Genomic DNA, 48,841 nt, shown 5'->3' on the forward strand with positions numbered 1-48,841 from the left:
GGGGGGGGGGGGGGGGGGGGGGGGGGGGGGGGGGGGGGGGGGGCGATCGGGAGCGTTGGCGGGTGGTCAACGCCTGCTCCTCCCGCTTCGTGTCGTTGCGGTTGTCCGGCGAGGGCAGCTCCGCGCGAGTGGTCGGCCGTGACGTCGGCCGCCTCCCCACGCCGGTGGCCCTGGAGGAAATCGTCCTGGCCCCGGGCAACCGGATGGACGTGCTCGTCGACCTGGCCGAGGGCAGGACCGAGCTGGTCGCCGTGCCCGTGGACCGCGGCCAGATGATGGGCGGGATGATGGGCGGCGCCGTGGGCCCGGAGGACTCCGAACGGGTCCTGGCCAGCCTCGACGTACGCGGGGGCGGGGGGCCCTCGGTCGGTGAGGCCTGGGACGGCGACGGCGGCGCGGGGGCGGCCCCCGGTGCCGACGGGCTGCTGGCGGACCTGCGGGACGCGCAGGTCGACCGGCGCCGGCAGCTGGCCATGGAGATGTCCATGGGCGGCGAGATGATGGGCGGGGGCGGCCGTGGACCGGGCGGGATGATGGATCTCACCATCGACGGACGGTCCTTCGACCCTGACCGCGTCGACCAGCGGGTGCGGCTGGGCACGGTCGAGGAGTGGACCATCGGCAACGTGGGCCCCATGGACCATCCCTTCCACCTGCACGTGTGGCCGATGCAGGTGCTCGACGTCGACGGGCAGGCTCCCGAGGAGGTGCTGTGGCTGGACGTGGTCAACGTCCCGGCCGGCGGCAGTGTCACCGTCCGGGTCCGGTTCGCCGACTTCGGCGGACGGACGGTCTACCACTGCCACATCCTCGACCACGAGGACCTGGGCATGATGGGCACGATCGTGGCCGAGTGAGCCGACGACGTTCGTACCGACCACGAAGGAGAGGAGAGAACGATGATGGGCAACGGCTGGGGAGCAGGTATGGGCTGGATGTGGATCTTCTGGCCCCTGGTCATCCTCGCCACCGTCGCCGTGGTGGCGCTGCTGGTCCGCTTCGGAGGGAGCGAGCGCACCCGCCCACCCGGGCCGGCGGACCACCCGCCGACCCGCGAGACCGACGAGCCGACCGCGGCCGCAGGGCAGTCCGCGGCGCGCCGGATCCTGGACGAGCGCTACGCCCGCGGGGAGATCGACGAGGAGGACTACCGGACCCGACGTCGACGCCTCGGCGAGCCGGACGCCTGAGGAGCACCTAGCATCACCGCATACCCCCATCGGTATTTCTGCCACGAGGAAGGAACGCGCATGTCCCAGCACGACCAGAGCCAGCAGACCGAGCAGGACCACCAGCAGCACCAGAAGCACGAGCGGAAGATGTACCTGGTCTTCGCCGCGATGATCACCACCTCGACGGTCACCATGTTCCTGCTGACCTACACCAACGCCTTCACCTGGTCGCACATGACGTTCAGCGAGGAGCGGGTCTACATGGCCCTGCTCATGGGCTCCGCGATGGCCATCATCATGCTCGGCTTCATGTGGGGGATGATGTACAAGAACGTCAAGGTCAACCTCGCGATCATCGCCGGTGCCCTCGTCCTGGGCCTGACCGCCCTGTGGCTCTCCCGCTCCCAGACGCTGGTCGACGACCAGGCCTACATGAACGGGATGATCCCCCACCACTCCATCGCCATCCTCACCAGCGAGCGCGCCGACATCGACGACGTCCGGGTCCGCGAGCTCGCCGACGAGATCATCAAGGCCCAGCGCAGGGAGATCGCCGAGATGAAGTGGCTCGTCGACGACATCGAGAGCAACGGCGAGGTCACCACCGAGCAGGAGGCCCAGCAGCGGCCCGTCCCCGAGTTCGAGGGCACGCCGTGAGAGGCACCTCGTGACGGTGGTCGTGACGACCCTCGCCGGGATCGTGGTGATCGGCGTCGGTCTGCACGACATGTTCCACACCCTCCTGCACCCCACGGGTCAGGGACGTCTGAGCCGGGCGGTGCTGGCGGGGATGTGGAGGGTCTCGAAGGCGACCGGGCACCGCCTCGGTTCCACCGTCGGACCCCTGGCGATGGTCACGGTGATCCTGGTGTGGGTGCTGCTGCAGCTGCTCGGCTGGGCGCTGATCTACCTGCCGCACGTCCCCGAGGGGTTCATGTACTCCTCCGGGGTGGACCCGGCGGACTATCCCGACCTCGTCGAGGCGGTGTACCTGTCGGCCGTCACGCTGAGCACCCTGGGCTACGGGGACATGGTGGCGACGGACCCGTGGATCCGGACCGCCTCCCCTCTGCAGGCCCTGACCGGGTTCGCCCTGCTCACCGCGGCGCTGACGTGGTTCACCCAGATCTACCCGCCGCTGTCCCGCCGGCGCGCACTCGCCCTCGAGCTCAAGGGCCCTGGCCGACAGCGACCGGGCAGAGGGCATGGACGAGGACCCCGCAGTGCTGACGCGCGTGCTCGACACCCTCGCGGCCGAGGTGGTCACGGTGCGCATCGACTTCGCCCAGCACACCGAGGGTTTCTACTTCCAGGAGAGCGACCCGGACCTCGCGCTGGCACGCCAGCTGTCCTACGCGCTCACGTTGCGCGACAAGGCCCTGGCCTCCTCCGAGCCTGTGGTGCGTCGCAGCGGGCGATAGCTGTCCCTGGCGATCGACCAGCTCAGCTCGGAGCTCGACGACAGCTTCCTGCACACCGGCGGTGATCCCGAGCGGGTGCTGGCCGCGTATGCCGCCGATCACGGTCAGGAACCGCGCGCCCGGGACTGAGCAGCCCGGTGGGTCACAGGGAGACGGTGGCCCAGAGGGCTCCCGCTCCGACGCCGAGGAGGAGGCTCAGGGCTGCGGTCCCGATCGCCGACGTGCGCGACCAGCGCGCTGGTGTGCCGGCGTCCTCCTCGGGCTGGCCCGCTCCCTCCGCGCGGTTGTAGAGCGGTGCGATCCAGCGCAGGTAGTAGAAGAGGCTGGCGACAGTGTTGACGAACACGAGCACGGCCAGCCAGGCGTACCCGGCGTCCCAGGCGGCGGCGGTGGTGGTGAGCTTGCCGACGAAGACCACGGTGGGTGGGGTGCCGACGAGGCCGAGGAGGGCCACGACCAGGGCTGCGCCCAGCCACGGATGGGTTCTGCCCATGCCCCGGTAGGAGCGCAGCTCGCGCCGCTGGGGGAAGGCGCTGGTGACGGCGAACGCCGAAAGGTTGGTGACGGTGTAGCCGGCCAGGTAGAGCAGCAGCGAGGGCAGGGCGAGGTCGCTGCGCCCGGCGACCGCGACCGGCACGAGCAGGTAGCCCACCTGACTGACGGTGGACCAGCCCAGCAGGCGCCGCGGGTCGCTCTGCCAGTAGGCGGCGAGGTTGCCCAGCGTCATGCTGGCCGCGGCCAGCAGCGCGACCAGCAACGGCCAGGCCAGGGTGTCGGGAAGGAGCGCGACGAGCCGGTATGCCGCGACGACGGCCCCGATCTTGGGCACGGTGGTGAGGAACGCCGCCACGGCTCCGCCCGCGCCCTGCGCCGCGTCGGGGACCCAGAAGTGCCCTGGCGCCCCTCCGGCCTTGAACAGCAGCCCGCCCAGCACCGCCACCACGCCGGCGGCGACCACCCCTGCGGGTGCGTCGGCAAGGCGGTCGGTCAGCTCGGCGTAGGACGTGGTGGCCGACACGCCGTAGAGCAGGGTGACCCCGGTGAGCAGCAGGATGCCGAAGAGGGCGCCCAGCAGGTAGGTCTTCATCGCGGCCTCGGCGCCCAGGGGCGTGCGGACGATGCCGATCAGGCCGTAGAGGGGGATGCTGGCCAGCAGGAACCCGACGGTCACGACGAGCAGGTCGCCTGCACCCGCCAGGATCAGGGTGCCGGTGGTGGAGAACAGCAGCAGCGCGTAGGTCTCGCTCTCCCGCGGGGTGCCGGCGATCTCGTCGGAGGCCAGCGCCAGCACGATAAGGGTGCCGAGCGCGGCGACGATCCGGGCGATGCCGGTGGTGGTGTCGACGGTGAAGGTGCCTTCCATCGCCGATCGGGCCGGGCCGGGCAGGTCGAGGGCGGCGAGGGCGGCCGCCACGAGCAGGGCGGCGGCGGCGACGGCACGGGTGACCCACTGGCGGGTCCTCGCCAGGAAGGACCCGCCCAGCAGGGCCACGAGCCCACCGAGGAACAGGACGATCTCCGGTGCGAGCAGGGCCGGCCGCATGGCCATGGACTCCACCGCGGTCTACCTCCCGACGAGCTGGACGAGGACCTGCGCCGCGGGCTCGATCACCTCGAGCAGCGGGCGGGGGAGGACACCGATGAGCAGCGAGAGTGCCAGCAACGGCCCGACGGCCCACACCTCGGCGGGACGCAGGTCGCCGAAACCGACGGAGGCGCCCTGGGTGGCGCCGGTGAAGATGCGCTGCAGCGCCCGGAGGAACAGTGCGGCGGTGATGAGGATGCCCAGCAGCGCGACCGCGGTGACCGGTGCCGCGGCGATGCTGCCGGTGAAGATCTGGAACTCGGCGATGAAGCCGGACAGCCCCGGCAGGCCGAGCGAGGCGAACGCCCCGACGGCGAACAGCGCCGCGAGCCTGGGGGCAGGGTCGGCCAGACCACCGTAGGCGCCCATGTCGTAGGTGCCGGCCCGCTCCCACAGCACCCCCGCGATGAGGAACAGGGCGGCGGTGACCAGGCCGTGGCTGACCATCTGGGTGGCGGCACCGGTGACCGCCACGGACCGCGCCTGCGCGGTGTCGCCGGCGACGATCCCGGCGGCGCCGACGGCGAGGACGATGTAGCCCATGTGGTTGACCGAGGTGTAGGCGACCATGCGCTTGAAGTCGGTCTGGGCCAGCGCGACCAGGGCGCCGTAGACGACGGAGACGATGCCGACGACCACGATGACCCAGGCCCAGGCCCGCCAGGCCTCGGGCAGCATCGGCATCGCGATCCGGACGAACCCGTAGGTGCCCATCTTCAGCAGGACGCCGGCCAGGACGGCCGAGCCGATGGCGGGTGCGTCGGTGTGGGCCGGGGGCAGCCAGGTGTGGAACGGCACCGTGGGGGTCTTGACCGCCAGCCCGAGCAGGATCGCCGCCAGCACCAGCGCACCAGCGGTCGACGACCCCTCCAGCGGGGTCTGCTCGGCCAGCTCCACCATGTCGAAGGTGTGCGGGTCGGCGGCGACGTAGAGACCGATGAAGCCGGCCAGCAGGGCCAGGGAGCCCAGAAAGGTGTAGAGGAAGAACTTCATCGCCGACCGGCCGGCGTCCCCGTGGCCCCACCCGGCGATCACGAAGTACATGCCCACGATGGACAGGTCGAAGAAGAGGAAGAACAGGATCAGGTCGGCGGCGACGAACAGGCCCAGGCTCACGCTCTGCAGGAACAGGAACAGCGCCGCCTGGGTCCGAGGCCGGTCCTCGCTGCGCAGCGCGAAGACCGCGCAGGCGAGGAAGACCACCGCCGTCATCGCCACCAGCGGCAAGGACAGCCCGTCCACCCCGACGTGGTAGCTGCTGTCCACCCCGGGGATCCACTGCGCGCGTTCCTCGAAGGCAAGCTGACCCTGGCCCGGCGGTTCGTAGGTGAGCCACACCGTGGCGACCAGCGCGAGGTCGGCGGCGGCGACGGCCACCCAGGTCCACCGTGCCGCCCCGTCGCCCAGCCGTGGCAGGGCCAGAAGGGCCAGCGCGGCGGCCAGGGGCAGGAAGACGATCAGACTGAGCACGTTCACCTCACCGTGAGCAGGAGCAGGACGCCGACCGCGAGGACCGCGGCGGCCTGGACGTAGTAGTGGTGCAGCTGCCCGCTCTGCGGGCGTCGCGCCAGCCGGCCGAGCTGGCGCACCCGTGCCGCGAGCTGCTCGACGGCGCCGTCGAGCCACCGGTCGTCCGCACGCCCGGCACGCTGGGCCGCCTCCACGCTCGCCCGGGAGCCGGACTCCACGGCGCCGTCGAGCACCCGGTCGTCGAACCTCGCCGCCCGGCGCGCCAGACCGAGGGCGCCCGCCGCGGACCCGGTCACGGCCCGGTCCAGAGCGTGGTCGTCGAAGTGCGCCGCCGCCTGTGCCAGCGCCAGGGTCGGCCGGACGACGAGAGTCCGGGTCGCCGGCTCCAGACCCAGCCAGTCCTGCGCCCACCCGGGGCGGGGCGCTGGACGCCACCAGACGAGCGCCAGCACGGCCAGCGCGATCCCGGCCGAGGCGAGCATCTCCACGAGGGTGGGGTGCAGCGGTTCCTCCCCGAGCGCGCGGGCGAGCGTGTCGCCCACCGGCGGCAGCGCGAGCAGACCGAGGACCAGCGCACCCGCGGCGAGCACGACCATCGGTGCGCGTTCGAGCACTCCGACGCGGCCCGTGCCGCGCTCCTCCTCGTCGAGGTGCCCCTCGACCACGGCGCGCTCCGCGGCAGGGACGGGCCGCCACAGGACGACCAGGATCTTGCCGGCGTAGGCGGCCGACAGGGCGGCGGCGGCCAGTCCCACGGCATACAACCAGGGTGAGCGCGCCAGGGCCGCGGCCAGGACGGCGTCCTTGGTGGCCCACAGGGCCAGGGGTGCGACCCCGGCCAGCGAGAGCACCCCGAGCGTGCTGGCCCACCCGACCAGCGGCCAGCGCCGGCCGACCCCGCGCAGGCCGGTCAGGTGCTTGGTGCCCAGCGCGGTGAGCCAGGCGCCGGCGGCCAGGAACAGCAGCGCCTTGGTGGAGGCGTGCGCCACCAGGTGTGCCGCACCGCCGCCGACCGAGCCCAGCCCGGCGCCCATCACCACGAACCCCAGCTGGGCCGAGGTGGAGGCCGCGAGCAGCTGCTTGAGGTCCTGCTGGGCCAGCGCGACCGCCCCGAGCAGCAACGCGGTCACCGCGCCGGTCCAGGCCGCGGCCGGGGCGGCCCAGCCCGTGGAGGCGAGCAACGGCTCGGTCCGCAGCAGCAGGTAGCCGCCCATGGCGACCATCGCGGCCGAGTGCAGCAGCGCACTGACCGGGCTCGGGCCCTCCATCGCCCGGGACAGCCAGAACGAGAACGGCAGCTGCGCCGACTTGCCCAGCGCCGCGACCAGGACACCGGCCGCCACCACCTGCCGCCACCCCTCGCTGCTCTCGGGCAGGTCGGCCAGGGCCAGCCCGGCTCCACCGGCCAGGGCAGCGCCGGCCGCGAGGTAGAGGCCCAGGTCGGCGGCGCGGGTGGTCACGAACGCGGTGATCCCGGCGGAGACCCGGTGCTGCTCGCGCCACCAGAACCCGATCAGGGCGAACGACGTCGCGCCCATGACCTCCCAGGCGAGCAGCAGCGCCGGCAGCGTCTGCGCGGTGCCGGTCAGGAGCGCGCTGGAGGCGAAGATGAGCATGAGGCCGTGGAACCGTGCCCGCGACCGCTGGATCTCACCCGCCGCGAAGAGCAGCACCAGGAGGGTGACGATGGCGACGGTCGGTACGACCAGCGCCGACAGCGCGTCCACGCCGAGGGCCAGGTCGCTGCCGGCCATGAAGGGCACCGACACCTGCGGTCGGGCACGAGCCACGAGCAGCGACAGGGCAGCGGTCAGGCCGGCCGTGGCCAGGGATGTCGGCACCGCGGCACGCTCGAGACGCGAGATGGCCAGTGCACCGCCGACGACCGCGGGCAGCAGCACGAGCAGCCAGAGGGCGGCCTGAGCCATCGACGGGCTCATCGGGTCAGGTCCGTGGCCATGTCGGTCATGTCGGCCTGCCGTTCCCGGTGCAGGAGAGTGGCGACCGCGAAGCCCATGGCCATCTCCAGGGTCATCGCGGCGATGATCACCAGGAGTAGGACCTGGCCGGTCGGGGTGGGCGCCACGAACCACCAGAACCCGGCGGCGGCCAGGATGATCCCGTTGATCATCAGCTCCAGGCCCATCATCACCATGACGACGACCTGCTGGGAGATCGCACCGTACAGGCCGACGCTGAAGATCGCGGCGGCGAGGAGCAGGGTGGCCTCCAGGGTCATCGGCCCACACCTCCGGGCTGAGGGTCCTCGGGGGTGGGCTGCCTCAGGTCGTCGCCGAACCGGTCGTAGCGCGTGCGGTGCGCCGCGAGCACGACGCCAGCCACGATGGTGGCGACCATGACCGGGCTGATCACGGCCATCACCAGCATCTTCGGGCCCATGAGAGCCTCGCCGAGGGCCTCGGTGACCTCTGGTGGTGGGCTGCCGCGGCGGGTGGGCCAGTCCACCAGGAGGATCCCGGCCGCCAGCACTGCGAAGGTGAGGACCGCGGTCGCGACGGCGGTCCTGTTGCTGTGGACCATGCTCATCGGCATCAGGGCGGGGTTCATGCCCATGAACATGACCATGTAGACGGCCATGACGGCCATCTCCATGACCATCATCAGGACGGTCACCACGCCGACGTAGTTCTGCTGCAGGAACAGCACCTGCAGGCCCACGGCGATAAAGGACAGTGCGAGCGCGTACGTGGCGCGGGCCATCGAGTCGACGTAGAAGACCGCGGCGCCGCTGATCACGGCGACCAGACCGAGGCCCCAGAAGGCGATGTCTGCGACCACGCTCAGGCCCTCCAGACGGCGATGACGGCGACGAGCAGGTCCTGGACCAGCACGGCCGGGAGCAGCACCATCCAGCCCACCTCCATGAACATGTCGGGCCGGAAGGCCGGCAACCGCCGCTGCAGCCAGACCAGCAAGGAGAGCACGGCCAGGGTCTTGACCAGTACCCACGCCCAGTCAGGCAGCAGCGGACCAGCACCTCCGCCGAGGAACATCGGGACCGAGAACGCCGCACCGGCCCCCAGCAGGGCGTAGCGACCCGTCTCGAACACCAGCCGGTCCACCCCGGACAGCTCGGCCCGCACGCCGCCGGCGATGTCGCTGCCCAGCGCCGGGGCGAACGGGCCCCATACCGAGAAGGCCGCGACCCCGAGCAGGTAGACGAGGAAGGCCACCGGCATCCACACCGCGAACCACAGGCCGTCCTGGGCTGCGGCGACCGTGCCCACGTTGAGGCTCTGCGCCGCGATCGCCGGAGCGACTAGCGCAAACATCAGGGGCAGCTCGTAGCCCAGCCCGTGCGCCAGGAAGCGGTAGCCACCGACCAGCGAGTGCGCCGAGTTGGCGCCCCACCCGGTCAGCCACACCAGGGCCCAGACCAGGACGTCCATGGCGTTGAACCACATGACCCCCACGTCCAGGTCGAAGATCGTCCACCGCCCCAGCGGGACCACCGCCACCATCAGCGCAGCCGTGACGATCAGCCCTGCCCCGCCGACGCGCCACAGAAGGGTGTCGGCCTGCACGGTGGTGCGACGTCGTTGCCGCATCAGTCGCGCGGCCTCGCCAAAGGGGCGCGCCGCGCCGCTCGCGCCACCGCCCGGGCCGCCGCTGGAGCGTGCTGACAGGACGCCGTCGAGCATCCCTGCGACGAGGACCAGGGCACCGAGGATGGCCACCGCGGCCAGCGCCCAGCCGGGCGCCACGGTCACGACTGGGGAGTCCGGCACGCCTGGGCTCTGCACCAACGCCAGCTCACCCATGGGCCGCCTCGTGCTGGGCGTGGTGGGCCCGCAGCTCGTGGAGGTCGAGGCTGGCCAGGACCAGACGTGCAGCCGCGAGGTCGAGTCCGACGACCAGCTTCCCCAGGTGCTCGACACGGACAGCCGGGCGGTCGCCGAGTCGGGAGGCCGCTGCCGCACGGTCCACCATGCGGACCAGCCTGTCGTAGGTATCGCCCGCGGAGTCCGCGGGCAGCCCCTGGTGGCGGACCTCCTCCTCGGTCAGCGGACGTAACCCCCTCAACGACCAGCGCAGCAGCCGTGAACGACGCACCCGGCGCTGGAGCCGCTCAAGGCCCCTCAGGTCCACCGGGTCTTCCCCGGCCCCCAGTGCCGCGTCGCGGAGCGTCCGTGCCTGGGCCGCGGCATCCTCCCACCCCGCCAGCGCCAGGAAGGAGACGATGTTGTCGAGCGCGCGGGCCCGGGCGTCGGTCTCGTCGCCGGCCTCGTCCGCGGCGCCGAGGACCTCAGCGCGTGCCTCGGTCACGACGTCGCCCTGCAGCGAGCAGTGCAGCACCAGTCCTGCCGGCCAGTAAGGCAGCACCGGGCCGAGCCGGACCTTCAGGACGTCCATCTCCAGACCGTCCCTGTCCTCCCCGCCCCCCGCCAGAGGGATTCCGCCAGGGGACATGTCCATGCCGTCGTGGCCGCCGTGACCTCCGTGGTCGCCGTGGCCTTCGTGTCCACCGCCTCCGCCGTGGCCTTCGTGCCCACCGCCTCCACCGTGGCCTCCGTGCCCCTCTGCGTCCTCATGGGCGTCGGGCTCCTCGGGACCTGCAGGGTGCCTGTGGTCTCCCTCGTGGCCGGCATGCTCCTCGTGGCCGGCATGCTCCTCGTGGCCGGCATGCTCCTCGTGGCCGGCATGCTCCTCGTGGCCGGCATGACCCTGGTGCTCGCTGTCACCATGACCTGAGTCATCCGCGTCACCCGGCTCAACGTGGTGGTCGTGGCCACCGTGCGCGTGCTGGGCCTGGCTGTCGTGGGGCTGGCGTGCGAGCAGATCGTCTGTCCTGGGTCGGTCCGCCGCGTCGTGCCGGTGGCGGTCGGGGGAGAGAAGGAGTGCGTGTGCCTCGTCAAGGACGGCCGCGACGTCCTCGACGCGAAGGGCCTGGACGGTCACCCGCGGCCCTGGCATCTGGTGCCACAACTGGTCGACGGCCTCGCTGAGCCGTGGCCCGGGAGTGCCGCACACGACGAGAACGTCAGCGTCTGCCGGGGAACGGGCCACTTGCCATCCACGCGCGAGCACGGCGTGCTCGGCCACCATGCGCGTGCGTCCCCATCCGGGCACCTCGACCAGCAGGGCGTGCGCGTACCGCGCGGCGACGCGCGAGCTCGCCTCGCTCAGACCCATCGCAGGGCACCTTCCCGCCACGCCCAGAGGACGGCGACGAACAACGCAGCGAGGAAGAGGAACATCTCGACGACCGCCGTGGTGCCGATCTCGGCGACGACGACGGCCCAGGGGTACATGAACAACATCTCGACGTCGAAGGCGAGAAAGAGGAGGGTCGCCAGGTACCACCGCACGTGGTACCGGGACAGCGCGTGCTGCTCGGGAATCCAGCCCGACTCGAACGGGAGCACTTCGAGGGGATCCGGCGTGACCGCCGTCCGACGGTGCAGCCCGTACAGCACAAGCACGGGTACGACGGCGGCGACGGCCATCACGACGACACCCAGGTACATGGACCTCCCTTCGGCGCCCTAGATCCTGCCTGACGGTCGAGCATCTGTCGACCTGGGCGTTTAGCCAACGTCGCGTGCTGGCCCTGGCCGCGCCCGCACGATCGCAGGGGTCTACAGGGTTGGGCCGAGACCACTGTCAGGACCAGCGCCAGGCACCAACCACCGAGAGTGCAACATCGGCGAGGGCGCCGGGGCTGAAGACCGTGCTGACCGGCCCCGCCGGAGTGGCCACACGGACCGGCGGGACCGCGCTGGCCGTTCCAGGGTGAGGCATCGCCTGGAAACGCCTGACCCGTGGGGTGTCGAGGCCCTTCCTGGAGTTCTACAGAAAGGGCATCCGGCCAGGAAAACCATCGCGCAGCTCACCGAAATGGTGCACAAGGATGAGCCCTTGGGCCACCTGGCCGCTGCTGCCGTCTACGCGGAGATCCTCATCGGCAGTGCCGTTCCCTTCGCTGAGCTGCGGCGGCGTAGGCCAGCCCGCTGTGCGAAGGTCTTCATCAAAACTCCACCGTTCGGGAAGGCCTCACGCATGTCCGCCTGGTTCTCTGGGGCGGGACAGATGCCTTGGGTGTTGTGGAGGTGTGGAGCATGACCACGCAGACGTACCGGGTGCTCGGTCTGACCTGCGGTGAGTGCCTGGCCCGGATTCTGGACAGCGTGCGCAGCCTGAGCGGTGTGCAGGCGGTCGCCGTGAACCTTGTCGGAGGTGGTGGCCGCGCGCGCCTGAGGGTCGCAGCACGGCATGCTCTTGACACCGAGACCGTCACACGGGCCGTCGAGGGGGCCGGCTTCGTCATGGATGTCGCATCGTCGCGCCGGGCAGCTCCGATGGTCCGAGGCGCGGGAGCAGGCTCATCACCACCGCCGGGGGGTCCGGGGGACCGCCGTCACCCTCCGGGCGTTGATGCGCTGCCCGTCGCTGCGGGACGGCCCTTGTGAGACTGCTGACCGAGGTCCCCTACCCGGACCTGCCATCGTCGTTCGACGTCGGTCCCCTCACGGTGTACTGGTACGGCGTCATGTACGCCGTCGGGTTCCTGCTTGCCTGGGTCCTGGGAACTGTCCTGGCCAGACGAACCGGCTCAGGGTGGAGCGCTGACCAGGTCAGTGACCTGATCCTCTACAGCATCGTCGGTGTCGTCGTGGGCGGCCGCCTCGGGTACACCCTGTTCTACGGGCTCGAGAACGCGGTGGCCGACCCGGTCAGTGTCCTGCGCATCTATGAGGGAGGTATGTCCTTCCACGGGGGTCTGCTGGGCGTGCTGGTGGCGCTGGGGCTTTACGCACGTCGCGCCGGGCGCAGCTTCTTCGCTGTCAGCGACTTCGTGGCACCACTGGTTCCCCCGGGGCTGTTCTTCGGCCGGATCGGGAACTTCATCAACGCAGAGCTGTGGGGAAAGGAGACCGCCGTCCCGTGGGGCATGGTCTTTCCCGGCGCCGGGGACGAGCCCCGCCACCCCACCATGCTGTACGAGGCCCTTCTCGAAGGTTTGCTCCTGTTCGGCGTCCTGTGGTGGTACACACGTCGCAGCCCCCCGGTTGGTGCTGTCTCGGGTCTGTTCCTCCTGCTCTACGGTGTGGTCCGCGTCCTCGTGGAGTTCCTCCGGGTGCCCGACGCCCACCTGGGTTACCTCGCCCTGGAGTGGGTCACCATGGGCCAGGTGCTCTCGGCGCCCATGGTCGTGGTGGGCGGCTACCTTCTGTGGAGCGCCCACCGGAAGCCGTCAACCATCGACCCACCAGGGGCGGCACGGGACCGTGGGCAGGCGCACCCTGACAAGTCAGTCAAGCGGGTGAGGCACGTTCGCGGGGGGCGCGATGCTGCTCACCGTACGGTCCACAGGAGCAGGGGATGACGGCCGCAGGGCCACCGGTTCCCGGCGACGTCCTGCGAGCGAGAAGGGGCACCGCACCGGGCGGCCGGGCGCTCACCGACGAGGCAAGCAGCGGCGCAGCACGGGCACGGCGCCGGGCACGGCGGGTCGAGGCGCATGGCGTCTCCGCTGCGCCAGGCTGGGTCGCTCGGCTGCTGCTGGGCCTGCTGGGAGGTGTCGCGCTGTGGCTGGCGTTCCCCGGGTATGACGTCTGGTGGCTGGCACCTGTCGGCTGTGCTGCCCTGGCCCTGGCGACCGCCGGCGCGCGACCGTGGGTAGGTGCAGCCGCGGGACTGCTGCTGGGGCTGACCTGGTTCGCCCCGATGTTCACCTGGGCCGCCACCTACGCCGGGGCCCCGGCCTGGCTGGCGATGAGCCTGCTGTCCGCGCTCTACCCGGCAGCGCTGGGGGCGCTGCTGGCCGGGTTGCAACGTGGGGGTGCGGTCCGACCGGTCGTGGGCGCCGCCGCATGGGTGCTGATGGAGTGGGCCCGCTCGGTGACCCCCTTCGGCGGCTTCCCGTGGGCCAGGCTGGGGTTCAGCCAGGCTGACTCACCGATGCTGGGCGCCGCCAGCGTCGTGGCCGTCACGGGGCTCGGGTTTCTCATCGCCCTGGTCGGCGGCTTGCTGGCCCTGAGCGTGCAGGGGGCCCGAGCCCGCGAGGGCCGCGGCTGGCCGAGGATGGTGACCCCGCTGGGAGCGGCGGTCGTGTTGGTGGTGGCGCCGGCGCTGGTGCCACGCCCGGTCTCGGGGGAGACGCTGACCGTGGCGGCGGTGCAGGGCGACATCCCGGAGGGGTACGACCGGACCCTGTCTGCGGACCCGGGGACCATGCTGGCCCGCTACACCGGGCGCACGGAGGACCTGGCCGCTGGGGTCCGGTCAGGGGCGCTGCCCGCTCCCGACCTGGTGCTGTGGCCCGAGGGCGCCACCGACCTGGATCCCCTCGACCCCGGGGTCGGCCCGGTGGCGGAAGCGCGCATCAGGGTGGCCACGGACGCGGTGGACGCACCGGTGGTGCTCGGCGGCCTCTCCCGCAGGGCAGGGGCGGGCGCCGCGGCGAACATGGTCTTCAGCTACCTGCCCGACCAGGGACTGGACCAGACCTACCGCAAGGTCTACCTGGCGCCGTTCGGCGAGGTGATGCCCCTGCGCCCGCTGGTGCGCCATCTGAGCCCCTGGGTCGACCGCATCGAGGACCTCGTCCCGGGCGAGCGCCCCGGTGTCATGCCGGTTCCGGCGCGTGATGGCCGGCCGGTGGTTCTCGGCCTGGCGGTCTGCTTCGAGGTCGCGGTCGACCGGGCGCTGCGGGACGTGGTGATCGGCGGTGCCGAGCTGCTCGTCGTGCCCACGAGCAACGCCTGGTTCGGTCGGGGCGACCAGTCCGTGCAGCACCTGGCCATCTCGCGGGTGCGAGCCGTGGAGTACGGGCGGTCGGTCGCGCACGTCAGCAACGTCGGTGTCTCCGCCCTGATCGCCCCCGACGGCACCGTCACCGAACGCACGGCCGCCTTCACCGAGGCGACGCTGCTCGCCCGTCTCTCCTTGCGCACCGAAGCCACTCTGGCGGTGAGCACAGGACCGTGGGTCGTCCCCGGCGCCGCCGCCATCGTGGCGCTGGCCGCGGCCCAGCCCCGGAGGTCGCGCCGACAGGACCGAACGGGCACGCACTCGTCATGAGCCCGCCGTGGCGAGGCGTTCGCGGCCCGCGCCTTGCGGTTGGGCTTCCCTTGCTCGCGGGCCACGCACCCCTATCGCGGAAGGGCCGCGGGGTGCCCTGTGCCAATCGTTAGGCGCCTCTCCTGTCCGGCGCCGTACCCAAGCACGAAGGAACCCCAGGCGAGGCGGTCCCCCCGGATGGCGCGCCTACGCCACGCCGGAGTAGGAGTGGAGGCCGGTGATGAGCAGGTTGACCACGGTGTAGTTGATGATGACGCAGAGCATGCCGGTGAGCGCGACGTAGGTGGCTTGCCGCTTGGTCCAGCTGCTGGTGGCGCGCGAGTGCAGGTAGGCGGCGTACACGACCCAGATGACGAAGGTCCAGACCTCCTTGGGGTCCCAGCCCCAGTAGCGGCCCCAGGCGACCTCGGCCCAGATGGCGCCGGTGATGAGGGTGAAGGTCCACAGCGGGAAGGCGAAGATGTGCATCCCGTAGGTCATCGCCTCCAGCTTTTCGGCCTGGGGCAGCGCGGCCAGCCAGCCGCGGACCCGGCTCTTGCGCTCGGCCGCGTCCCGGAGCAGGTAGGTGACCGCGAGCGCGGCGCCGATGACGAACAGCGCGACCGACAGGGTGGCCAGGGTGACGTGGATGGTCAGCCACATGGTGTTGTCGAGGGCGGGCATCAGCTGGGAGGCCTCGGTGTACCAGATCTTGCCTGCGACGAGCACCACCATGACGGGCAGCACCACGAAGGGGCCGAGCCAGAGCCGGTCCTGCTTCAGGCTCCAGGTGCAGAAGACGACGAGGGCGAAGGACGCGGCGACGATCGCGAACTCGTACATGTTGCCCAGGGGCCAGCGCTGCACCGACAGCCCGCGCATCAGGGTGCCCGCGAGCACTGCGAAGGTGGCCAGCCAGGTCAGCTGCATCCCCAGGACGCCCCAGCGGCGGGTGACGCCGGCCGGGTGGTCGACAGCCGGTGGCTCGAGCGCGGCGGAGGTCGGCGCGGCGTCGGGGAAGGTCGTCGACCCCTCCGTGCCGGTGCCCGTGCGCACGAGCAGGGCGGTCGGCTGGGGGACCGTGTCGTCGGACCGGCCCTGGCGGGCGGCTCCGGTGACCGCCAGGTGCGCGGAGAAGGAGATGAGAGCCAGGGCCAGCACGGCCAGGCCGGCCCAGATGGCGATGTCGCTGGCCAGCGCCAGCTGCGGGTCGGTCATGGGGTGTCCTCGTCGTTTCCTCGGGTGGGCGGCTGGGGTGGCGGAGCGGTGATCCGCTCGAGGACGTCGTCGACGACGCCCTGCAGGGCAGGGTCGGTGCCTTTGGGCAGCCCGCCGACCGTCACCACGACCTGATCGCGGGCGGCCGGTCCGGGAGTGGCGGGGTCGATGCGGACGTAGATCCGGCGGTGGCGAACACCGAGCATCAGGGCCAGCCCGGCGGCGGCGGTCAGTGCGAGAGCGAGTGCCGGCATCCGACCCGGGTCGTGCCGGACCAGCAGCCCGGCCCATCGGATGACGCCCTCGAGCTCCACGGTGGTTCCGTCGGGCAGCTCGAAGTACTCCCCGGGGCGTAGGAGCATCGCGACCGGGGCACCGTCGGCGTCGGTGATCTGGCTCATCTGCTCGGTGTCGATGGTGAAGACCGACTGGGGCCGGCCGTCGGCGAACAGGTCGCCCTCGAACGCGGTCAGCGCCAGGCCCGGGTCGGCCAGCCCCGGGAAGGAGGAGGTCATGCCGAGCTCGGGGTCGAGCCGGAGGGTGGGCAGGAAGCCACCGACCAGCCCGAGCCCGGGGTCGCGACCGGTGACCTTGATGGCTCCTTCGCTGGCGTAGTTGTTGTCCTGGGGCAGGAACGTCACGGCCTCGGAGTACAGGACCTGCCCGTCCGGGTCGCGGACGGTCACCACGGGCGCGTAGCCGTTGCCGAGCAGGAAGATGGAGTCTCCTCCGACGGAGACGGGATGGTTGACCGCGAACTGCTGCTGCTCGGGGGTCCGTCCGGGGATGTCGACGGTAGCGAGGCCGTCGAAGCGGCGGGGCTGGCCGAACTGGGCACCCTCGGCCTGGGTCTCGAATGCCACGTCGAGCCGGTCGAGCTGCACGGTGAAGGTCGGGATGTCGTCGGTGCTGGCCAGGGGTCCGAGGTTGAGGGTGTCGAAGCTGGCCGGTCCGGCGGTCCACGACTGGCCTTCCTTGATGATGATCTCGCCCCGCCAGCCGAGCAGGTGCCCGGCGGCGAACGCGACGATCACCCCCAGCATGGCGAGGTGGAAGAGCAGGTTGCCGGTCTCCTTCAGGTATCCCTTCTCGCCGGTGACGGACCGGTCACCGGCCCCGGCCGGGCTCAGCCGGTACCCCTTGGCGGTCAGGACGTCCCGGGCCGCTGCCAGAACGGTCTCCGGGGCGCCGGGAACGGTGGCCTCGGCCACGGCGGGCAGCCGGCTCAGGCGCCGTGGTGCCCGTGGTGGCCGGGACCGCAGGGCCCGGGCGTGCTGCGCGGTCCGCGGGACGATGCAGCCGACGAGGCTGATCATCAGGAGCAGGTAGATCGAGGCGAACCACGGGGAGGAGAAGACGTCGAAGAGGAACAGCCGGTCCAGCCAGGGGGCCAGGCCCGGGTGGTCCTCGACGAAGGCCCGTACCCGGACCGGGTCGACCGAACGCTGCGGGAACAGCGAGCCGGGGATGGCGGCGAGGGCGAGCAGCAGCAGCAGCAGGATCGCGGTGCGCATGCTGGTCAGCTGGCGCCAGCCCCAGCGGACCCACCCCAGCGGGCCCAGGCGTGGTCCGCCCATGGTGGTGCGGTCCTTGGGGTAGGCCGGCTCGATCCGCTGCGGCGCCTGGGTGTCGGGCACCTCAGATCACCGTGGTGAAGTTGCCGGTGAGCCGGGTCTGCACCCAGGCCATCGCCTCGGCCCAGACACCGAGGACCATGAGCACGCCCAGCAGGATCAGCAGGACCCCGCCGGCCCGCTGCACGAGCAGGTAGTGCCCGCGCAGCCAGCGCGAGCCACGACTGACCGACCCCATGCCGGCCGCGACCAGGACGAACGGCAGCCCCAGCCCGACGCAGTACGCCACGGCGAGCAGGACCGCCCGGCCGAGCGCGCCGTCACCGGGCAGGATCGAGGTGCTCAGGGTCTGGATCGCGGCGAGCGCGGGCCCGGTGCAGGCGGAGAAGCCCAGCCCGAAGACGACGCCCAGCAGAGGAGCGCCGGCCAGCCCGGACGCCGGGCGCCAGCGCACGGAGAAGCGGGGGGAGACCTGCAGCAGCATGACCAGACCCAGCCCGGCGACGATGAGGCCGCCCACGCGCAGCAGCAGGCCCTGGTTGGCGGCCAGGACCATCCCGAGGGAGGAGATCACCACGCTCATCGCGATGAACACGACGGAGAACCCGGCCACGAACAGTCCTGAGCCGACGACGGGGCGCCACCGGGGCGGGGCCGGGGTCCGGGGGGCGCCGCCGCTCATGCCGGAGAGGTAGCCGATGTAGCCGGGGACCAGCGGCAGCACGCACGGGCTGGCGAAGGACACGAGGCCGGCCAGGGCCGCGATCGCGGCGGCCAGCAGCAGGGGGCCGGTGAGCACGACCTCACTCATCGCCGGCCTTCGCTGTCGAGCACGTCGTCGACCAGGCCGCGCAGGGTGGTGGCGTCGACCGCGCCGCTGACCCGCGCGGCGACCCGTCCCTGCCCGTCCAGGATGATCGTGGAGGGCGTGGCGACCGCCAGCCCGCCCAGCTGGGCGCGGGTGCGCCCGCCGTCGTCCTGCAGGGAGGGGTAGGGGATGCCGTGCCTCTCCTGGAAGGCCAGGGCGCTGGGCACGGAGTCGCGGGAGTTGACGCCGACGAACTGCACCGGCTCACCGGCCTGCTCCAGGTCGGAGGCGACCCGGACCAGGTCCGGTGTCTCCTCGATGCACGGGGCGCACCAGGACCCCCACACGTTGATGACGACCACCTCGCCGTTGTGGTCCGCGGCGGACCACGGGTCCCCCTCGAGCGTGGTGCCCTCCAGCGCCAGCACGCTCCGGCGCTGCTCTGGTGCCAGGGACTCGATGGTGCCGTCGCCGGCCACGTAGCCCTTCTGGTCGCCCTGGCGCATCTGCTCGGAGATGCTTGAGCCGGACTGGCCGCAGGCGGCGAGCAGCAGGGCAGCGGCCGCCACCAGGGCGGCCATCCGCGAGGTCCGTCCCACCGGTGCTCCTCCTTCCCGCGTGGGCAGCCCGGGCACTGCCGAAGGCGTCGCCTCGCCGGTCCCGGCACGCGTGGAGGTCGTTGTCCGGCGCGGGGTTGTGCTGCTCCCCGGGAGGAGCCTGAGGGAACCCGGGTGGCGGTGCTGCCTGCTCATGGTGCCGCCTACCGCAGCTTCAGGGTGGTCAGGCAGGTGGGGGCGTCCGCTCCGGTGGTGATCGGCGTGCTGGCCGTGCGGCCCTCGTGCTCGACCGTGAGGGTGGCCGCCAGGTCGGCCGGGAGCCAGAGCCCGGCGAACCCGTTGTCCTGGGTCCGCACGGTCTGGTCGACCAGGACGGTGCCGTCCGGCTCGCTGACCACCCGGAGGGTGACGTCCTGGTTCGCGAGCTCACCACGGCAGGTGGTGAGGCTGTGGAAGTGGCATTCGTGGGTCTGGTCCAGGTAGGGGGCCACCGAGAGATAGAACGTGTCCTCGGGCAGCGGCAGCCGGGCCTCGCGTCCTTCGCCGTCGGAGAGCAGCACCGCCTCGGGCTGCACCGAGGCGATCAGCCCTGACTGACGCCCGGACACCGGGGTCGCCTCCAGCCGGTCGATGACCTCCCGCGCGTCCAGGCCCGGCAAGCCGTGCGCGGTCAACAGATCCTGCTGGCCCTCGACCGTCGGCGTGGTGGTCGCGGGGGTGCACCCGCTGAGGACCAGCAGGGTCAGGAGTACACCGGCGAGCGGCGGGAGAAGGGATGCTCGAGAACGCATGCGGGCCACCGTAACAACCCCTACCGGGTAGGGGTATGAGGGGTCTGGCCCGGCCGGGGCGGGGCGAGAGGTGTGGTCGCGGTTCCGGTGGCTGTCGTTGCCTGAAACGGAGGTCACAGGTTCTGCAGCAGCTGCTCCATCGCGGCGATCTCGGCCTCCTGGTCGGCGATGATCTTCTCGGCGAGCTCCAGCGCCTGCGGGTTGCGCCCGTCCTCCAGTTCAGCCTGTGCCATCTCGACGGCACCTCGGTGGTGGGCGATCATGAGCTCCAGGAAGCGTCGGTCGAAGTCGGTCCCGGAGAGGGTCTGAAGCTCGGCCATGGCCTCCTGCTGGTTCATCCCGTCCATCTCCATGCTGCCCATGTCCATGTCGCCGTGGTCCATGCCACCGGTCCCGCCCGCGGGGGTGCTCTCCTCGCCCCAGGCGCTGAGCCACGACTTCATCTTCTCGATCTCCGGGCCCTGGGCCGCGGAGATGTCCTCGCCGAGGGCACGCACCTCCTCCGAGCCGGCCTGCTGCACCGCGAGGTCGGCCATCTCGATGGCGCCCTCGTGGTGCACGATCATCATCTGCGCGAAGGTGGTGTCGGCGTCGTTGTGCGCCTCGTCGGTGGCCGTCTGCGTGGTGGCGGGGGCGCCGCCCCCGCCGGCCGTGCCGGATGGCGTGCCGGAGTCCTCGGCGCTCTCACCGCACCCGGCGAGGACGAGGGCCAGGGTGGCGATGGCAGCAGGGAGCAGGGTCTTGGGGCGGTTCATCAGGAGCCTCCGTGTGTGGGCGGGTGACCGTCGCTCCCGACGCCGCCGTGGACGAGGGTTGGGCGGACGGTCCTTTCCCTCCGACGCTAACCGCCGGTGGAAGTGCGGCGAGACCGCAACGGGCCGGGCTCGGGACATCTCCATCAAGTCTCCACAGTTCCTCGGTCTCGCGCACGGACAGGCCCGGGGACCTGCGTGCCGGGCAGCCTCGACGAGCCTGAGCAACGGTCGCCGTGTGCGCGTGAGGGGTCGAGGTGTGTGACACGGAACGCCCGGTATGGTGCCCGGATCGTCACACAACCCCCGCCGTCCCTGAGGGTCACGCGGTCTGGGGAACCACGTGGTCCTGCGGCTGTCCGCCGGGGGGCTGCAGCCGCCCGGTGCCCAGGACCAGCGCCCCGCCGACGGCGACGCTGACCAGCGCCCAGAGCTGGGGCTGGGTCAGACCTGCGAGGACCGGGTCGTTGATGCGGACGAACTCCACCGACAGGCGCGCCAGGCCGGACAGGACCAGGTAGGCGCCGAACACCTGGACGGGGGCCCACCGGCGCCCGAGGTAGGCGAGGACCGCGACGATGAGGACAGCGGCGGCGGCCTCGTAGAGGGGGGTCGGGTGCACCGGGACGTCGGTGGGGACGACGCCGTTCGGGAACGCCATGCCCCAGGGCAGGTCCGTGGGGCGGCCGTAGGTCCCGTCCCCCGAAAGGAGGCATCCCAGGCGCCCGATCGCGTAGGCGACGGTGAGAGGGACCGCGACGGCCCCGGCGACGATGCCGCCGGGCAGCTGGTGGCGTCGGATGACGACGAGGGCGGCCGCGGTGCCGCCGAGGAGCCCGCCGTACCACGTGAAGCCCATGCCGCCCAGGTCGTGGAGGCTGATCGAGGGGAGCTGCTCGAGGAGGTAGTAGATCTTCGCGCCGACGAAGCCCCAGACGGTGGACCACAGCACCAGGGCATGTGCGGAGTCCTTGCTCAGGCCCCGTCGCTCGAAGGCCCGGCCGAGCAACCACGCCGCGACCAGCGCAGCTGCCGCCTTGCTGAGGCCGTAGGTCTGCACGTCGAAGCCGAGGATGGTGAACAGCACCGGACGCATCGTGTCTTCTCCCGTCGTGGTCAAACGAAGCTGTGAGCCGCGCGTCTTCACCGGTGGCCACCGCGCTTTCGACGCCATCATCACCGGGTTACACGGAGGTGGGCGGGGCTTTCGGTCGAGATTTGATGAAGACGCACCGCAGGCAGGTGGCGCGAGAAGAAGGTCTGGTCCACCGCGACCGGCGGGCGGTACCGGGATGCCGTGATCGAGGCTCCATCGAATCTCCACCGTCGCGGTGCCGGACCCCGACCATCCTGTGGTTGGTGGCAGTCAACTGGTACCCCCCCACGGGGGTAGGCGGAGGTGGACGATGGCGGTGACACGGACCTACCGGGTCTGGGGACTGACCTGCGGTGCCTGCCTGGCCGTGGTCCTGGACGCCGTGCGTTCCCTGCCGGGCGTGCGGTCGGCGGCGGTGGACCTTGTCCGCGAGGGCGGGTCCCGGCTCGTCATCACCGCGACGAGGGAACCGCAGGTCGAGACCATCCGTGCCGCGGTGGAGCTAGGAGGGTTCGTCCTGGGCCGGTCCAGAGCCGGACGGGCCGGCTCCGGCTCGTCACCGGGAACCGGCACGGTGAACGGCCAGCCGGCCCTGACCGCCAACGGTCCTGTCGCGACCATGGTCCCCGACGCGGCGTATGCCTGATGGTTCGCGAGCCTGAGGTGGCAGCCACCAGGGCGGTCGTGCCGACGCCTGGGCCGCAGGAGCCCTGCCGTTCGCGACGGGGCGGGGGCGTCACAGGTGCCGACCGAGTTCGAAGACCGAGAAGACAAGAACGGAGACACAGATGAACGTCCAGGTTGCCGTCAACGGTTACGGCGTGATCGGGAAGCGGGTCGCAGACGCGGTGCGGGACATGCCGGACATGGACCTGGTCGGCGTCGCCGACATCGCCACCGACTGGCACGTGCGCACCGCCGCCGGCCTGGGAATCCCGGTGTTCGCCGCGACCCAGGAGACACGCGCCGCGATGCGCAGTGCCGGGGTGGAGGTGGCCGGCACCCTGGATGAGCTGCTGGCCCAGGCCGATGTCGTGGTGGACACCACCCCCAAGAAGGTCGCCGCCACCAACCTGGAGGTCTACCGCTCTGCCGGGGTCAGGGCCGTGTTCCACGCAGGAGGGGAACGAGCAGGGCGATCAGGTGCTCGCGAAGGGCGTCGTCGAGCTCGCCCACCATGCCGAAGTCGATCACCGCCAGACTGCCGTCGGGTGCGACGAAGAAGTTGCCCGGGTGCGGGTCGGCATGGAAGAAGCCGTCCTCGAAGACCATCTGGCACAGCACCCCGGTGGCCCGCGCCGCAAGCTCCCGGCGGTCGATGCCGGCCACGTCGAGGGCCGCCACGTCGTCGATCTTCAGGCCGTGGACGCGTTGCAGGGTCAGGACCCGGGAGGTCGTCGTCTCCCAGAACACCGCCGGGAACTGCACGCGGGGGTCGTCGGCGAAGCTGGCGGCGAACCGCTCGGCGTTGTGGGCCTCCGTGAGGTAGTCCAGCTCGGCGAGCAGCGTCGTGGAGAAGTCGTGCGCGATGCCGACCACGTCGTAGCCGCGGGCCACCTCTGAGTGGCGGGCCGCGGTGACCGCGAGGTTCTGCAGGATCTCCAGGTCGGCTCGAACCGTCTCCACCGCCCCCGGCCGGCGGACCTTGACCACCACCTCCGTGCCGGCGAGGCTCGCGGCGTGCGCCTGCCCGATCGACGCGCTGGCCAGCGGCTCATGGTCGAAGCGGTCGAACACCCCCGGGTCGCCCACCTCCTCGGTGAGCGCCTCCAGGATCACGTTGGCCGGCACGGCCGCCGTGTCGTCCTGCAGCTTGGCCAGCTCCACGGTGTACTCGGAGGGAGCAGGTCGGAGCGGGTCGACAGGAGCTGGCAGAGCTTGACGAACGTGGGACCGAGCTGCTCCAGAGCCAGCCGCAGGTGTTCCGGCTGGGTGTACGTGCGCCCCTGCTGGTGCCCGGGAAGGCCTCGGCGGAAAGGAAAACGCCCCTGCAGCCCCATGGCCCCGATGGTGAACCCGAACCCGTGGACCGACAGGGTCTCCACGATCTCTCGGGACCGGTCCCGTCGCGAACCCACCGGTCACCTCCACGGACGTCCTTCTGGTCGCACCTCTGATCGAGGAGAGGCCCAGCCTACAGACGGGCGAGGAGCGGGGCCTGATCTTCATCAGATCACCACAGAAGAGCCGCCTCGTCCCCGGGTTCGAGAGGGACCCTGAAGGTGTCAAGAGAATGCGCTGTAGCAGCGAGCACACCTGAGCGCGAACGCGCAGGGTTGCGGAAAGAAGGAACCATGATGAACCACAGCGGTGCCGGTCACCTCAAGGGAATGGCCCTGCTCGTCGCAGGAGTGTTCGTCGTCCTGCTGCTGCTCGGCAGGGCACCGGGGGAGGCCCTGCTCCTCGCCGCCGTGCTGTCCTGCCCACTGATGATGGTGCTGATGATGGTCGGCGGCCACGGCGGCCACGGCGGCCACGGCGGTCACGCGGAGCACGGTCCGCAGGACCACGCCGACGACGCGTACCCGCTGGACCAGACGACGCCAGCCGGCGCGCGTCCGGGCACCGAAACCGGACGGCGCACGCACTGACACGCCTACCGCTGACAGGGGTGCGTGCACGGCGACCGGTGGGCGCGCAGCCTTGTCGACGAGCTGCCACCGCTCGCCCGCAGACTGGCGTCCTGCGTCACGGCCTGTGTCCTGTGCGGAAGCTCGCGGTTGTGTCCCGGAATGAACCCCCGGGGGGTATAGTTGTCCCGTAGCGGAAGGAGGTGCCCACCATGGCGTTCGAGGAGACGACCGCGGGCCCGGCAGGTCCCGGGTACGTGAACAACAAGGACGCCCAGCTCAACCGGCTGCGCCGGATCGAGGGTCAGGTCCGCGGGCTGCAGCGGATGGTGGACGCCGACTCGTACTGCATCGACATCCTCACCCAGGTCTCCGCGGCCACGAAAGCGCTCGAGGCGGTGGCCCTCGGCTTGCTCGAGGACCACCTGCGCCACTGCCTCGCGCACGCGAGCAACGACCCGGCACAGCTGGACCAGAAGGTGACCGAGGCCTCCGCGGCCGTCGCCCGGCTCATCCGCTCCTGATCAGACCCAACCCGCAACGACCGAGAGAAGAACCACATGGACACCGCAAGCACCCCCAGTACCCAGCTGCCGATGGCTCAGGCCGGCGGGTGCGCCTGCTGCGCAGCACCCGAGACCAGCCAGGCCACCACCACCGTCCAGGAGGACACGATGAACACCCAGACCTTCGCCGTCACCGGTATGACCTGTGGTCACTGCGCCAGCGCCGTGACCAGCGAGCTGCAGGGCCTGCCCGGCGTCACCGACGTCACCGTCGACCTGGTCGCCGGCGGCACGTCCACGGTCACGGTCGCCAGCGACGCTCCGCTGGCTGAGTCCGACGTCGCAGCCGCCCTCGACGAGGCCGGCGACTACCAGCTCGCCAGCAGTTGAGCACCCCTGCGGCCAACGGGCAGGAAGGAACAGGAGTGGCCACCCAGGTAGGGACGTCGGCCGAGCAGACGCGCGATGTCGAGCTGCTGGTCGGGGGGATGACGTGCGCATCCTGCGCCAGCCGCATCGAGAAGAAGCTGAACAAGCTGCCCGGCGTCACGGCCACCGTGAACTACGCCACCGAGAAGGCCAAGGTCAGCTTCGGTGGAGATGTCGAACCGGCCGACCTGCTCGCCACGGTGGAGGCGGCCGGGTACACCGCCTCCCTTCCGGCCCCGGCCCCTGCGAGGTCCGACGAGGATCAGGCGCCAGGGGCCGGGGACGGTGAGGCCGACGCCTGGCGCCAGCGGCTGCTGGTCTCGGGCGCGTTGACCGTGCCGGTGGTGCTGATGTCGATGGTCCCGGCGCTGCAGTTCGACAACTGGCAGTGGGTGTCCCTGACCCTGGCCTCCCCGGTCGTGGTGTGGGGCGCGCTGCCGTTCCACCGCGCGGCCTGGACCAACGCCCGCCACGGCGCCGCGACGATGGACACCCTGATCTCGGTGGGGGTGACCGCGGCCTACCTGTGGTCGCTGTGGGCGCTGCTGTTCACCCACGCCGGCACGACCGGGATGCGGATGCCGTTCGAGCTGCTGCCCAGCCGCTCTGGCGGCGAGGCGCACATCTACCTGGAGGTCGCGGCCGCGGTCACCACCTTCATCGTCGCCGGCCGCTACCTCGAGGCCCGCGCGAAGCGGGCCTCCGGTGCGGCGCTGCGGGCCTTGCTGGACCTGGGCGCCAAGGAGGTGGCCGTGCTGCGGGACGGCCCGGGCGGGCCCGTGGAGTCGCGGGTGCCGGTCGCCTCCCTCGCGGTCGGCGACCGGTTCGTCGTCCGGCCGGGTGAGAAGATCGCGACGGACGGTGCCGTGGTCAGCGGCACCTCGGCGGTCGACGCCTCCATGCTCACGGGTGAGTCGGTCCCGGTCGAGGTCGGCCCGGACGACAGCGTCGCCGGAGCCACCGTCAACGTTGGCGGGCGGCTGGTCGTCCGGGCCACCCGCGTCGGCTCCGACACGCTGCTGGCGCAGATGGCGCGCCTGGTCGAGGATGCCCAGAACGGCAAGGCCGAGGTGCAGCGCCTGGCCGACCGCATCTCCGCGGTGTTCGTGCCGATCGTGATCGGGCTGTCCCTGGCCACCCTGGTCGCCTGGCTGGTGGCCGGTGCCTCCGCGGCCGCGGCGTTCACCGCCGCCGTGGCCGTGCTGATCATCGCCTGCCCGTGCGCCCTGGGGTTGGCGACGCCCACGGCGCTGCTCGTCGGCACCGGCCGCGGCGCCCAGCTGGCAATCCTCATCAAGGGCCCCCAGATCCTGGAGTCCACCCGCCGGGTCGACACCGTGGTGCTGGACAAGACCGGCACGGTCACCACCGGCCGGATGGGCGTCCTCGGCGTCCACCCCGCTGACGGCGAGTCCGTCGAGGAGGTTCTGGCGCTGGCAGGCGCCTTGGAGGACGCCTCGGAGCACCCCATCGGCCGGGCGGTCGCTGACCACGCCCGGGCCGCCGGGCAGCACCTGGCCCCGGTGCACGACTTCGCCGCGCACGGCGGCAACGGCGTCTCCGGCGTCGTCGAGGGCCGGGGGGTCCTGGCAGGCCGCCGCTCCTGGTTGGCCACCGAGTGGGCGCTGAGCATGCCGGCGGACCTCCTCGAGGCCGCCGAACGGGCCGAGGCCGAGGGGCGCACCCCCGTCTGGGTCGCCTGGGACGGCCAGGTCCGCGCGGTGGTCGTCGTGGCCGACACGATCAAGGATACCTCGACGCAGGCGATCACCGAGCTGCGCCAGCTCGGGCTGCGACCGGTGCTGCTGACCGGCGACAACACCCGGGCGGCCCAGGCCGTGGCGCACGCGGTCGGCATCGCGCCCGGTGACGTGGTCGCCGAGGTGCTGCCGGCCGACAAGGTCGCCGCGGTCAGACGCCTGCAGGACCAGGGCGCGACCGTGGCCATGGTCGGCGACGGGGTCAACGACGCCGCCGCCTTGGCCCAGGCCGACCTGGGACTGGCGATGGGCACGGGCACCGACGCCGCCATCGAGGCCTCCGACCTGACCCTGGTCACCGGTGACCTGCGCGCCGCCGCTGACGCCATCCGCCTGGCCCGGGCCACCCTGCGCACCATCAAGGGCAACCTCTTCTGGGCGTTCGCGTACAACGTCGCAGCCCTGCCGCTCGCGGCGGCCGGCCTGCTCAACCCCCTCATCGCCGGCGCCGCGATGGCGTTCAGCTCGGTGTTTGTGGTCACCAACAGCCTGCGACTACGCCGTTTCGACCCCAGCCGCTGAACCGGGTCGCGACGCGGACACCGGAAGCCGCCCGGCGGACGTGAACTGTGGCGAAGTGATCGCGTCTGCCTCCTCACCGCCATGTGGTTGTGGGTAGGTCATGTCCGTCAGGACGTCTGCCTTGAACCGCCCCGTACCGCCCGGTCTGTCACCCAGCCCTCGCCATCGCGAATGAGCGTGACGCCGGGCGCACACGGCTCTCGTCCTGCTCTCGGCGAGAAGTTCACGCATGTGTCCGTTCGCCGGCGCGTGGCGCCGCGCTCAGGGTCCTGACGTCGCGAGTGGACCGGCGGTGCGGTCCGGGTCGCCGCCGGACGCGAGGAGCGGGCGGGTCGTCACGCCGAGCGCGGGACCGCAGGTGCGCCCTTCCGGCGGATCGGGCTGTATCCGCCGGCCGTCGATCACGGTGATCTGATCGTATTGCGGTCGACCGGAGGCGAGGTTGCGGTAGCTGTACCGGGTGATGCTCATGATCGAGCAGTCCTCGGCGAATCTCAGGACGTCGAAGCTGTAGGGGTGACCCTGCAGCTCACCGGCCGTCTCGGGTTCTTCGTCGTCCGCCGTCCGTGCCTGCTCGGTGAGCGGGGGCAGCCGGAACTGGTTCACGAGACCACCTCCGGTGAACGAGCTGACCTGGATGTGGCCGCGCTCCAGGAGGGGGCTATGCATGTGGCCGCTGAGCCTCGCCGCCCCGGCCTCGACGCGGCGCGCGGAGTAGGGCTGGTGGGCGATGACCAGGTCCGTCGGCTGCAGGCCCTCGGTCACCCCGCGAAAGCGCGCCGCGAGCTGTTCCTGCGCCGCACCGAAGTCCGCGCTTCGCTCGTTGTAGTAACGAGCGTCGTTGAAGCCGCTGACGGAGACGCCGTTGGCCTCGACACGCACGAACTGTCCGGCTGTCGGCTCGACCGGCAGCACGTTCGGTACACGCGACACACGCCGCAGCACCGACTCATCCCCCGGGGAGGCGGCATCGTGGTTGCCGCGCACGTAGATGTAAGGCACACCAAGGCTCTCGATCCCTTCGTAGATGCCGGTGAGTACACCCTCCCGCGGCTGCCCGAAATTGAGGAGGTCCCCCAGGTCGATGACCGCGTCGACGCGCTCCCTGGCCACCACCTGACGCATGAGCGGGTACTGGTTCATCCCGTGCACGTCGCTGACGAGCAGGAACGTGGCCGCGACCGTACCTTGGCCGCTGGTCGGCGTGAACTCCTGCCGCAGGGCGTCCGAGAGGGCCAGCAGGTTGCTCACGTAGATCGCGCGCCCTGGTCGGCCCGCCCCGCCAGGTCGGCCAGCACACCGGCGTTGGTCTGTACCAGCGACAGCAGCGACGTTGTCCGGAACGCCGTGACGTTGTCTGAGCGGTACGCCAGGTATGCCGCCGCGCCCGGCCCGACGAGGGCCACCATGGTGGCGGTCGCCGCGGCGGCGGCGACCGTGGCCATGTGGTGGGGCCGCGCTACGGCGTAGGTGAGCAGGACGAGCAGGGAGCTCAGGAGCGCCCCCAGCGCGTAGGTCCACGCCACCTGGCGTACACCACCGTCGATCGCTTCGCGCAGTTCCTCTCGCCCGGGCTGCAGGCGGGCGGTGTCGACTCGCCGCCCGGGCAGCAGCTCGGTGACCTCCTGGCGCACCGAGGGACGCGCCCTGAGGCCGGGTGCTGGCAGCGGGCCGTCAAAGGTCAGGACGACGTCGCCGACGACCATCGGCAGCCTCGCGGTGGAGTCCAGCGCGGGCGTCAGCGAGAGGTCAGCCGCGAAGTAGTCCGTCTGCGTGTGAACCGGCCATAGTTGCGTCGCCGTCACGCCGCCCAGGAACGCGACAGCCGCGAGCAATGACAAGGCCAGTGCGCGCCCCACGCTGGCGAGCACGCTGGTCGGCATGCGCGGCCGTCGCTCAGGGGTCGTCATGGACGAGACACCCACCACCGGCGGTGGCGGGCCGGGAACTGGCGCCAGGGCGCGAACTGCCTGACGTCGGCTCGCGGAAGTCGTCCGGGGGCACGTGCAGCGAGCAGGTGCCCCCGGACCCCGTGAGGGTCAGCCGATGCGGCCATACCAGACGTTGTCGGACAGCAGAGGGCCGTAGCGGACGTCGGTGCTGGGGTTGAGGGCTTCGTAGGTCATGCCGTTGCCGGCGTAGATACCGACGTGGTACCAGTCGTTGTAGAAGATGAGGTCGCCGGGCTGAGGGTCGGACACGGGGGTGACGGCGGCCTTCTGCCCGGCGACCGTGCGGGGGATGTCGATGCCGGCCTGCTTGAACACCCACCAGGTGTAGGCGGAGCAGTCGAATGCCTGGGGCGGGGTGCCGTAGAGCACATAGGGGTAGCCGACGTAGCTCGCCGCGATATCGAACAGCGAGCCACCCGCGGGGGTCGGCGCGGCCTGCTGGGTCGGTGCCGGCGCGGCGGGAGTTTCCAGCTGGGCACCGGCGGCCGGCTCCGGCTGCGGAGCGGGCGCGGCCTGCTGCGGCTGGGGGTCCTCCATGGGCTGCTCGGTAGGTGGCGCCGGCGCCACCGGAGCGGCCGGCGCAACGGGCGGGTGCTCGTGCTCGTCCACGATGGTAGTGCCGGTGAAGGAGGAGTGCCCGAGCATCGTCTCGACCGGTTCTGCGTGGTCGGGGGCGCTGCGGGCGATACTGCGGTCGGCGGCCGGCTGGGCCCGCAACTCTGCCAGGGACTGTCCGCCCAGCCGTTGCAGTGCCGGGTCGCGATCGCCGACCATCAGGGCGGCGGCGCCGGTACGGGGGAGCGTGCTGGGCGCACGGTGCTTGCCGGTGGACTTCATGGAACCTCCGGGGTCGTGCAGGACGACCTGGTCAGGGACAGGGATCAGGGACAGGGGTGTCCCGCTGCTCGCCGTGGGACACGGGTGCGGCGCGAGCAGCGGGTTCTACGCTGAGCGCTCGACCTTGAGGTCCGGGACTGCTTGTGTTGAGATCTGATGGAGATGCGGGGCTCAGGCGGTGGGGGAGAGGTCCTCGCCCCGGTGGGTCCGCGCGGCGGCCGGAAGGGTCACGCTGAAGGCGGCACCCTGCCCCGGCCCGTCGCTGGTCGCGGTGATGGATCCGCAGTGGGCGTCGACGAGGGCCTTGCTGATGGTCAGCCCGATGCCGGAGCCCGAGCGGTCACGGTCGCGTGCGCTGTCGCCCCGGTAGAACCGTTCGAAGACGTGGGGCAGCTGGGCGGCGGGGATCCCTTCACCGTCGTCACGGACGGTGAGCACCACCTCGGGACCGTCGCGGCGGGCAGCCAGGGACACGGTGCCGCCGGCGGGCGTGTGCCGCAGCGCGTTGCTGAGCAGGTTGGTGAGCACCTGGCCGACCCGGTTGGGGTCGACCTCGACGACTGCCTCGAGTGCGCGGGAGGTCTCCAGCTGCAGGTTCACGCCCTTGGCCGCGTAGGGCTCGCGCAGGGCGTCGGCCGCGGCGGAGAACAGCTCGGCCACCCGGAGCGGGCGGCGGTCGAGGAGGAGGCGTCCTTCCTCGGCCTTGGACACCTCGTCGATGTCGTCGGCCAGCCGCGCCAGGCGGGCGGTCTGCTCGGCCAGCACGGCCCTGGCCTCCGGTCCCAGGTCGATGACCCCGTCGGCAAGGCCCTCGTGATAGGCCGCCAGGGTCGCGATCGGGGTGCGCAGCTCGTGCGCGAGGTCGGACAGCAGGCGCCGGCGGGTGTCCTCGACACCTTGCAGGCGGTCGGCCATCACGTTGAAGGCGGCGGCGAGCGTGTCCAGCTCGGTGCCGGAGCCGGCGATGGCCACCCTCACGGCGTAGTGGCCCCGAGCCAGTTCGCGGGCGGCGTGCGTCAGCTCGGCCAGCGGTCGGCGCAGGAGCCGGGCCAGGACCCAGGTGACGGCACCGGCCGCCACGACGGAGATGAGCAGTCCCCAGCCCAGGGAGATCAGCGAGGCGTCCCGGTACGCCAGCTCGATGTGAACGAGCTCGGGGGAGTCGGCGGGGCGACCGGTCTGCAGCAGGTGGTCGTGGAAGATGCGCGGGCCGACCACCGCGGCGACCAGGCCGACCGTCAGGGCACCGGCGAGCAGCACGATCGTCTGGCCGATGAGCAGCCGGGTCGCCAGCCCTTGGTGCATCGCCGGTCGGCGGGGCCCGCTCATCCCTGACCCATGCGGTAGCCGACCCCACGCACGGTGGTGATATACCGGGCCGTCTCCGGGTCGTCGCCGAGCTTGCGGCGCAGATGGGCGATGTGGCTGTCGACCAGGTGCTCGTCCCCGACCCAGCCGCCGCCCCACACCTCCTCGATCAGCTGGCGCCGGGAGAAGGCGCTGCGGGGCCGGGAGGCCAGGGTGATGAGCAGGTCCCGTTGGATCGGGGTCAGGTCGACCCGTTCACCGGCCAGGTGAACCTCGAGGCCGGCCGAGTCGATGTGCAGGTCGCCGAAGACCCAGACCGGCTCGTGGGCGTAGGCGCGGGCCGCGGAACCGGTGCGGGGGCGGCGCAGCACGGCCTGCACGCGCGCGACGAGCTCGCGCACGCTGAACGGCTTGGTCACGTAGTCGTCGGCGCCCACGGACAGGCCGATGAGCCGGTCGACCTCGTCGGTGCGGGCCGTGACGACCAGGATGTAGCAGTCGGAGAAGGTCCGGATCTGCCGGCACACCTCGATGCCGTCCAGCCCCGGCAGGCCGAGGTCGAGCACGACGACGTCGGGGCTGTGCTCGCGCACCGCGGCCAGCGCGTCCGGTCCGGTGTGGACCACGGTCGTCTCGTACCCGGCCTTGAACAGATAGGCCGCGACCATGCCGGCCAGGGCGCGCTCGTCCTCGACGACCAGGACCCGGGCGGCCGGGTCGGGGTTGCTTGCAGGTGCCATGCCCGCATCCTCCCGCACCGGCCACCGGCACCCGACGCCCCGGGGCCCTGAGGGGCGAGAACTCCACCAAACCTCCATTAACTGCGCGCCGCGCGCCAACCACCGCGGTCAAGACTGTCGGCTAGTGACAACCGGAGGCGGGAGGTCGACATGCTGACGCACAGCATGGGCTGGGGCATGTGGCTCCTGATGGGTGTGAGCACGGTCGCGTTCTGGGCCCTCGTGCTCCTCGTCGTACGGGCGCTGCTGAACGTGCCGCCGGCCGCCTCCCCGGACCCTGCCGGACCCGTCCTGCTGCTGCAGGAGCGCCTGTCCAGGGGAGAGCTCACCCCGGAGCAGTACGAGCAGCACCGTCGCCTCCTGGTCGACGGCCGCTGAGACGTCCCGACCCTTCCTGGAAGGAACCATGACCCGCCCCTCACGACGCCAGCTCATCATTGCCGGCCTTGGCCTGGGCGCCTCGGCGACCCTGGCCGCCTGCTCCGGGGACGCCTCGGCCACCTCGCGCCCGGCTGCCTCCTTCCCACGTCCCGAGCCCGTGGCCCCCTCGCCGGGACAGTCCGTGGCGAGCGCCCGCCTGACCGCTGCTCCGGTCACCCTGAACCTGGGCGGCAGGACGGTGCAGACGTGGGCCTACGGGGACACCGCCCCGGGCGCGACGTTGCGGGCGACCGCCGGGGACCTGCTGCGGGTCACCCTGGACAACCAGCTGCCCGCCGACACCACCGTCCACTGGCACGGTGTCCGGCTGCGGCCGCAGGCCGACGGCGTGCCCGGCCTGACGCAGGACCCGGTCGGGACGGGGAAGAGCTTCCTGTACGAGTTCACCGCGCCCGACCCGGGCACCTACTTCTTCCACCCCCACGTCGGCACCCAGCTCGACCGCGGCCTGTACGCGCCCCTGATCATCGACGACCCGGCCGAGCCCGGCGACTACGACCTGGAATGGGTCGTGGTCCTGGACGACTGGATCGACGGCACCGGCACCACCCCCGACGAGGTGCTGGAGCAGCTGGTCGCCGACGGCGCTTCCGGCACCGCCGGCATGGACCACGGGGCGATGACCGGCATGGACCACGGCTCGATGTCAGCAGGACAGGACGGGGCCCCCTGGGGCACCGACACCGGTGACGTGAGCTACCCCCACTACCTCATCAACGACAGACTGCCCACCGACCCGACGGTCCTGCAGGGCAGGGCCGGGCAGCGGGTGCGGCTGCGCGTCATCAGCGCCGCCTCGGACACCATCTTCGCCGTGGCCCTGGGCGGGCACCGCATGACCCTGACCCACACCGACGGCTGGCCGGTCAGGCCGCAGCAGACCGACGCCTTCTACATCGGCATGGGGGAGCGCTACGACGCGGTCGTCACCCTGGAGCCGGGTGTCTTCCCGCTCGTGGCTCGCCCGGTCGGCCGGAGCACCGGCGGGCAGGGGCTGGCGGTGGTGCGCACCGCCACCGGCGCCGTGCCCGCGGCCGACGTGAGCCCGGGCGAGCTGGACGGGAACGTCCTGACCGCCTCGCAGCTGGAGCCGGACGACGCCGCCCGGCTCCCCGCCAAGGGCCCCGACCTCACCGCGGCGCTGACGCTCGGAGGGTCGATGGCGCCCTACCTCTGGACGATCAACGGCGCCCCGTACGGGCAGAACGAGCCGCTGCGGGTGGCGCCCGGGCAGCGCCTGCGGCTGAACGCGTCGAACATGACGATGATGCCGCACCCGCTGCACCTGCACGGGCACACCTTCGCCCTGCCCAACGGGCTGCGCAAGGACACCCTGCTCATGGCTCCCATGGAGTCCGTGGCGCTCGACCTCGACGCCGACAACCCCGGCGACTGGCTGATCCACTGCCACAACACCTACCACGCCGAGGCCGGGATGATGATCGACCTGAGGTACACATGAGCACCCGCGCGCGGCGCCCGCACCGGGGTCTGGCGGCGGTGGCGGCCGCGGCCCTCGGCCTCGCTCTCGCGGGGTGCGCCCCGACCGCCGACCAAGACTCTTCGGAGACAGGCGCGGGCATCGCGATCACCCACATCCACGCCGCCGTCCGCGACCCGGGCAGCGGCGACCTGTTGCTCGCGACGCACCAGGGCCTCTTCCGTCAGGACGGCGCCGACCTGGTGGCCGTCGGCCCGGTCATGGACCTGATGAGTTTCACCGTCGACGCCGACGGCACCTACTACGCCTCTGGCCACCCCGGCCTGCAGGCGGACCTGCCCGAGCCGCTCGGGCTGATCACCTCCGCAGACCAGGGCACGACCTGGACCGTGGCCTCCCGCGGAGGCGAGTCGGACTTCCATGCCCTGACCGCCTCCGGCAGCACGGTGGCAGGCTACGACGGGACGTTGCGCACCTCCTCCGACCGGCGCACCTGGCGGCAACGCCCGATCGCCGCGCCGCCACGCGCGCTGGCCGCCTCCCCGGACGGGACGCTGCTGGCCACCACGTCGGCAGGGCTGCTGCGCAGCACCGACGACGGTGCCACCTGGAGCACCCTGACACCGCCGGAACCGGCGGTCCTGGTGGCCTGGGCCGACACGAGCACCGTGGTGGCCCTGACCACCGGCGGCAGGATCGCCACGAGCACCGACGCGGGAAAGAGCTGGACCCTGGGAGCGACCGTGCTCGGCGAGGCCGGGGCGCTGTCCGCCGGGCGCACCAGCGAGGGGTCCCTGGAGGTGATCGCCGTGGTCGGCGACACCGTGATCCGCACCCTGGACGAGGGCGCCACCACCGAGGTCCTCGTGGGGTAACCACGCAACATGACGAAGGAGCAGCACCATGAGACACCACGACCACCCCGGCACCGCATACCCGGCCCCACCCGGCCCAGACCCCCAGGACCAGCCGCCGCCACCACTGCCGCTGCCCCCGACGGACCGTCCCCGCCAGCGGCACCAGCACGGCTGGCTGATGTGGCTCATGTGCCTGCCGATGCTCGCCCTGGTCGGGGTCCTGCTCCTCACCGGCGCGGTGGGCGCCGGAGGCGTCCTCTACGCCCTGGCCTGCGTGGGGATGATGGCGGCCATGATGCTGTGGATGAACCACGGAGGCGGGCCGAGGGACCGTTGAGCGGCTGCACGGCAGGCGCCACATTGCCTGTCCGATCGTGCACCGCCATCGAATCTCCACCGTCCGACCACCGGACGGACAGACGGACCGCTGTATCGTCGAGATACCCCCCGAGGGTATGGATGCCGGCGGGGGGCTGTAGGAGCCCGAGAGAGGAAGCACGATCATGGATGTCCTGCTGACAGTGGCCACGGCGGCGGTGCTGACGGTCTTGACCGGCTGGTACTTCTTCGGCCCCAAGAAGTCCCGGCGCGCCGAGCTGGAGGGGGGACGCCAGGTCGTCACGGTGACCGTGAAGGGCGGCTACAGTCCCGACCTGGTCGAGGTCGTCCAGGGCGTGCCCGTCCGCCTGGTCTTCGACCGGCAGGAGAGCGGCGACTGCTCCTCCCGGGTGGTCCTTCCCGACTTCCGGGTCAACGAGATGCTCCCGGCGTACGCCAGCACCACCGTGGACTTCACCCCCCAGCAGACCGGAGACTTCGGGTTCGCCTGCGGGATGAACATGCTCCACGGCACGGTGAGGGTGGTGGCCGGTGACGCAGCCGAGCCGGGGGGTGAGGCGGCCGCGCCCCCTCGCATTGAGGGGGTACCAGAGCCGGCCGCCACCGCGGCTGGGCCGGCGACCGGGTCAGGCGCCGGGCAGGGCGACGACGCGGAAGCGGCCGAGCGGGCCGCGGAGATCGCCGACCTGCGCCGGCGGGTGATCATCGGCACGGTCCTGAGCCTGCCCCTGGTCTTCGCGGTGATGGCGCACGAGGTCTTCGGCGCCACCTGGGTGCCGGACCTGCTGATGAACCGCTGGTTCCAGCTGGCCCTGGTCACGCCCATCTTCTTCTACACGGGTTGGCCGATCCATCGCACCGGCTGGCTGGCCCTGTCCCACCGCACCGCCGAGATGAACTCGCTGATCACGCTGGGCACCATCGCCGCGTACGGGTACAGCCTCGTGGTCACCTTCGTCCCGTGGGTGCTGCCCGACATCGCCCAGGAGGTCTACTACGAGGCCGTCGCCGTCATCATCACGCTCATCCTGCTGGGCCGGCTGATCGAGACCAAGGCCAAGGCCGGCACCGGCGAGGCGATCCGGGCGCTGATGGGCCTGCAGCCGCGGACCGCGCGGGTGGTCCGCGCAGGACAGGAGGTGGAGGTCGGAATCGAGGAGGTCGTCGGCGGCGACGTCGTGGTGGTCCGCCCCGGGGAGAAGCTGCCGGTGGACGGGCAGGTGCTTCAGGGCTCCTCCGCGGTGGATGAGTCGATGGTCACCGGTGAGCCGATCCCGGTCACCAAGACGGTCGGCGACACGGTCATCGGCGCCACGATCAACCAGACGGGTGCGTTCCGGTACACGGCCACCAAGGTCGGCGCCGAGACGATGCTCGCCCAGATCATCCAGCTCGTGCGCCAGGCGCAGGGGTCCAAGGCGCCGATCCAGCGGGTGGTCGACAAGGTCTCCAGCTACTTCGTGCCGGCCGTGATCATGATCGCGATCTGGACCTTCGCCGTCTGGTCGCTCGTCGGCCCGCCGCCGGCCCTGATCTTCGCCCTGGTCGCGACGGTGTCGGTGCTGATCATCGCCTGCCCGTGCGCGCTGGGCCTGGCCACGCCCATGTCGATCACCGTCGGCACCGGCAAGGGCGCCACGAACGGCATCCTGATCCGCTCGGCCGAGGCGCTGGAGAGCGCGCACAAGCTCGACACCGTGGTGCTCGACAAGACGGGCACCATCACCAAGGGCGCCCCCTCGTTGACCGACGTGCTGCCGGCTCAGGGATTCTCACCCCAGGACCTCCTCACCCTGGTCGCCGCCGTCGAGGCATCCTCCGAGCACCCGCTGGCCACCGCCATCGTGACCGGGGCCAAGGAGCGCGGGCTGAGCCTGCCCGAGGCGACCGCCTTCGACTCCATCACCGGCCAGGGCGTGCGCGCGCTGGTAGGCGGCCGGGAGGTGCTGGTCGGCAACGACCGGCTCCTGTCCGCCGCGAGCATCGACGCGGCCGCGCTGCAGACCGACCTGCGACGGCTGGCCCAGGAGGGCAAGACCCCGATGCTGGTCGCGGTCGACGGTCAGGCCGCGGGCGTCATCGGCGTGGCCGACACCGTCAAGGACGGCTCCGTCGAGGCCATCGCGGCCCTGCAGGAGCGCGGCCTCGAGGTCGTCATGATGACCGGTGACAACCGCGACACCGCGGCCGCCATCGCCCGTGCCGTCGGCATCACGCGGGTGCTGGCCGAGGTCATGCCCGAGCACAAGGCCGCCGAGGTCAAGCGTCTGCAGGCGGAGGGCAACGTCGTGGGGATGGTCGGCGACGGCATCAACGACGCCCCGGCGCTGGCCCAGGCGGACGTCGGCTCGGCCATCGGCACCGGGACCGACGTGGCCATCGAGTCCAGCGACATCACCCTCATCTCGGGCAGCCTCGCCGGGCTGGTCACCGCCATCGACCTGTCGAAGGCCACCATGCGGAACATCCGGCAGAACCTGGTCTTCGCCTTCGGCTACAACGCCGTCGGCATCCCGATCGCCGCCGGCGTGCTCTACCCCACCCTCGGGCTGCTGCTCAGCCCGATCATCGCCGCCGCGGCCATGGCCCTCTCCTCGCTGTCCGTGGTCGCCAACGCCAACCGGCTGCGGAGCTTCACGCCCAGAGAGCTCCCCGCCGTCACGCACGTCCCGGCCACCGACCCGGTGGTCGAGCTCGGACACGACCCCACCCAGGAGGACACCATGACCCATCACGAGCAGCACCACGGGCACCAGCGCGAGACCACCGTCACCGACCCGGTGTGCGGCATGAGCATCGACCCGGCCACGGCCGCGGCCACCCGCGAGCACGGCGGCACCACGTTCCACTTCTGCTCCGGGCACTGCGCCACGACCTTCGACGCCGACCCTCACCGGTACGGGCACCCCAGCCCGACACCCTGACCCAAGCCTGGGCCAGGACCGACAGGAGCGGCACAATGACCACCGGCGCCCGCAGCAGCCCCGTCGCGCTCCAGGTGCGCCTGCACCGGATCGAGGGACAGGTCCGCGGCATCAGCGGCATGGTTGCTGACGAAAAGGACTGCATCGACATCCTCACCCAGGTCGCCGCGACGACCCGGGCCCTGCAGGCCGTCGCCCTGCTCCTGCTCGACGAGCACCTGCACCAGTGCCTGCGGCAGTCCGACCCCACCGGGCGGCCCCAGGAGGACCGGGTGGAGCAGGCCTCACGGGCGATCGCCAGGCTCGTGCGCAGCTGAGCAGGCCCGCACCGCCCGGGCTGCGCCTCCGTCCACCGGTGGAGCAGCCCGGGACGTGCCGCACCGGCGGCGCAGGCCCGCGGCCGAAGCGCGATCAGCAGAGGAGAACCCCAGCATGCACGACGCCCACCTGGACACCGCGGACCACCGCCGGGAACGCAGCGCCGGTGCCCTCCGGCGGTTCGTCGTGACAGAGAACTCCGGCGCGGTCGTCCTGCTGCTCGCCACGGTCGCCGCCCTGGTCTGGGCGAACTCACCGTGGCGGGCCGGGTACGAGGCGCTGTGGGCAGCCGAGGCGGGCCTGCACGTCGGACCGGTGAACCTGGTCCACACCCTGCGGGACTGGGTCAACGAGGGCCTGATGGCCATCTTCTTCTTCGTCGCCGGGCTGGAGATCCGGCGCGAGTTCGACGTCGGTGACCTGCGTGAGCGCCGGCGACTGGCGGCGCCGGTGATCGCTGCCCTCGGCGGGATGATCGTGCCCGCGCTGATCTTCGTGGCCCTGAACGCCGGCACCGACTCGGTGCGCGGCTGGGGCATCGTCGTGGGCACCGACACGGCGTTCGCGCTCGGCGTGCTCTCACTGTCACGCGGTGTCTCCGCCCGGGCACGCACGTTCCTGCTGACCCTCGTGGTGATCGACGACGTGATCGCCCTGAGCGTCATCGCCGTCGTGTACACCGAGAGGCTGTCGCTGGCGTGGCTGGCCGGGGCGGTCGCGGCCTTCGCGGCGATCCTGCTCCTGCGCGCCGCCGACGTCCGGGCGCTGCCCTGGTACGCCGGCCTCGCCGTCCTCATGTGGGTGGCGGTGTCCGCGTCGGGGCTGCACGCCACCGTCGCAGGCGTTGCGGCCGGTCTGCTGGCGACGGCGACGTCGCCAGGACGGGAGGAGCTGCGACGGGCCGGGCTCTGGTGGCGACGCTTCCGCATGACGCCCACGCCGCAGATGGCGCACCGCGCCAGCCGCTCCATGGCCCAGGCCGTCTCTCCGAACGACCGGCTGCAACGGATGTTCCATCCCTGGTCCAGCTACGTCATCGTCCCCCTGTTCGCCCTGGCCAACGCCGGCCTGAGCGTGGACACCGCCACGCTCTCGCGCGCGGCGACCTCACCGATCACCCTGGGGATCCTCCTGGGTCTGGTGGTCGGCAAGGCGGCGGGCGTGCTCGGGTCCACCTGGTTGGCAGCCCGCCCGGCCTTCGGCGGCCTGCCGCTGACCGTGCCCTGGTCCTCCCTGGCCGGTATCGGCATGGTCGCCGGCATCGGCTTCACCGTCTCCCTGCTCATCGCCGACATCAGCTTCGACGGGTCCGAGCTGGAGGAGGCCAAGATCGGCATCCTGACCGGGTCCACCCTCGCCGCACTCCTGGGCTGGCTGATCTTCCGGCTCCTGCCCCGGATGCCGGCGCGGGTCCGCACCGCCGGGGCCGGACGGGTGGCAGCTCCCCTTCTCGACCTGGCGGTGCCGCCCGACCCGGCCACCGACCACCGCACCGGCCCCCAGGACGCCGGTGCCGTCATCCTCTGGTACGGCGACTACCAGTGCGCCCACAGCGCGCACGCCCAGGCCGTGGTCGAGCAAGTCCGCCGCGAGCTCCCCGACAGCGTCGACGTCGTCTTCCGGCACCTGCCGCTGGCCGACATCCACCCGCACGCCCAGGTGGCCGCAGAGGCCGCAGAGGCCGCGGCAGTGCAGGGCCGGTTCTGGGCCATGCACGCCGAGCTGTACCGGCAGCACACCGACCTGACCCGCAGCCGCATCCACCAGATCGCCGCCAGCCTGGACCTTGACCTGGAGGCCTTCACCACCGCGCTGGACGCCGGCCTGCACGCATCGCGCGTCGCCCGGGACGTGGCCTCCGCCGACGCCTCCGACGCCGTGGGAACGCCCACGGTCTTCGTCAACGGCAGGCGCTACCGCGGACCCATGGAGCCCGGACCGCTAGCGCAGACGGTCACCGAAGCACTGCTGCTGGTCGCGCCGGCGCGCGGCACGAGCCGCAGCCCGTCGGCGGGCGACCGGACGGCTGAAGCATGACCGAGCACCACCACCATCACGGAGGAGCGACATGAACCAGACCGGCCACGGCACCCACATCCCTGGCGGAGGTGACCGACAAGCACTGGTGATCTCCGGTTGGCTCACCGGCATCTACTTCGTCATCGAGCTGGCCGTCGGGCTGTGGTCCGGCTCGGTGGCCGTGATCTCCGATGCGTTCCACACCTTCTCGGCCGTCGGCGGGGTGCTCATCGCCCTCGTCGCGCAGCGGCTGAGCCGACGTCCCGCGACCGCGCAGGAGACCTTCGGCTGGGGCCGGGCAGAGATCCTCGGCGCCCTCTTCAACGGCGTGTTCCTGGCCCTGATGGCGGCATACGTGTTCTGGATGGGCGCGATGCGCCTGGCAGACCCGATCGAGCTGCCCACCACCGTGATGCTGTGGGTCGCCGCAGGCGGGCTCCTCACCGAGGTGATCGCCTTCCGGCTCCTCTACCAGCGGCAGAAGACTAACCTCAACATCAAGGGCGCCTTCTGGCACATCCTGCAGACCTTCGTCGGCAGCCTCATCATCATCGTCTCGGCCCTGGTCATCCGCCTCACCGGCTTCCTGGCCATCGACCCGCTTCTCGGCATGGCCTTCGGCGTGGTGCTGCTCTGGGCGTCCTGGACCATCCTGCGCTCAGCGCTGCGCATCCTGCTGCAAGGCACCCCGGACAGCCTGGACCTCGACGCGGTGATCACCGCCCTGAGCCAGGTGCCAGGCGTTCGCGACGTCCACCACGTGCACGCCTGGACCATCACCTCCGGGCGCACCGTCTTCTCGGCGCACCTGCACGTCCCTGAGGCCGAACGCGATGGTGACGCGGTGCTCGAGCAGTCCGCGCGTGTCCTGCGGGACCGGTTCGACGTGTACTTCTCCACCCTGCAGGTCGAGCGGTCCTGCGCCGCCGAGGACGCAGCCGATCTCGACATCACACCTCCGTCCTGACCAGATTTGCGGGGCGACATCAGATCGGCACCGAACCGTCACCTGGGTGATGTGGACGAGGGTTCACGCTGGGGTGATGGCGGTGGCGACCGACCGTCCGTGTGGCTTCTCGGCGGTAGGCCCCGCGCGACCATCCGCCGCGCTGGCGAGGAGGTGCAGATGGACACCAGGTTGCTGCTGAAGGTGCTGGGTCGGCGGCGCGAGCTCGCAGCGCGCGACGGGTGGAGCCCATCTCAGGTGCGCACGTACCAGGCCCGGCGACTGGCGGCGTTGCGTGATCACAGTCAGCTGAGATCTCGGTTCTACCGCGAGTTCCACCGCGGCCTGACGCGGGCGCCGCTGGCTGAGCTGCCGATCCTGACCAAGGCGGTCCTCATGGACCGGTTCGACGACCTCATCACCCGGGGCGACCTGCGGCTGGCTGATGCACGGGCGCACCTGGCCGCCGAGGCCGGCGCGCAGCGGCTCATGGGTCGGTACTACGTCGCAGCCACGGCCGGCACCACGGGCGAGCCGGGCATCTTCGTCTGGGACGTCGAGGAGTGGGCGGAGGTCCTGGCCTCCTACAGTCGCGCCTACGGCTGGGCCGGGGCGTCGGTGCGGCTGACCGGACGCACCAGGATGGCGGTGGTCAGCTCGACGGTGCCCTCGCACCAGTCCGCGCTGGTCGGGGCGAGCGTCGACAGCCGGTTCGTCCCGACACTGCGGATCGACTCCGGGGATCCGCTCGAGGACGTCGTCCGGCGGCTCAACCACTTCCGGCCCGACGTTCTGGTGGGTTACGCCAGCATGCTGGGGCTGCTGGCGGGGGAGGGCGCCTGCACGTGCAGCCGGGGGCCGTGCTCAGCGCGTCGGAGGTGCTGACCGCCGAGGCACGCCGTGACGTGGAGCACGCCTGGAACCGTCGTCCGTTCAACGTGTACGCGGCCACCGAGACCGCAGGCATCGCCGCCGAGTGCGGCCAGCACGCCGGCCTGCACCTCTTCGAGGACCTGGTCATCACCGAGGTCGTCGACGACGAGGGCCGACCGTTCACCCCCGGGGAGTACGGGAGCAGGCTGCTGGTCACCGTCCTGGGCTCGCGCACCCTGCCCCTCATCAGGTACGGGCTCAGCGACTCGGTGCGGATGCTCCCCGCCCCACCGTGCCCGTGCGGCCGGCCCTTCCTGCGCATCGGCGGCGTCCAGGGCAGGGCCGAGGAGGCGCTGCGCCTCCCCGCGGCCCGCGGCGGTGACATCCTCGTCCAGCCCAACGTCGTCCACCGGGCGATGGAGCTGCTGCCCCTCACCGGCTGGCAGGTCGTCCTGGACGACTCCGGGATCACCGTCTACGTCGCAGGTTTGGCCGAGCTTGCCGACACGGGCCAGGTCGCCCGGCGCCTGGCTGACGCGCTCGCCCTGGCGGGCGCTGTCGCACCTCCGGTCCGGGCGGTGCGGGTGCCGGCCGTCTCTCGGACCGCCCTCGGCAAGGCACCGTTGATCCGGTCCGTGCGCGGGGGCGGCGAGCACCCTGGGCGGGGACGGGACAAGGCTGCGGACACCGACTAACGGAATTCCATCCAATCACCACCGGAACGCCCGGTCGTCACCGCCCGGAGGACTCACAGTTGTGGCGGTACGGGCCCCCACCAGGTTGGCCCACGCAACAGGAGGTTCCTCATGGCGCAAGAGCGACCCGGCAGGACCGGTTCACCTCGAGACGGAGAGGACGGTCGTCCGCGGCGGCGGGCGACCGGCTGGGTGGTAGCCGGTGGACTGGCCATCGCCGTCGGAGGCACGGCGGCGGCGGTCGCGCTCGGAGGGGACGGTGGGGCCGCGGGCACCGTGCCAGCGGTCCCCGCGGCCGCCCCGGAGTCCGCCGCCGCAACCGTGGCTCCGTCAGCCGAAGCACCATCCACCGCGGCACCGCCCACCACGGCGCCGTCGACCGCGGCGGGGCATGAGGGGATGGTGACCGGTGCGGTGTGGGTGGCCAACGAGGAGGACGCCAGCCTGAGCGTCATCGACGCGGCAACGAACACGGTCGTCACCACGGTCCGCGGGGTGGAGGGGCCGCACAACGTGCAGGTCTCACCCGACAGCGCCAGCGTGTGGGCGGTGAGCGGTCACGACTCGCTCGCCGTCGCGCTCGACGCGCGGTCGCTGGACCTGACACGCACGGTGACCACCGGCGGGGCACCCGCCCACGTCGTGGTCAGCCCGGACGAGCGCACGGCATACACCAGCGACGGCGCCGACGGCACCGTGACCGTGATCGACACTGCGTCCGGCGAGGTGCAGGCCACGATCCCGGTGGGTGCCGGGCCGCACGGGCTGCGCCCCAGCCCCGACGGCCGCTGGCTGGTCGTGGCCAACGTGGCGGGCAGCACGCTGAGCGTGGTCGACACCAGCACCCGCACCACGGTGGCAGACATCGAGGTCGGCACGGCCCCGGCACAGGTCGCCTTCTCCCCTGACGGGCGGTTCGTGTACGCCTCGGTCAGCGCCCAGGACGAGGTGGTCAAGGTCGACATGGCCAGCCGCGAGGTCGTCGGCCGGGTCACGGTCGGGGACGGGCCGATCCAGACCTACGTCAGCCCCGACGACCGCTACCTGCTGGCCGCCAACCAGGGCACCGAGGCGGCACCTGGAACGAGCCTGTCGGTCATCGACACCCGGACGTTCACGGTGACGGGGACCGTGGAGACCGGTCGGGGTGCCCACGGGGTCGTGGTCGACCCCTCCGGCCGCCACGCCTACGTCACCAACCTCTACGCCGACGACGTCGCCGTCGTCGACCTGGACGAGCTGGAGGTCGTCGCGCGCGTCCCGGTCGGGGACACGTCCAACGGCATCAGCTTCTCCAGCACGCCCGTACCGGCCCAGGCGCCGGTGACCCTGGACGTGCCGAAGGGCGCTGCCGGAGACAGCGGGGCAACGGACGGCCACGGCGGCCACTAGGCCCGGGTCCGGCCGGAGCCCGGCCGGCCCAGGCCGGCCGGGCTGAACCGACCGGCTCATCACAAGAGTGGTGGAGGGACCGGGCGGGGGGTCAGTGATGCCCGTCGTGCTCGGCGGGAGTCGTGACCGAGGGCGACGGGGTGGTAGGCGTCGGGGCGGGGGCGTCGGCCGCGCCGATGCGTGGACCGATCACGAACGCGGACAGGGCGAACAGGGCGGTGAAGGCGACGACTCCCAAGGCCGGTGCCCACCCGGTGCCGAACCGCGAGCGGAGTCGGCGCAGCAGGGGGATGCTCAGCAGGAGGCCCACGACGTAGAGGACGCCGTTGCCCAGCGCACCGGTCAGCAGCGCGGTCCCGGCGATCAGGCCGACGTGGTGCAGGACGTGGGGCACCAGCCCCAGGGCCGCCCCGAAGCCGGCGCGGACCGTCGCCCACCAGGTACGGGGCCCTCGACGCGGCGGGGCGGACAGCTCGAGCGCAGATGTGGCCATAGCCACCACTGTGCAGGCCCCGCCCGGTCTCCCGACGGCAGTTCTGTGGAGATCCGATGGCGAGGCCCGCAGCGGTGACAGCAAACCTCCCGGAAACCGCCAGGCCAGTCGCAGGGCGCGCCTGTGAGGGTGGTCCCGTCATCCCGGTGCAGGAGAGGAACCCCCGTGACCACAGTGCCGCGACCAGTGCAGGTCGCCGTCGTCGAGAACCCCGGCTGCCACTTCTGCGACGACGCGCAGGCCGTGCTCGCCGGGCTCGTCTCAGAGGGCCACACGATCGAGGTCACCTCGCTCGACGCACGTGCCGCCGACGGGCAGGCGCTGATGCGCGAGCACCGGGCCGCGATGACTCCGCTGGTGCTGGTCGACGGGTCCTTCTTCAGCCAGGGCCGGCTGCCGCGCCGCAAGCTCCTGCGCCTGCTCGGGGCCTGAGATGGGCGAGCTGCTCACCACCGGTTCCGTCCTGGCGGCCTTCCTCGCCGGCGGGGTGGCGCTCTTCGCCCCCTGCTGCATCGTCTTCCTCGCCCCCAGCTACCTCGCCGCCGCCGTGAAGAACCGGCGGTGGCGGCTGCTGCCGCTGACCTTCCTCTTCGCGGCCGGGCTCGCGCTCGTGCTGGTGCCCATCACGCTGGGCATCAGCCTGGTGGCCTCCGCGGTGGCGAACTACCACACGCCCCTGTACTACGCCGGCGGCGCGCTGATGCTGGCCCTGGCCGCGCTCAGCGTCTCCGGCCGCATGCTCACCCTGCCCGCCTCCCTGCGCGCGCCCGACACCAGGGGCGGTGACGGTCTGAGCTTCTTCAGCCTCGGCGTGTTCTCCGGCATCGCCAGCGCCTGCTGCGCGCCCGTGCTGGCCGGCGTCATGACCCTGTCCGCGCTCTCCGGGTCCGCGGTCGGCGGCCTCACCCTGGGTCTGGCGTACACGTTCGGCATGGTCTTCCCCCTGTTCCTCATCGCCCTGGGCTGGGACCGCTTCCGGCTCGGCGAGCGCAAGCTGTTGCAGGCACGGGCGGTCCGGCTGCGGCTGGGTACCCGCGTCGTGCACACCAACTCGATCAACCTGGTGGTGGCCGCCGGGTTCGCGGCGATGGGCGTCTTCGTGATCTACCTCGCCGGCACCGGCACCATGACCAGCGGCCCGGGCATCCAGGTCGCCGCGGGCCGTGGCCTCGCCGGCGTCTTCACCCGGGTCGAGCAGTGGGTCTCCCCGGTGCCCGAGCCGGTGCTCGGCCTCGCCGTGCTCGCCCTGGCCGCCGTTTTCGTCGTCGCCACCCTCCGCGACCGCCGCCGACCGGGAGCTGACGCCCTCACGGGCGTGGGCACGGACGCCGCGGACCTGGCCGCGCCGGGCCCTGCCGGCGAGGCCTGCCACGGCGCCGCATCGCATACCCCACGCGTCCCCGCAGACGACGCACGCACCTGAAGGAGCCGACGTGTCCACCAGATCAGCCCGTGAGTCCCGACTGGCCCGCATCGCCGCTGAGACGCGGTCCGAGGAGCGCCGTCGCCGAGCCCGTCGGTACGGCCTCGTCGGCACCGCGCTGGCGCTCGTCGCCGCGGTCGTCACCGCCATGCTGCTGACCTCGCGCCCGGCGTCCACCGAACTCGCCGACGCCGCGCCGGACTTCACCCTCAGCGACACCGCAGGCGGCACCGTCAGCCTGGACCAGTTCCGCGGCCGCAACGTGGTCCTGTACTTCAACGAGGGAGCCGGCTGCCAGTCCTGCCTCGTGCAGATGGCCGAGATCGAGAAGAACGCGGCCCTGTTCGAGGGCCTCGACATCACGTTCCTGCCCATCGTGATGAACACCCGCGAGCAGATCACCACCGACATGCAGCTCAACGGGGTCCGCACCCCGTTCCTCCTGGACGACGGACGCGTCTCCCAGGCCTACGGCACCCTGGGCAAGGGCATGCACGCCGGGCTGCCCGGCCACAGCTTCGTCCTCATCGACCGCGAAGGGCAGCGGCGCTGGTACGGGGAGTACCCCTCCATGTGGCTGCCACCGGCCGACCTGCTCGCCCAGCTTCAGAAGTCCCTGTCGGCCTGAAGGTACGGGCGAGCACACTCGGGGAACGGTCAGTTCCGGTCATCTCTGAGGCGCCTCGCGTAGCTCGGGCCGGGCACGTCGAGGTGAGGAACCGAGTCGTCTGGACCCGCCGACGCGCCACCGAACGTGGAACTGGTCCGCGCCTATGCCGATGTTCGGTTCTCTGGAACCGCTCCTGTAATACACCTGGGCTGGTACGACCGGCATATCCCAGGGACAGGGCGCCGGTCTGACCGCGCGGGGACCTACGACCGCCACGACACCGCGCAGGTCGCGCACGACCGCTCGCGTTACGCTCCCACCGAGGGAGGACACATGCCGCGCATGTCCGCGATCGAAGCAGCCTTCTGCCGAGCGGCACCCTGGACGGTGATCTCGCAGCGGGTCCTCTTGCCGTGGGCGCTGGACGGTCACGTGATCTACGGCGAAGTCTTGGAGGTCGGCGCGGGGAGCGGGGCGATGGCCGAGGCCGCTGCCCGCAGATTTCCCGAGACCAGCATCACAGTGACGGACGTCGACGCGGCCATGGTCGCCGTTGCGCGCGCCCGGCTTGTCCCAGTACCGAACCTGCGCGTACAGGCCGCAGACATGACCTCGCTGCCGTTCGCCACCGACCGATTCGACGCAGTCATGTCGAACCTGATGCTCCACCATGTCATCTGCTGGCGCGACGGTGCAGCCGAAGCCCTGCGGGTCCTCAAGCCCGGCGGGGTGCTCCTGGGGTACGACCTGACCAACACGCTCCTCGCACGGTTCGTGCACCATGCTGACCGATCGCCCCACCGTATGGTCTCCGTCGAGGAGCTGGTCGAGGGGCTGGCCGCTGCCGGCTTCACCGGCGTGAACGTCCGGGAGGCCGCTCGAGATCACCTGATGCGGTTCCGCGCCTACAAGCCTACAAGCCGGTCCGGACACGTACGGGGGTCGATGTGAAGCGCCCCAGGTTTGATGCCGCTCCTGTTTGAGTCCAGGAGGATGAGCACATGCCGAAGAAGATCGATCCCGAGCTGCGGGCTCGGGCCGTCAGGTTGGTGCTGGAGCACCAGCAGGAGTACCCCTCGACGACCGAGGCGATGATCGCTGTGTCCAAGCAGCTGGGTGTCTCGCGTGAGTCGGTGCGCCGCTGGGTCGCTCAGGCCGACATCGACGCCGGGCGTCGCGAGGGGATGAGCACCCAGGAGCACGAGGAGATCAAGCGGCTCAAGACCGAGAACCGTCGGTTGCGCGAGGACGTGGCCGTGCTCAAGGCCGCGACAACTTTCTTCGTGGGGGAACTCGACCCCCGCAACCGTTGATCATGGGCTTCATCGACACCATGAGAGCCGAGGGCCACGCGGTCGAGTCGGTCTGCCGGGTGCTGCGCGAGCAGGGCTGCCAGATCGCCGCGCGGACCTACCGGTCGTGGAAGCACAGCGGCCGGGTCGTGGCCGCACGGACCATCAGCGACGCCCTGGTCGTGGACGCGGTGCGCGATATCGCCTGGGTCACCGACCATCACGGCCGGCGCAAGTTGACCCCGGAGGGGTTGTACGGGCGCCGGAAGATGACTGCCTACGTGCGCCGCACCGTGCTGCCCGATGCCTCGGGCGGGGCCGTGGACCGGGCGATGTCCACCTTGGGACTATCCGGGGTGCGTCGCGACAAGGGGGTGCGGACCACGATCCCGGCCAAGGACGGCATCCGAGCCGGTGACCTGCTGAACAGGGACTTCACCGCCTCGGCGCCCAACCTCGTCTGGGTGACCGACTTCACCTACGCCCGGACCTGGGCCGGGTTCGTCTACGTCGCGTTCATCGTGGACGTGTTCTCCCAGCGGATCGTGGCCTGGCACGCCTCGGGCAGCAAGGCCACCGACCTGGTCATGGTTCCGCTGCGGATGGCCCTATGGCAGCGCGACCGCGACGGTCACCCGACCGTGCCCGGCGAGCTGATCCATCACTCTGATGCCGGGTCGCAGGGC

The 48,841-nt window shown here is 71.7% G+C and carries 50 protein-coding genes and 3 pseudogenes; 31 read left to right on the forward strand and 22 right to left on the reverse strand.

Going from position 1 to position 48,841, the window contains the following annotated elements:
* The first annotated feature begins 62 nt into the window (after positions 1–62).
* From AVL62_RS00005 to AVL62_RS17610, 5 genes and pseudogenes are all read left to right on the forward strand, one after another.
* On the forward strand, positions 63–857 hold the full coding sequence (locus AVL62_RS00005) for a multicopper oxidase family protein (protein ID WP_058889647.1): 795 nt from the start codon (positions 63–65) through the stop codon (positions 855–857).
* A 42-nt stretch (positions 858–899) separates the two neighbouring features.
* Positions 900–1,190, forward strand: coding sequence for an SHOCT domain-containing protein (locus AVL62_RS00010; protein ID WP_058889648.1), 291 nt, complete (start codon positions 900–902; stop codon positions 1,188–1,190).
* A gap of 60 nt (positions 1,191–1,250) precedes the next feature.
* Positions 1,251–1,829: a DUF305 domain-containing protein gene (locus tag AVL62_RS00015; protein WP_201023157.1), complete on the forward strand. Its 579-nt coding sequence runs from the start codon at positions 1,251–1,253 to the stop codon at positions 1,827–1,829.
* Between the two features lie 277 nt (positions 1,830–2,106).
* Positions 2,107–2,238: pseudogene (locus tag AVL62_RS17605) on the forward strand (ion channel); the annotation flags it as partial.
* Between the two features lie 139 nt (positions 2,239–2,377).
* Positions 2,378–2,593 (forward strand): hypothetical protein, encoded by a 216-nt coding sequence (locus AVL62_RS17610; RefSeq protein ID WP_235585443.1) that lies wholly within the window; start codon positions 2,378–2,380, stop codon positions 2,591–2,593.
* A gap of 142 nt (positions 2,594–2,735) precedes the next feature.
* Here the strand turns inward: AVL62_RS17610 and AVL62_RS00025 are convergent, their stop codons facing one another.
* The 7 genes from AVL62_RS00025 to AVL62_RS17415 are packed head-to-tail and all read right to left on the reverse strand — an operon-like array spanning position 2,736 to position 10,022.
* Positions 2,736–4,142 (reverse strand): NADH-quinone oxidoreductase subunit N, encoded by a 1,407-nt coding sequence (locus AVL62_RS00025; protein ID WP_201023158.1) that lies wholly within the window; start codon positions 4,140–4,142, stop codon positions 2,736–2,738.
* A 15-nt stretch (positions 4,143–4,157) separates the two neighbouring features.
* Positions 4,158–5,648: a complex I subunit 4 family protein gene (locus tag AVL62_RS00030; RefSeq protein WP_058889650.1), complete on the reverse strand. Its 1,491-nt coding sequence runs from the start codon at positions 5,646–5,648 to the stop codon at positions 4,158–4,160.
* A 2-nt stretch (positions 5,649–5,650) separates the two neighbouring features.
* A complete protein-coding gene (locus tag AVL62_RS00035; RefSeq protein WP_058889651.1) occupies positions 5,651–7,588 on the reverse strand; it encodes a proton-conducting transporter membrane subunit in 1,938 nt (645 codons plus the stop codon).
* Positions 7,585–7,887, reverse strand: coding sequence for an NADH-quinone oxidoreductase subunit NuoK (locus AVL62_RS00040; protein ID WP_058889652.1), 303 nt, complete (start codon positions 7,885–7,887; stop codon positions 7,585–7,587). The genes AVL62_RS00035 and AVL62_RS00040 overlap by 4 nt, the downstream gene beginning before the upstream one ends.
* Positions 7,884–8,447 (reverse strand): NADH-quinone oxidoreductase subunit J, encoded by a 564-nt coding sequence (locus tag AVL62_RS00045; RefSeq protein WP_058889653.1) that lies wholly within the window; start codon positions 8,445–8,447, stop codon positions 7,884–7,886. The genes AVL62_RS00040 and AVL62_RS00045 overlap by 4 nt, the downstream gene beginning before the upstream one ends.
* Positions 8,448–8,449: 2 nt before the next feature.
* Positions 8,450–9,397: a complex I subunit 1 family protein gene (locus AVL62_RS00050; protein WP_058889692.1), complete on the reverse strand. Its 948-nt coding sequence runs from the start codon at positions 9,395–9,397 to the stop codon at positions 8,450–8,452.
* A 25-nt stretch (positions 9,398–9,422) separates the two neighbouring features.
* Positions 9,423–10,022 carry a hypothetical protein gene (locus tag AVL62_RS17415; RefSeq protein ID WP_134773242.1) on the reverse strand — a complete coding sequence of 200 codons (600 nt, stop codon included), beginning with the start codon at positions 10,020–10,022 and terminating at the stop codon, positions 9,423–9,425.
* Between the two features lie 78 nt (positions 10,023–10,100).
* Here AVL62_RS17415 and AVL62_RS17420 point away from each other — a divergent pair, with 78 nt between their 5' ends.
* Positions 10,101–10,361, forward strand: coding sequence for a hypothetical protein (locus AVL62_RS17420; RefSeq protein ID WP_201023160.1), 261 nt, complete (start codon positions 10,101–10,103; stop codon positions 10,359–10,361).
* Positions 10,362–10,792: 431 nt separating this feature from the next.
* Here AVL62_RS17420 and AVL62_RS00065 read toward each other — a convergent pair whose 3' ends face one another.
* Positions 10,793–11,137: an NADH-quinone oxidoreductase subunit A gene (locus tag AVL62_RS00065; protein ID WP_058889656.1), complete on the reverse strand. Its 345-nt coding sequence runs from the start codon at positions 11,135–11,137 to the stop codon at positions 10,793–10,795.
* A gap of 591 nt (positions 11,138–11,728) precedes the next feature.
* Between AVL62_RS00065 and AVL62_RS18145 the strand changes: the two genes are divergently transcribed.
* Genes AVL62_RS18145 through lnt form a run of 3 tightly spaced genes read left to right on the forward strand, consistent with a single transcriptional unit; the run spans position 11,729 to position 14,693 of the window.
* Positions 11,729–12,079, forward strand: coding sequence for a heavy-metal-associated domain-containing protein (locus tag AVL62_RS18145; RefSeq protein ID WP_153011578.1), 351 nt, complete (start codon positions 11,729–11,731; stop codon positions 12,077–12,079).
* Positions 12,076–12,996, forward strand: a complete 921-nt coding sequence (gene lgt, locus AVL62_RS00070; RefSeq protein WP_201023161.1) for a prolipoprotein diacylglyceryl transferase — start codon at positions 12,076–12,078, stop codon at positions 12,994–12,996. Before AVL62_RS18145 ends, lgt begins: the two co-directional genes overlap by 4 nt.
* Positions 12,993–14,693, forward strand: a complete 1,701-nt coding sequence (gene lnt, locus AVL62_RS00075) for an apolipoprotein N-acyltransferase (protein WP_083518545.1) — start codon at positions 12,993–12,995, stop codon at positions 14,691–14,693. Before lgt ends, lnt begins: the two co-directional genes overlap by 4 nt.
* 186 nt (positions 14,694–14,879) lie before the next feature.
* Here lnt and ccsB read toward each other — a convergent pair whose 3' ends face one another.
* From ccsB to AVL62_RS00110, 7 genes are all read right to left on the reverse strand, one after another.
* Positions 14,880–15,890: a c-type cytochrome biogenesis protein CcsB gene (gene ccsB, locus AVL62_RS00080; protein WP_058889657.1), complete on the reverse strand. Its 1,011-nt coding sequence runs from the start codon at positions 15,888–15,890 to the stop codon at positions 14,880–14,882.
* Entirely contained in the window at positions 15,887–17,527 is a 1,641-nt protein-coding gene (gene resB / locus AVL62_RS00085; RefSeq protein WP_153011579.1) for a cytochrome c biogenesis protein ResB, read from the reverse strand. Before resB ends, ccsB begins: the two co-directional genes overlap by 4 nt.
* 1 nt (position 17,528) lies before the next feature.
* Complete coding sequence (locus tag AVL62_RS00090; protein ID WP_058889658.1) at positions 17,529–18,275, reverse strand: cytochrome c biogenesis CcdA family protein; 747 nt, start codon at positions 18,273–18,275, stop codon at positions 17,529–17,531.
* Complete coding sequence (locus tag AVL62_RS00095; protein WP_235585442.1) at positions 18,272–18,871, reverse strand: TlpA family protein disulfide reductase; 600 nt, start codon at positions 18,869–18,871, stop codon at positions 18,272–18,274. Before AVL62_RS00095 ends, AVL62_RS00090 begins: the two co-directional genes overlap by 4 nt.
* Before the next feature lie 161 nt (positions 18,872–19,032).
* Positions 19,033–19,620: a CueP family metal-binding protein gene (locus AVL62_RS00100; protein ID WP_058889660.1), complete on the reverse strand. Its 588-nt coding sequence runs from the start codon at positions 19,618–19,620 to the stop codon at positions 19,033–19,035.
* Positions 19,621–19,733: 113 nt separating this feature from the next.
* Positions 19,734–20,375 (reverse strand): DUF305 domain-containing protein, encoded by a 642-nt coding sequence (locus tag AVL62_RS00105; protein WP_058889661.1) that lies wholly within the window; start codon positions 20,373–20,375, stop codon positions 19,734–19,736.
* 319 nt (positions 20,376–20,694) lie between these two features.
* The gene (locus AVL62_RS00110; protein ID WP_058889662.1) at positions 20,695–21,468 is read right to left on the reverse strand and encodes a prolipoprotein diacylglyceryl transferase; all 774 of its coding nucleotides are present in this window, start codon (positions 21,466–21,468) and stop codon (positions 20,695–20,697) included.
* Between the two features lie 310 nt (positions 21,469–21,778).
* Between AVL62_RS00110 and AVL62_RS00115 the strand changes: the two genes are divergently transcribed.
* Together AVL62_RS00115 and AVL62_RS16790 are read left to right on the forward strand one after the other, a co-directional pair.
* Entirely contained in the window at positions 21,779–22,114 is a 336-nt protein-coding gene (locus AVL62_RS00115) for a heavy-metal-associated domain-containing protein (RefSeq protein ID WP_058889663.1), read from the forward strand.
* Between the two features lie 142 nt (positions 22,115–22,256).
* A pseudogene (locus AVL62_RS16790) lies at positions 22,257–22,520 on the forward strand (type II glyceraldehyde-3-phosphate dehydrogenase); the annotation flags it as partial.
* A gap of 46 nt (positions 22,521–22,566) precedes the next feature.
* Here AVL62_RS16790 and AVL62_RS00125 read toward each other — a convergent pair.
* A complete protein-coding gene (locus tag AVL62_RS00125) occupies positions 22,567–23,295 on the reverse strand; it encodes an ABC1 kinase family protein (protein WP_058889665.1) in 729 nt (242 codons plus the stop codon).
* 467 nt (positions 23,296–23,762) lie between these two features.
* On the opposite strand from AVL62_RS00125, the gene AVL62_RS17425 reads away from it, so the two are divergent.
* From AVL62_RS17425 to AVL62_RS00145, 4 genes are all read left to right on the forward strand, one after another.
* Positions 23,763–24,059: a hypothetical protein gene (locus AVL62_RS17425; protein WP_134773251.1), complete on the forward strand. Its 297-nt coding sequence runs from the start codon at positions 23,763–23,765 to the stop codon at positions 24,057–24,059.
* 191 nt (positions 24,060–24,250) lie between these two features.
* Positions 24,251–24,562: a metal-sensitive transcriptional regulator gene (locus AVL62_RS00135; RefSeq protein WP_058889667.1), complete on the forward strand. Its 312-nt coding sequence runs from the start codon at positions 24,251–24,253 to the stop codon at positions 24,560–24,562.
* 36 nt (positions 24,563–24,598) lie between these two features.
* The gene (locus tag AVL62_RS00140) at positions 24,599–24,934 is read left to right on the forward strand and encodes a heavy metal-associated domain-containing protein (RefSeq protein WP_327281024.1); all 336 of its coding nucleotides are present in this window, start codon (positions 24,599–24,601) and stop codon (positions 24,932–24,934) included.
* 98 nt (positions 24,935–25,032) lie between these two features.
* The gene (locus AVL62_RS00145) at positions 25,033–27,255 is read left to right on the forward strand and encodes a heavy metal translocating P-type ATPase (RefSeq protein WP_058889696.1); all 2,223 of its coding nucleotides are present in this window, start codon (positions 25,033–25,035) and stop codon (positions 27,253–27,255) included.
* Between the two features lie 261 nt (positions 27,256–27,516).
* Here the strand turns inward: AVL62_RS00145 and AVL62_RS00150 are convergent, their stop codons facing one another.
* From AVL62_RS00150 to AVL62_RS00170, 5 genes are all read right to left on the reverse strand, one after another.
* Complete coding sequence (locus tag AVL62_RS00150; protein ID WP_058889668.1) at positions 27,517–28,506, reverse strand: metallophosphoesterase family protein; 990 nt, start codon at positions 28,504–28,506, stop codon at positions 27,517–27,519.
* Positions 28,503–29,138 carry a hypothetical protein gene (locus AVL62_RS00155; protein ID WP_058889669.1) on the reverse strand — a complete coding sequence of 212 codons (636 nt, stop codon included), beginning with the start codon at positions 29,136–29,138 and terminating at the stop codon, positions 28,503–28,505. Before AVL62_RS00155 ends, AVL62_RS00150 begins: the two co-directional genes overlap by 4 nt.
* A 156-nt stretch (positions 29,139–29,294) precedes the next feature.
* Positions 29,295–30,044, reverse strand: coding sequence for a C40 family peptidase (locus AVL62_RS17615; protein WP_058889670.1), 750 nt, complete (start codon positions 30,042–30,044; stop codon positions 29,295–29,297).
* 171 nt (positions 30,045–30,215) lie between these two features.
* The gene (locus tag AVL62_RS00165; protein WP_058889671.1) at positions 30,216–31,373 is read right to left on the reverse strand and encodes a sensor histidine kinase; all 1,158 of its coding nucleotides are present in this window, start codon (positions 31,371–31,373) and stop codon (positions 30,216–30,218) included.
* On the reverse strand, positions 31,370–32,092 hold the full coding sequence (locus AVL62_RS00170) for a response regulator transcription factor (protein ID WP_058889672.1): 723 nt from the start codon (positions 32,090–32,092) through the stop codon (positions 31,370–31,372). Before AVL62_RS00170 ends, AVL62_RS00165 begins: the two co-directional genes overlap by 4 nt.
* 150 nt (positions 32,093–32,242) lie before the next feature.
* Between AVL62_RS00170 and AVL62_RS00175 the strand changes: the two genes are divergently transcribed.
* The 11 genes from AVL62_RS00175 (at position 32,243) to AVL62_RS00225 (ending at position 44,337) form a co-directional block, all read left to right on the forward strand.
* Positions 32,243–32,470: an SHOCT domain-containing protein gene (locus tag AVL62_RS00175; protein WP_058889673.1), complete on the forward strand. Its 228-nt coding sequence runs from the start codon at positions 32,243–32,245 to the stop codon at positions 32,468–32,470.
* A 28-nt stretch (positions 32,471–32,498) separates the two neighbouring features.
* Entirely contained in the window at positions 32,499–33,995 is a 1,497-nt protein-coding gene (locus AVL62_RS00180; RefSeq protein ID WP_058889674.1) for a multicopper oxidase family protein, read from the forward strand.
* Positions 33,992–34,849 carry a F510_1955 family glycosylhydrolase gene (locus AVL62_RS00185; RefSeq protein ID WP_058889675.1) on the forward strand — a complete coding sequence of 286 codons (858 nt, stop codon included), beginning with the start codon at positions 33,992–33,994 and terminating at the stop codon, positions 34,847–34,849. The genes AVL62_RS00180 and AVL62_RS00185 overlap by 4 nt, the downstream gene beginning before the upstream one ends.
* A gap of 28 nt (positions 34,850–34,877) precedes the next feature.
* Positions 34,878–35,168, forward strand: coding sequence for a hypothetical protein (locus tag AVL62_RS17435; protein ID WP_058889676.1), 291 nt, complete (start codon positions 34,878–34,880; stop codon positions 35,166–35,168).
* A 166-nt stretch (positions 35,169–35,334) separates the two neighbouring features.
* Entirely contained in the window at positions 35,335–38,094 is a 2,760-nt protein-coding gene (locus AVL62_RS00195; protein ID WP_058889677.1) for a heavy metal translocating P-type ATPase, read from the forward strand.
* A gap of 35 nt (positions 38,095–38,129) precedes the next feature.
* Complete coding sequence (locus tag AVL62_RS00200; protein ID WP_058889678.1) at positions 38,130–38,411, forward strand: metal-sensitive transcriptional regulator; 282 nt, start codon at positions 38,130–38,132, stop codon at positions 38,409–38,411.
* 115 nt (positions 38,412–38,526) lie between these two features.
* Positions 38,527–40,449, forward strand: coding sequence for a Na+/H+ antiporter NhaA (gene nhaA, locus AVL62_RS00205; RefSeq protein ID WP_058889679.1), 1,923 nt, complete (start codon positions 38,527–38,529; stop codon positions 40,447–40,449).
* A gap of 31 nt (positions 40,450–40,480) precedes the next feature.
* Positions 40,481–41,398 (forward strand): cation diffusion facilitator family transporter, encoded by a 918-nt coding sequence (locus tag AVL62_RS00210; RefSeq protein WP_058889680.1) that lies wholly within the window; start codon positions 40,481–40,483, stop codon positions 41,396–41,398.
* A gap of 159 nt (positions 41,399–41,557) precedes the next feature.
* Positions 41,558–42,262, forward strand: coding sequence for a hypothetical protein (locus AVL62_RS00215; RefSeq protein WP_058889681.1), 705 nt, complete (start codon positions 41,558–41,560; stop codon positions 42,260–42,262).
* Positions 42,238–42,945 (forward strand): phenylacetate--CoA ligase family protein, encoded by a 708-nt coding sequence (locus AVL62_RS00220; RefSeq protein ID WP_153011580.1) that lies wholly within the window; start codon positions 42,238–42,240, stop codon positions 42,943–42,945. The genes AVL62_RS00215 and AVL62_RS00220 overlap by 25 nt, the downstream gene beginning before the upstream one ends.
* 399 nt (positions 42,946–43,344) lie before the next feature.
* Positions 43,345–44,337 (forward strand): cytochrome D1 domain-containing protein, encoded by a 993-nt coding sequence (locus tag AVL62_RS00225; protein ID WP_058889683.1) that lies wholly within the window; start codon positions 43,345–43,347, stop codon positions 44,335–44,337.
* A 91-nt stretch (positions 44,338–44,428) separates the two neighbouring features.
* On the opposite strand, the gene AVL62_RS00230 is transcribed toward AVL62_RS00225, so the two are convergent.
* A complete protein-coding gene (locus AVL62_RS00230) occupies positions 44,429–44,830 on the reverse strand; it encodes a hypothetical protein (RefSeq protein WP_058889684.1) in 402 nt (133 codons plus the stop codon).
* Positions 44,831–44,995: 165 nt separating this feature from the next.
* Between AVL62_RS00230 and AVL62_RS00235 the strand changes: the two genes are divergently transcribed.
* From AVL62_RS00235 to AVL62_RS00260, 5 genes and pseudogenes are all read left to right on the forward strand, one after another.
* The gene (locus AVL62_RS00235) at positions 44,996–45,262 is read left to right on the forward strand and encodes a thioredoxin family protein (protein WP_083518548.1); all 267 of its coding nucleotides are present in this window, start codon (positions 44,996–44,998) and stop codon (positions 45,260–45,262) included.
* 1 nt (position 45,263) lies between these two features.
* Positions 45,264–46,253: a cytochrome c biogenesis CcdA family protein gene (locus tag AVL62_RS00240; protein WP_058889686.1), complete on the forward strand. Its 990-nt coding sequence runs from the start codon at positions 45,264–45,266 to the stop codon at positions 46,251–46,253.
* A gap of 10 nt (positions 46,254–46,263) precedes the next feature.
* Entirely contained in the window at positions 46,264–46,881 is a 618-nt protein-coding gene (locus AVL62_RS00245) for a peroxiredoxin family protein (RefSeq protein ID WP_058889687.1), read from the forward strand.
* Between the two features lie 315 nt (positions 46,882–47,196).
* Positions 47,197–47,814: a class I SAM-dependent methyltransferase gene (locus AVL62_RS00250; protein WP_058889688.1), complete on the forward strand. Its 618-nt coding sequence runs from the start codon at positions 47,197–47,199 to the stop codon at positions 47,812–47,814.
* Between the two features lie 50 nt (positions 47,815–47,864).
* Positions 47,865–48,841 (forward strand): annotated as a pseudogene (locus AVL62_RS00260) (IS3 family transposase); the annotation flags it as partial.

This window comes from Serinicoccus chungangensis, assembly GCF_001483745.1.
Classification (GTDB): domain Bacteria; phylum Actinomycetota; class Actinomycetes; order Actinomycetales; family Dermatophilaceae; genus Ornithinicoccus; species Ornithinicoccus chungangensis_A.

Bases quoted from the DNA above. Each gene is read 5' to 3' on its own strand.
- AVL62_RS00180 (WP_058889674.1), top strand. From the start codon at position 32,499: ATGACCCGCCCCTCACGACGCCAGCTCATCATTGCCGGCCTTGGCCTG.
- AVL62_RS00185 (WP_058889675.1), top strand. From the start codon at position 33,992: ATGAGCACCCGCGCGCGGCGCCCGCACCGGGGTCTGGCGGCGGTGGCG.
- AVL62_RS17610 (WP_235585443.1), top strand. From the start codon at position 2,378: ATGGACGAGGACCCCGCAGTGCTGACGCGCGTGCTCGACACCCTCGCG.
- AVL62_RS00200 (WP_058889678.1), top strand. From the start codon at position 38,130: ATGACCACCGGCGCCCGCAGCAGCCCCGTCGCGCTCCAGGTGCGCCTG.
- AVL62_RS17425 (WP_134773251.1), top strand. From the start codon at position 23,763: ATGATGAACCACAGCGGTGCCGGTCACCTCAAGGGAATGGCCCTGCTC.
- AVL62_RS00240 (WP_058889686.1), top strand. From the start codon at position 45,264: ATGGGCGAGCTGCTCACCACCGGTTCCGTCCTGGCGGCCTTCCTCGCC.
- AVL62_RS00215 (WP_058889681.1), top strand. From the start codon at position 41,558: ATGGACACCAGGTTGCTGCTGAAGGTGCTGGGTCGGCGGCGCGAGCTC.
- AVL62_RS00140 (WP_327281024.1), top strand. From the start codon at position 24,599: ATGGACACCGCAAGCACCCCCAGTACCCAGCTGCCGATGGCTCAGGCC.
- AVL62_RS00040 (WP_058889652.1), bottom strand. From the start codon at position 7,887: ATGACCCTGGAGGCCACCCTGCTCCTCGCCGCCGCGATCTTCAGCGTC.
- AVL62_RS18145 (WP_153011578.1), top strand. From the start codon at position 11,729: ATGACCACGCAGACGTACCGGGTGCTCGGTCTGACCTGCGGTGAGTGC.
- AVL62_RS00145 (WP_058889696.1), top strand. From the start codon at position 25,033: ATGACGTGCGCATCCTGCGCCAGCCGCATCGAGAAGAAGCTGAACAAG.
- AVL62_RS00065 (WP_058889656.1), bottom strand. From the start codon at position 11,137: ATGTACCTGGGTGTCGTCGTGATGGCCGTCGCCGCCGTCGTACCCGTG.
- AVL62_RS00170 (WP_058889672.1), bottom strand. From the start codon at position 32,092: ATGGCACCTGCAAGCAACCCCGACCCGGCCGCCCGGGTCCTGGTCGTC.
- lnt (WP_083518545.1), top strand. From the start codon at position 12,993: ATGACGGCCGCAGGGCCACCGGTTCCCGGCGACGTCCTGCGAGCGAGA.
- AVL62_RS00135 (WP_058889667.1), top strand. From the start codon at position 24,251: ATGGCGTTCGAGGAGACGACCGCGGGCCCGGCAGGTCCCGGGTACGTG.
- AVL62_RS00015 (WP_201023157.1), top strand. From the start codon at position 1,251: ATGTCCCAGCACGACCAGAGCCAGCAGACCGAGCAGGACCACCAGCAG.
- AVL62_RS17415 (WP_134773242.1), bottom strand. From the start codon at position 10,022: ATGGACGTCCTGAAGGTCCGGCTCGGCCCGGTGCTGCCTTACTGGCCG.
- AVL62_RS00175 (WP_058889673.1), top strand. From the start codon at position 32,243: ATGCTGACGCACAGCATGGGCTGGGGCATGTGGCTCCTGATGGGTGTG.
- AVL62_RS00105 (WP_058889661.1), bottom strand. From the start codon at position 20,375: ATGAACCGCCCCAAGACCCTGCTCCCTGCTGCCATCGCCACCCTGGCC.
- AVL62_RS00165 (WP_058889671.1), bottom strand. From the start codon at position 31,373: ATGAGCGGGCCCCGCCGACCGGCGATGCACCAAGGGCTGGCGACCCGG.
- AVL62_RS00230 (WP_058889684.1), bottom strand. From the start codon at position 44,830: ATGGCCACATCTGCGCTCGAGCTGTCCGCCCCGCCGCGTCGAGGGCCC.
- AVL62_RS00090 (WP_058889658.1), bottom strand. From the start codon at position 18,275: ATGAGTGAGGTCGTGCTCACCGGCCCCCTGCTGCTGGCCGCCGCGATC.
- AVL62_RS00035 (WP_058889651.1), bottom strand. From the start codon at position 7,588: ATGAGCCCGTCGATGGCTCAGGCCGCCCTCTGGCTGCTCGTGCTGCTG.
- AVL62_RS00115 (WP_058889663.1), top strand. From the start codon at position 21,779: ATGGCGGTGACACGGACCTACCGGGTCTGGGGACTGACCTGCGGTGCC.
- AVL62_RS00010 (WP_058889648.1), top strand. From the start codon at position 900: ATGATGGGCAACGGCTGGGGAGCAGGTATGGGCTGGATGTGGATCTTC.
- ccsB (WP_058889657.1), bottom strand. From the start codon at position 15,890: ATGACCGACCCGCAGCTGGCGCTGGCCAGCGACATCGCCATCTGGGCC.
- AVL62_RS17435 (WP_058889676.1), top strand. From the start codon at position 34,878: ATGAGACACCACGACCACCCCGGCACCGCATACCCGGCCCCACCCGGC.
- AVL62_RS00250 (WP_058889688.1), top strand. From the start codon at position 47,197: ATGCCGCGCATGTCCGCGATCGAAGCAGCCTTCTGCCGAGCGGCACCC.
- AVL62_RS00225 (WP_058889683.1), top strand. From the start codon at position 43,345: ATGGTGACCGGTGCGGTGTGGGTGGCCAACGAGGAGGACGCCAGCCTG.
- AVL62_RS00025 (WP_201023158.1), bottom strand. From the start codon at position 4,142: ATGGCCATGCGGCCGGCCCTGCTCGCACCGGAGATCGTCCTGTTCCTC.
- AVL62_RS00100 (WP_058889660.1), bottom strand. From the start codon at position 19,620: ATGCGTTCTCGAGCATCCCTTCTCCCGCCGCTCGCCGGTGTACTCCTG.
- AVL62_RS17615 (WP_058889670.1), bottom strand. From the start codon at position 30,044: ATGAAGTCCACCGGCAAGCACCGTGCGCCCAGCACGCTCCCCCGTACC.
- AVL62_RS00155 (WP_058889669.1), bottom strand. From the start codon at position 29,138: ATGCCGACCAGCGTGCTCGCCAGCGTGGGGCGCGCACTGGCCTTGTCA.
- nhaA (WP_058889679.1), top strand. From the start codon at position 38,527: ATGCACGACGCCCACCTGGACACCGCGGACCACCGCCGGGAACGCAGC.
- AVL62_RS00110 (WP_058889662.1), bottom strand. From the start codon at position 21,468: ATGCGTCCGGTGCTGTTCACCATCCTCGGCTTCGACGTGCAGACCTAC.
- AVL62_RS00210 (WP_058889680.1), top strand. From the start codon at position 40,481: ATGAACCAGACCGGCCACGGCACCCACATCCCTGGCGGAGGTGACCGA.
- AVL62_RS00195 (WP_058889677.1), top strand. From the start codon at position 35,335: ATGGATGTCCTGCTGACAGTGGCCACGGCGGCGGTGCTGACGGTCTTG.